44 protein-coding genes and 4 pseudogenes (1 of these 48 only partly in view) are annotated in these 55,687 nt (G+C 46.4%); 27 read left to right on the forward strand and 21 right to left on the reverse strand.

The window, feature by feature from the left end; genetic code table 11:
* Positions 1–2,080: the 5' portion of a hypothetical protein gene (locus RGU72_RS21120; RefSeq protein ID WP_322121798.1), read on the reverse strand. The gene continues 8,795 nt to the left of window position 1, outside the view; only the first 2,080 of its 10,875 coding nucleotides appear in the window; the start codon lies at positions 2,078–2,080; its stop codon lies off the left edge, out of view.
* Between the two features lie 18 nt (positions 2,081–2,098).
* Positions 2,099–2,725, reverse strand: coding sequence for a hypothetical protein (locus RGU72_RS21125; protein WP_322121799.1), 627 nt, complete (start codon positions 2,723–2,725; stop codon positions 2,099–2,101).
* Positions 2,726–3,110: 385 nt separating this feature from the next.
* On the opposite strand from RGU72_RS21125, the gene RGU72_RS21130 reads away from it, so the two are divergent.
* The gene (locus RGU72_RS21130) at positions 3,111–4,229 is read left to right on the forward strand and encodes a glycosyltransferase (protein ID WP_322121800.1); all 1,119 of its coding nucleotides are present in this window, start codon (positions 3,111–3,113) and stop codon (positions 4,227–4,229) included.
* 512 nt (positions 4,230–4,741) lie between these two features.
* Here the strand turns inward: RGU72_RS21130 and RGU72_RS21135 are convergent.
* The gene (locus RGU72_RS21135) at positions 4,742–5,395 is read right to left on the reverse strand and encodes a DUF4919 domain-containing protein (protein WP_322121801.1); all 654 of its coding nucleotides are present in this window, start codon (positions 5,393–5,395) and stop codon (positions 4,742–4,744) included.
* 453 nt (positions 5,396–5,848) lie between these two features.
* Between RGU72_RS21135 and RGU72_RS21140 the strand changes: the two genes are divergently transcribed.
* The 3 genes from RGU72_RS21140 (at position 5,849) to tnpA (ending at position 16,894) form a co-directional block, all read left to right on the forward strand.
* Positions 5,849–6,817: an IS5 family transposase gene (locus RGU72_RS21140; protein ID WP_322121753.1), complete on the forward strand. Its 969-nt coding sequence runs from the start codon at positions 5,849–5,851 to the stop codon at positions 6,815–6,817.
* 38 nt (positions 6,818–6,855) lie between these two features.
* On the forward strand, positions 6,856–16,362 hold the full coding sequence (locus RGU72_RS21145; protein WP_322121802.1) for a non-ribosomal peptide synthetase: 9,507 nt from the start codon (positions 6,856–6,858) through the stop codon (positions 16,360–16,362).
* A 184-nt stretch (positions 16,363–16,546) separates the two neighbouring features.
* Positions 16,547–16,894: an IS66 family insertion sequence element accessory protein TnpA gene (gene tnpA, locus RGU72_RS21150; protein WP_322121803.1), complete on the forward strand. Its 348-nt coding sequence runs from the start codon at positions 16,547–16,549 to the stop codon at positions 16,892–16,894.
* Here tnpA and RGU72_RS21155 read toward each other — a convergent pair.
* Positions 16,891–17,052, reverse strand: a pseudogene (locus tag RGU72_RS21155) (transposase domain-containing protein); the annotation flags it as partial. The gene tnpA and the pseudogene RGU72_RS21155 overlap by 4 nt on opposite strands.
* A gap of 52 nt (positions 17,053–17,104) precedes the next feature.
* Between RGU72_RS21155 and RGU72_RS21160 the strand changes: the two are divergent.
* Positions 17,105–17,575 carry a DDE-type integrase/transposase/recombinase gene (locus RGU72_RS21160; protein WP_322121804.1) on the forward strand — a complete coding sequence of 157 codons (471 nt, stop codon included), beginning with the start codon at positions 17,105–17,107 and terminating at the stop codon, positions 17,573–17,575.
* Here RGU72_RS21160 and RGU72_RS21485 read toward each other — a convergent pair.
* The 3 genes from RGU72_RS21485 to RGU72_RS21170 form a co-directional block, all read right to left on the reverse strand.
* Positions 17,499–18,092 (reverse strand): peroxiredoxin family protein, encoded by a 594-nt coding sequence (locus RGU72_RS21485; RefSeq protein ID WP_369124357.1) that lies wholly within the window; start codon positions 18,090–18,092, stop codon positions 17,499–17,501. The genes RGU72_RS21160 and RGU72_RS21485 overlap by 77 nt on opposite strands.
* Positions 18,017–18,853 carry a substrate-binding periplasmic protein gene (locus tag RGU72_RS21165; protein ID WP_322121805.1) on the reverse strand — a complete coding sequence of 279 codons (837 nt, stop codon included), beginning with the start codon at positions 18,851–18,853 and terminating at the stop codon, positions 18,017–18,019. The genes RGU72_RS21485 and RGU72_RS21165 overlap by 76 nt, the downstream gene beginning before the upstream one ends.
* Before the next feature lie 416 nt (positions 18,854–19,269).
* Positions 19,270–19,737, reverse strand: coding sequence for a hypothetical protein (locus RGU72_RS21170; protein WP_322121806.1), 468 nt, complete (start codon positions 19,735–19,737; stop codon positions 19,270–19,272).
* A gap of 1,030 nt (positions 19,738–20,767) precedes the next feature.
* Between RGU72_RS21170 and RGU72_RS21175 the strand changes: the two genes are divergently transcribed.
* The 3 genes from RGU72_RS21175 (at position 20,768) to RGU72_RS21185 (ending at position 21,963) form a co-directional block, all read left to right on the forward strand.
* Positions 20,768–21,103 carry a hypothetical protein gene (locus RGU72_RS21175; protein ID WP_322121807.1) on the forward strand — a complete coding sequence of 112 codons (336 nt, stop codon included), beginning with the start codon at positions 20,768–20,770 and terminating at the stop codon, positions 21,101–21,103.
* A gap of 76 nt (positions 21,104–21,179) precedes the next feature.
* Positions 21,180–21,473: a hypothetical protein gene (locus RGU72_RS21180; RefSeq protein WP_322121808.1), complete on the forward strand. Its 294-nt coding sequence runs from the start codon at positions 21,180–21,182 to the stop codon at positions 21,471–21,473.
* A 277-nt stretch (positions 21,474–21,750) separates the two neighbouring features.
* Positions 21,751–21,963, forward strand: coding sequence for a hypothetical protein (locus RGU72_RS21185; protein WP_322121809.1), 213 nt, complete (start codon positions 21,751–21,753; stop codon positions 21,961–21,963).
* Between the two features lie 1,208 nt (positions 21,964–23,171).
* Here the strand turns inward: RGU72_RS21185 and RGU72_RS21190 are convergent.
* Positions 23,172–23,321, reverse strand: a pseudogene (locus RGU72_RS21190) (ATP-binding protein); the annotation flags it as partial.
* Between RGU72_RS21190 and RGU72_RS21195 the strand changes: the two are divergent.
* The 6 genes and pseudogenes from RGU72_RS21195 to RGU72_RS21220 all read left to right on the forward strand — a co-directional run.
* Positions 23,310–23,513: pseudogene (locus tag RGU72_RS21195) on the forward strand (DDE-type integrase/transposase/recombinase); the annotation flags it as partial. The pseudogenes RGU72_RS21190 and RGU72_RS21195 sit on opposite strands and share 12 nt — an antisense overlap.
* Positions 23,514–23,706: 193 nt before the next feature.
* A complete protein-coding gene (gene yjjJ / locus RGU72_RS21200) occupies positions 23,707–25,065 on the forward strand; it encodes a type II toxin-antitoxin system HipA family toxin YjjJ (protein WP_322121810.1) in 1,359 nt (452 codons plus the stop codon).
* A gap of 259 nt (positions 25,066–25,324) precedes the next feature.
* Positions 25,325–26,092 (forward strand): NAD(P)-dependent oxidoreductase, encoded by a 768-nt coding sequence (locus RGU72_RS21205; protein ID WP_322121811.1) that lies wholly within the window; start codon positions 25,325–25,327, stop codon positions 26,090–26,092.
* Positions 26,093–26,682: 590 nt separating this feature from the next.
* Positions 26,683–27,018: a hypothetical protein gene (locus tag RGU72_RS21210; protein ID WP_322121812.1), complete on the forward strand. Its 336-nt coding sequence runs from the start codon at positions 26,683–26,685 to the stop codon at positions 27,016–27,018.
* 392 nt (positions 27,019–27,410) lie between these two features.
* A complete protein-coding gene (locus tag RGU72_RS21215) occupies positions 27,411–27,620 on the forward strand; it encodes a hypothetical protein (RefSeq protein WP_322121813.1) in 210 nt (69 codons plus the stop codon).
* 44 nt (positions 27,621–27,664) lie between these two features.
* Positions 27,665–27,877, forward strand: coding sequence for a hypothetical protein (locus RGU72_RS21220; protein WP_322121814.1), 213 nt, complete (start codon positions 27,665–27,667; stop codon positions 27,875–27,877).
* A gap of 272 nt (positions 27,878–28,149) precedes the next feature.
* Here RGU72_RS21220 and RGU72_RS21225 read toward each other — a convergent pair whose 3' ends face one another.
* Positions 28,150–28,383 carry a hypothetical protein gene (locus tag RGU72_RS21225; protein ID WP_322121815.1) on the reverse strand — a complete coding sequence of 78 codons (234 nt, stop codon included), beginning with the start codon at positions 28,381–28,383 and terminating at the stop codon, positions 28,150–28,152.
* Positions 28,370–29,533, reverse strand: a complete 1,164-nt coding sequence (locus RGU72_RS21230) for a helix-turn-helix domain-containing protein (RefSeq protein WP_322121816.1) — start codon at positions 29,531–29,533, stop codon at positions 28,370–28,372. Before RGU72_RS21230 ends, RGU72_RS21225 begins: the two co-directional genes overlap by 14 nt.
* A gap of 1,365 nt (positions 29,534–30,898) precedes the next feature.
* Here RGU72_RS21230 and RGU72_RS21235 point away from each other — a divergent pair.
* The 3 genes from RGU72_RS21235 (at position 30,899) to RGU72_RS21245 (ending at position 34,328) form a co-directional block, all read left to right on the forward strand.
* Positions 30,899–31,915 (forward strand): PRTRC system protein D, encoded by a 1,017-nt coding sequence (locus RGU72_RS21235; RefSeq protein ID WP_322121817.1) that lies wholly within the window; start codon positions 30,899–30,901, stop codon positions 31,913–31,915.
* Positions 31,908–32,255, forward strand: a complete 348-nt coding sequence (locus tag RGU72_RS21240; protein WP_322121818.1) for a hypothetical protein — start codon at positions 31,908–31,910, stop codon at positions 32,253–32,255. The genes RGU72_RS21235 and RGU72_RS21240 overlap by 8 nt, the downstream gene beginning before the upstream one ends.
* Positions 32,256–33,230: 975 nt before the next feature.
* Positions 33,231–34,328, forward strand: coding sequence for a CAP domain-containing protein (locus tag RGU72_RS21245; protein ID WP_322121819.1), 1,098 nt, complete (start codon positions 33,231–33,233; stop codon positions 34,326–34,328).
* Positions 34,329–34,755: 427 nt separating this feature from the next.
* Here RGU72_RS21245 and RGU72_RS21250 read toward each other — a convergent pair whose 3' ends face one another.
* The gene (locus RGU72_RS21250; protein ID WP_322121820.1) at positions 34,756–35,805 is read right to left on the reverse strand and encodes a tyrosine-type recombinase/integrase; all 1,050 of its coding nucleotides are present in this window, start codon (positions 35,803–35,805) and stop codon (positions 34,756–34,758) included.
* Between the two features lie 204 nt (positions 35,806–36,009).
* Positions 36,010–36,462 carry a hypothetical protein gene (locus RGU72_RS21255; RefSeq protein ID WP_322121821.1) on the reverse strand — a complete coding sequence of 151 codons (453 nt, stop codon included), beginning with the start codon at positions 36,460–36,462 and terminating at the stop codon, positions 36,010–36,012.
* 1,819 nt (positions 36,463–38,281) lie between these two features.
* Between RGU72_RS21255 and RGU72_RS21260 the strand changes: the two genes are divergently transcribed.
* The 3 genes from RGU72_RS21260 to RGU72_RS21270 all read left to right on the forward strand — a co-directional run bounded on the left by RGU72_RS21260 (position 38,282) and on the right by RGU72_RS21270 (position 42,367).
* Positions 38,282–39,625: a replication initiation protein gene (locus RGU72_RS21260; protein WP_322121822.1), complete on the forward strand. Its 1,344-nt coding sequence runs from the start codon at positions 38,282–38,284 to the stop codon at positions 39,623–39,625.
* A 1,150-nt stretch (positions 39,626–40,775) separates the two neighbouring features.
* Complete coding sequence (locus RGU72_RS21265; protein WP_322121823.1) at positions 40,776–41,438, forward strand: AAA family ATPase; 663 nt, start codon at positions 40,776–40,778, stop codon at positions 41,436–41,438.
* Entirely contained in the window at positions 41,435–42,367 is a 933-nt protein-coding gene (locus RGU72_RS21270) for a ParB/RepB/Spo0J family partition protein (protein ID WP_322121824.1), read from the forward strand. The genes RGU72_RS21265 and RGU72_RS21270 overlap by 4 nt, the downstream gene beginning before the upstream one ends.
* A gap of 79 nt (positions 42,368–42,446) precedes the next feature.
* Here RGU72_RS21270 and RGU72_RS21275 read toward each other — a convergent pair whose 3' ends face one another.
* Complete coding sequence (locus tag RGU72_RS21275; protein ID WP_322121825.1) at positions 42,447–44,543, reverse strand: phage integrase family protein; 2,097 nt, start codon at positions 44,541–44,543, stop codon at positions 42,447–42,449.
* A 678-nt stretch (positions 44,544–45,221) separates the two neighbouring features.
* Here RGU72_RS21275 and RGU72_RS21280 point away from each other — a divergent pair.
* Entirely contained in the window at positions 45,222–45,665 is a 444-nt protein-coding gene (locus RGU72_RS21280; RefSeq protein WP_322121826.1) for a hypothetical protein, read from the forward strand.
* A gap of 27 nt (positions 45,666–45,692) precedes the next feature.
* Here the strand turns inward: RGU72_RS21280 and RGU72_RS21285 are convergent, their stop codons facing one another.
* Positions 45,693–46,661: an IS5 family transposase gene (locus RGU72_RS21285; RefSeq protein ID WP_322121753.1), complete on the reverse strand. Its 969-nt coding sequence runs from the start codon at positions 46,659–46,661 to the stop codon at positions 45,693–45,695.
* 57 nt (positions 46,662–46,718) lie between these two features.
* Between RGU72_RS21285 and RGU72_RS21290 the strand changes: the two genes are divergently transcribed.
* On the forward strand, positions 46,719–46,892 hold the full coding sequence (locus tag RGU72_RS21290; RefSeq protein WP_322121827.1) for a hypothetical protein: 174 nt from the start codon (positions 46,719–46,721) through the stop codon (positions 46,890–46,892).
* A 277-nt stretch (positions 46,893–47,169) separates the two neighbouring features.
* Here the strand turns inward: RGU72_RS21290 and RGU72_RS21295 are convergent, their stop codons facing one another.
* The gene (locus RGU72_RS21295) at positions 47,170–47,676 is read right to left on the reverse strand and encodes a hypothetical protein (protein WP_322121828.1); all 507 of its coding nucleotides are present in this window, start codon (positions 47,674–47,676) and stop codon (positions 47,170–47,172) included.
* 90 nt (positions 47,677–47,766) lie between these two features.
* Positions 47,767–48,681 carry an RHS repeat-associated core domain-containing protein gene (locus RGU72_RS21300; RefSeq protein WP_322121829.1) on the reverse strand — a complete coding sequence of 305 codons (915 nt, stop codon included), beginning with the start codon at positions 48,679–48,681 and terminating at the stop codon, positions 47,767–47,769.
* 291 nt (positions 48,682–48,972) lie between these two features.
* On the opposite strand from RGU72_RS21300, the gene RGU72_RS21305 reads away from it, so the two are divergent.
* Positions 48,973–49,140: a hypothetical protein gene (locus RGU72_RS21305; protein ID WP_322121710.1), complete on the forward strand. Its 168-nt coding sequence runs from the start codon at positions 48,973–48,975 to the stop codon at positions 49,138–49,140.
* Between the two features lie 96 nt (positions 49,141–49,236).
* On the opposite strand, the gene xerC is transcribed toward RGU72_RS21305, so the two are convergent.
* Both xerC and RGU72_RS21315 read right to left on the reverse strand, forming a co-directional pair.
* On the reverse strand, positions 49,237–50,358 hold the full coding sequence (gene xerC / locus RGU72_RS21310; protein WP_322121711.1) for a site-specific tyrosine recombinase XerC: 1,122 nt from the start codon (positions 50,356–50,358) through the stop codon (positions 49,237–49,239).
* A 4-nt stretch (positions 50,359–50,362) separates the two neighbouring features.
* On the reverse strand, positions 50,363–53,077 hold the full coding sequence (locus RGU72_RS21315; protein WP_416200172.1) for a toprim domain-containing protein: 2,715 nt from the start codon (positions 53,075–53,077) through the stop codon (positions 50,363–50,365).
* Between RGU72_RS21315 and RGU72_RS21490 the strand changes: the two genes are divergently transcribed.
* A complete protein-coding gene (locus RGU72_RS21490) occupies positions 53,063–53,197 on the forward strand; it encodes a hypothetical protein (protein ID WP_416200174.1) in 135 nt (44 codons plus the stop codon). The genes RGU72_RS21315 and RGU72_RS21490 overlap by 15 nt on opposite strands.
* A gap of 66 nt (positions 53,198–53,263) precedes the next feature.
* On the opposite strand, the pseudogene RGU72_RS21495 reads toward RGU72_RS21490, so the two are convergent.
* Positions 53,264–53,479, reverse strand: a pseudogene (locus RGU72_RS21495) (CHC2 zinc finger domain-containing protein); the annotation flags it as partial.
* A 115-nt stretch (positions 53,480–53,594) separates the two neighbouring features.
* On the opposite strand from RGU72_RS21495, the gene RGU72_RS21320 reads away from it, so the two are divergent.
* The 3 genes from RGU72_RS21320 to RGU72_RS21330 are packed head-to-tail and all read left to right on the forward strand — an operon-like array spanning position 53,595 to position 54,513.
* Positions 53,595–53,990, forward strand: a complete 396-nt coding sequence (locus tag RGU72_RS21320) for a helix-turn-helix transcriptional regulator (protein ID WP_322121713.1) — start codon at positions 53,595–53,597, stop codon at positions 53,988–53,990.
* Entirely contained in the window at positions 53,990–54,295 is a 306-nt protein-coding gene (locus RGU72_RS21325) for a BrnT family toxin (protein ID WP_322121830.1), read from the forward strand. Before RGU72_RS21320 ends, RGU72_RS21325 begins: the two co-directional genes overlap by 1 nt.
* Before the next feature lie 17 nt (positions 54,296–54,312).
* On the forward strand, positions 54,313–54,513 hold the full coding sequence (locus tag RGU72_RS21330) for a hypothetical protein (protein WP_322121831.1): 201 nt from the start codon (positions 54,313–54,315) through the stop codon (positions 54,511–54,513).
* A 265-nt stretch (positions 54,514–54,778) separates the two neighbouring features.
* On the opposite strand, the gene RGU72_RS21335 is transcribed toward RGU72_RS21330, so the two are convergent.
* A complete protein-coding gene (locus tag RGU72_RS21335) occupies positions 54,779–55,174 on the reverse strand; it encodes an ankyrin repeat domain-containing protein (protein ID WP_322121832.1) in 396 nt (131 codons plus the stop codon).
* Positions 55,171–55,687, reverse strand: a 517-nt coding sequence (locus RGU72_RS21340) for an RHS repeat-associated core domain-containing protein (RefSeq protein ID WP_322121833.1), incomplete at its 5' end; no start/stop codon positions are given. The genes RGU72_RS21335 and RGU72_RS21340, both read right to left, overlap by 4 nt.

Here is a 55,687-nt window from a genome sequence, read left to right on the forward strand (position 1 = left end):
TGCCTGATTGTAAGGCTTTTAATAAATTGAGTGCATCGACAATGGATGGCAAGGAATTGACGATCGTTTGTCCTGCCGCAGACAGTTGCTGCACAACGCTGGAAACTTCGGTGCCATTTGGATCTGTCTCGGTAGTTGTGGTTATACCCTTGGAGATAATGGTGTTGAGTGTATTACCATTTGACTCGTGCTCTGCAATCACGACATCACCTGAGTCAGTCACGCTAACGGCTTGACCGGCTACAAATTTAACAGGGGCTGCGCCATCAATTGCGATGGTGCCACTACTATTTTCGCCATACGTAATTACAGTTGTTGAAGGTGATTGCCCATCTATGTGAGTTACTACTTGTAGAGTTTCGCCACTATCACCGGTGGAAATTTCACTTTTTCCAGAGACTGAAATCGGTGCAGCGGTTCCTAACTGTATTGAAGTATCCCCTGAAACCGTAATTGACGCGCTTTTCCCTAAAACGATTGATTGAGGAGTGCCGTTAATTGTTGCGCTTGCTCCGTCTGCGAAAGTTAGTTCTTCACCAGAACCATCGAGCACGGCGCCTTTTCCACTCACAATAGCGGTCAAAATCTCACCATCAAATGTCGTCTGGGTACCAGATACGTCACTTATTGCGGGGAGTTTCAACCACCCATTGCCTAAGTCATTAATACCAGTGGGAGAAGTAAGATCAAATGCAGAATGTAGATCACTTATTGAGTAAACCGCTTTTTGAAAGGTGCAGGCTCCTGCACCAGAACCACCATTGTTATCTTGTTTAAAAACGGTGACTGTGTTCGTATCATAATCAAATACAAAATTTGTTTCAGTACTGATCGCAAATTTCGATGAATCCGTGTAGGAAACCATGCTAACAGTATCGGGATTTCCATCTCCGTTGCTATCAACTAATGTATTAACTGTTTTACCATCAGTGCTTACTGAAGTACTGGTCGAGTATTTTAAAACCGTTCGCGTATTGTCAGTATAAACATTAACCAAATTATGATTTAGTGAGCTACTGTAAATAGCACCTAAATCCTCATTTAATCGAGGATCAGTACTTTGTACGGTCACAATATTGTCTACCGTCTTTGTGATACTTTTTATTTTAGATACATCGTTGCTGTTATACGCATAAGTAATTCCAGTGTCAGAATTTTTAACATTAAAGCTGTAACCATAAGCTGGATCTAAAAATCCGTTAGTTAAGTTAGTGTCCGCAATTCCAAGACTAGAATATGAAAAGTCCACCATTCCATTATTTGGCATGTTCTTTGTAATATTAGCCAATTGGGAAAGGTATGAATCAAGGTAATAAGCAATATAGTTATATTGAGTCGAATCTTCTTTTACACCAAATGCGTTTGGATTATTGTAATAAATTCCTACTTCCGCCCCTATGTTAGCAACGGTATGGTCAACACTATAACCACCTTGATCAAATGTCAATCCAGGAATAGGGCCTTTAGTGTTAATGAAATACTTTGCATAATAACTAGAATCCTTTAACAAGCCTCCAAGTTCAGGGAGAGAATCAATTCCTGGATTAAAATATTGAACCGCACTGACTAAAGCGTTCCAACCGTATATCTGAGCATTCGCTTCATCGTTACCATTAACTAACAAGACTTTTTGTAACAATGCTGTCATCGACTCCCCATCACCTCCTGAGGACAGCAAATTTTTTGCATCAGAAAAAAAATTTTTTTCTGCAATGCTAGCACCAACGTTTAAAGGCGATGTTGACCATGCATCGTAAGCATGACCACCCTCGTGGCCTAATTGAAAAACGAAATCTGCAATCCCCTCATTTCCCCTCGCCAACGTGGATTCGAGATTTTCTATGTTCAACTGAATGGTTTTATTACCAGGGTCAAATGATGCTCCAGTCCCTGGGCTTGCATTCAGATTAAAACCATTAAGTTGCTCTTTGTTAGCTAATTCGTTAAATTCCGCAGTAAGGGTGTCCGACGCATTAAAAGCGGATATGAGCAAACGATAAGCCTTTGAATTTACGCCTACGCCAGGAGAGTTTACAAAAGATGCAATTATTGCTTTTAATTTATCGTTAAGTGGAGTCATTTTGTACTTTATAAAAATTTATTTAGAAAATAGATCCATGCTATACAAGCAAGCATAATCTTTTCCCTCAGCAGAGATAAGCGTTAAAGTTTCATTCGTGGATTTCTTATATCTAGTTTCAAATATATTATTCCGCTCTGGATGTCCTTTTGAATGAAACTTCCAACCAGCTTTTTCAAGATCTGTCCTAATTTGATTGACATCAATACACAGACTATCTGGAGGAGCTTGTAAGTATCCAAAGGGTGAATACTTCCAAGAAAAATTAAAATATTTAGTTATCGACTTTTCTACATCCATTGATAGAGCAAAATACCAATCACGGCCATCAAGGGCCTCAATAACGGTTGGATTTAACTCAGTGCGAGAATTTATTGTCCCGATAGCCTGAACCATTTTTATTCCCCACATTTTTTCAACGTTTTCTCTAGATGCACTCTCAGGGAATTTCGCTGCAATTGTCAGCAAATTTGCCCATAGTTCTTGGGCAGTAAATGGGTATGGCGCATGAAATTTTGTATCCATTGACTCTTCTTTCGTTTGCGTTGATTTACCAGCGCTCAAATCTCCTTGCGACTTCGCCGCGATTGGCAGAGCACATAGGAGAATAGGTAGCATCATCTCAAAGACGTTTTTTAACTTCATGTACACGAATCTCCGCCGTTTTATCTCTATAAATTATTTATAAGTTAACATAAGCTTCTTTTAATGATGTAACTAAACCTTACTAAATTTACAAAATCCAGTGAATGTATCAAATCACTTTCTTTTCATATGTAAGTTTTTGTAAGGTTTCTTTATTTTGGCTTGGGCACTATTTTTATTGCAACTTAGTTCTTTATTGTTATGATTTTTATGATCTAAATAGGTTGGTAGACTGATAATAGAAGTTATTCTTTTTATGTAGGTTACCTCACTATACTTTTGCTACTAATTCAGCAAAACTTATCTGGGCAGTTCCGGTAATTTCTTTCTAAGTGCGTAAAGCATCATCCACAGTCAATTCATTGGTCTGGGTGAGATGACATAAGTGCGCGATAATTTTCGTGATGCAATGCCGGGTGCTTATTTGGCTGGTTATGAAATGCCAGCAGATGCGATGCTCACGCATCCTTGGCTTGATTCATTAGAGCTCGCTGTTCGTCGAGGGCAAGCGGTCTATCGTGGTTTGCTGGATTTAAAAAAACGGGGTTTCATCCCTGACGTGGTATTGGTCCATCCTGGGTGGGGCGAGGCTTTATTTGTGAAGGATGTGTTTCCTGCTTGTCGACTGGTGAGTTTTTGCGAGTTTTATTATCAGGCGGAAGGACAAGATATAGGATTTGATCCAGCCTTGCCTACGTCTGAGGACGATAAGCTTAAGCTCAGGCTACGCAATATGGTGCAACTGCAATCCTTGTCATGTATGGATGTAGGGATCAGTCCAACACAGTGGCAACGTCAAAGTTACCCTTCAATTGTTCAGGATCGTATTGAGGTTATTCATGATGGGATTGATACAGATACCGTCAAGCCAGATCCTGCTGCTCGGTTCCAATTACCTGATGGTCGTTGGCTAACTTCTAACGATGAGGTCATTACTTTCGTTAATCGCAATTTGGAACCTTGTCGTGGTTTTATGAGTTTTATGCGTTCTTTGCCAGATTTACTGCGTGCCAGACCTCATGCGGAAGTGCTTATTCTTGGGGGAGATAGTGTCTCTTACGGTCAAGGCCTACTCAATATGACATGGCGTCAAGCACTGTTGGAGGAAGTTGGATCGCAACTAGACTTAAAACGCGTTCATTTTTTAGGAAAAATACCCTACACAAATTTCCTTAAAATGCTGCAAATTTCATCTGCCCATATTTATCTGACGTATCCATTTATATTGTCATGGTCAATGCTAGAGGCGATGGCGGCTGGCTGTGTGGTGGTGGGCTCACGTACGGCACCAGTTGAAGAGGTCATCCTGGATCAAGAGAATGGTTACTTGGTGGACTTCTTTGATACGGATGCTTTGGTTCGTATAGTCGCATCCATCTGCAGCGCAAGAGAAAGTCAGGCTCAGATTAGACTCGCTGCGCGCCAAACAATCCTAGACAAATTTGATCTGAAGCGTCATTGCCTGCCAAAACAAATCGCTCTGCTTGAACAAGGCATCAACTGAAATTTAAAGCTGATTTTTGAATAACGACCTTGCATTGGACATTCGAATGGTTATTAAAAAATTCTGGCATTTGCTATCAATTTCCCTTGTTGATATCTTTGGTATTATTGCCTGCCCTTAGAGTATGGTTAGCGATATAGTTTACTCAACGGCTGAGCAGATCTTTAAGGGAAGGGTCGTTCTATAAAAATTAAAGCCCATCTTAGTCTTCGAATCATTGACATCGTCTGAACTCAAAAAACAGTTAGGAATACGACTTAAGCCTCAATCATCCAATAATGATGACAATAAACATAACAGTCCCCCTACGATAATTCGAAACGTAGACCACCTGAGAAGTTATAGAACAGAGCATAGCGGTAAGTACTGCCAACAATTTTCTGAATTTTTCTTCTGAAGTTCATATGCTTACTATTAGTGTCGGCATAGCGTTGAAAGCCGACTCTGAAACCTAGTTGCAATTGCCGCTATGTACCGTTTTTTACTATTCAAATACGGCATTAATGAAGCGGCTATTTATTTTCCGGAACACCATCTAAATCAACCTTAATATTCAACTTTTTTTGAAGACGCTTAAAATAGGCATCTGGATTGAAGTAGATAATTTGTTTGGCTCCAGTCTGATCAACAGACTCGATTCTGTCGCGGTACGGCGAGGTTTCAAGTGACTGACTGGCAATTCTTAAACGAAAATAACTAACTACCTGTTTTTCTTCTGCGATCGAGATCACTTCATATGCTGTCCTCGACGATTTGCCATCTCCAGTATCCAGTATCGATTTCATCAAGCCCGTCGCCCATCGAAAATGGGCTGCCATTTCAGCCGACTGCCCCTTTCTTTGCAGAGCTGTCGCCAAATAAAGATGAGCACCAATATCTACAGGACAAGTGCCGAGCCTAATGTGTGTGTATTTTAGAATATCATCATCATTCTTGGTATTCATTGCAACGACCATCTTTTGAGTCACTTGATGGTCGTCGCACAATTCTTCAAATCGGCTCATGGCGCCATATTCTGTGCGTAAATTCTTAAAATTTACGTCTGCATTCCAGTCTGCTATCGGTAGATTTTCTTTATTTGATTCAGACGAGTTGGACTGCCCCTTCGAAACAAGCGGAATAGACACAATTAATACTAGCAACAAACACGATTTAGACAATTTCATCTCCAATGCTTTAACTTTGATACATGTATAAGCCATAAACCGTAAATCAGCAATATATCAACCGGTAAGCTATGTGCCGCGAACTGTCTTTTCGTTCAATATACAAGACTAGGATAGCAAAACGGCTGGACTGACATTTCGATTATTCCTGTACCCTACCTAATTTCAACACATTCTAGGTAAATGAATTAGAGTAAAGTTTGTCGATCAACCCGCTGCGCGCAGTTAACTGCAAAGGAATAACAATCGTGATCGTCCAATAAAAAATGGTTGCAGAACACGCCGATAGGCTCACAATCCCATTCAAAAGGATCTCGACCTGATTTTTAAATGCAAAGTGAGCTAATGTCAATGTCAATGTCAATGTCAATTCAGTATATAAAGGCGTTGGTGCACTTCAAACTCGAAAAGCGGTGATGTTACGATGCGGCCTCAATTTTACTGATCGCCCCGATGCCCAACAAACACAACGACGATCGCCGTCATCATATACCTAAGATGTCGTTCAAGGTTCAGAATTGGCCGGAATATGAAGCAGGATTACGGCGGCGCGGTAGCCTGACGTTGTGGATTGAAGACGCAGCATTAGATCAGTGGCAAAGCGTAGGGCCAAATGGTCAGGCTCGCTATCGGGATAGCGCCATTGAGACGAGTCTGATGCTGCGCTCCGCCTTCAAAATGGCCCTGCGACAAACCGAAGGGTTAATGGCTTCCGTGCTGACACTGATGAACCTGACAATCACGGCACCGGATCACACCACGGTCAGCAGACGGGCGGTCGGACTGACGGTAACGAAGTCACCATCCGCACCAAAGGGGCCACTCCATGTGCTCATCGACAGCACAGGTTTGCAGGTCTTTGGGGCAGGACAATGGCTGGAAGAAAAACATGGCGCGAAGTCGCGCCGTAGCTGGCGCAAACTACATCTGGCCGTCGATGTCGATGCAGGCATGATTGTCGCGCAGATCCTCACCGATCAGCATACGGATGACCCATCTCAAGTGGGGCCACTACTGGATCAGGTCGACGAACAAATCGACAAAGTCACTGCCGATGGTGCCTATGATGGCGCGCCCACTTATCAAACGATCGCGCAATATGGTGACGATATTGCGGTGGTTATCCCACCCCGTAAAACCGCCGTTCCTGGTACTCAATCGCGTTCGCCAAGTCAGCGTAATCGCCATCTTGACATGATCAATACAGAGGGTCGGTTGGCTTGGCAAGAAGCCACTGGTTATGGACAGCGTGCTTTGGTCGAAACGACCATGGGACGCTATAAATCGATCATCGGTCCTCGACTGCGTGCGCGCAGATTCGAAGCGCAAAAAACCGAGGCCGCCGTCGGTGTTGCTGTGTTAAATCGCATGCTCGCTGCTGGACGCCCAAACTCCGTCCGTAGTCAGAAAGTTCCTGCATAAATGATCGGGGTTGGGGTACTTTTTACTTCAACTTTTAAGTGCACCAACGCCCACTGGATGCGTACACCCATCAGGATCTGCCGTTCGAAAAAATTGTCGAAGTAGCACAACCAGTACGTAGTATGAATCACAATGTTTTGTTTCAAACTATGCTATCCCTTGACAATACGCCAAGCTCGGGACGACTGATTCTGCCCGGCTTGCACCTATCGCCAGCGCCCGCCCCAATTCAAACAACACAGTTCGACTTGTCGCTGACATTAATGGATTCGCACGATGCATTGTCAGGCCTGCTCGAATATTCGACTGACTTGTTTGATCACGGCACGATTGAGCGCCTGATCGGCCATTTACAAACTGTTCTCTCAGGCATGATCACCGACGACGAGCAATATGTCTCCCAGATTCCGTTACTAACACCGTCACAACGACAACATATCCGCACGAAGTTCAACAACACCGCGGTCGACTTCCCACGTGACCTGTTGATTCATCAACTGTTCGAGCAACAAGCAGCGGCACATCCAGAGGCTACTGCACTGGTTTTTGAGCAGCAACAACTGAGCTATGGCGAGCTCAATCAGCGCGCCAATCAGCTGGCCCACTATCTGATCGCTCAGGGCATCGGTCCTGATCAACGGGTAGCCATCTGCATCGAACGCGGCATCGAGATGATCGTCGGTCTGCTTGGCATTCTCAAAGCCGGTGCCGCTTATGTCCCGCTTGATCCGGCCTATCCCAAAGACCGTCTTGACTACATGCTGCAGGATTGCAATCCTGCCATGCTGCTGACTCAACGTGCTCTGCTGCCGTTCTTACCTGTCACCTCGGTGCCATTATTGGCAATCGACGATGCCAGCGCAGTGCTGGCGAACCAGCCGGGTACCAATCCCGATCCATCTGCCCTCGGCCTGTGTTCTGCTCACCTCGCATACGTGATCTACACTTCCGGCTCCACTGGCATGCCTAAGGGTGTTATGAACCAACACAATGGTGTTGTCAATCGCCTATTATGGGCACAAGATCAATTCACCCTCGGTGCTGCCGATCGTGTGCTACAAAAGACTTCGTTCGCCTTTGACGTCTCGGTATGGGAATTCTTCCTGCCGCTGCTGGCCGGCGCACGACTCATATTGGCACGCCCAAATAGCCACCAAGATCCCCATTACTTGATTGAGCTGATCGAACGTAGCGGCATCACGATCCTGCATTTCGTGCCGTCCATGCTGCAAATCTTCGTCGACCAGCTGCCGATAGACCGCTGCACCAGCATCCGTCACCTGCTATGCAGCGGCGAAGCCTTGTCCTATGGACTCGTGCAACGCGCTTGCAGCCTGCTGCCGCATGCACAACTACACAACCTGTACGGACCTACCGAAGCAGCCGTCGACGTCACGCATTGGAACTGCAGCACAATGCCCGCAGGCCCAGTGCCGATCGGCCGGCCTATCGCCAATACCCAGATATATCTACTCGATGCGCGTGGACAGCCGGTACCGATTGGAGTAGCAGGCGAACTTCATATCGGCGGCGTGCAAGTTGCACGTGGCTATTTAAACCGCCCCGAGTTGACAGCAGAACGCTTTGTCACCGATCCCTTCAGTACCGATCCGCAGGCCCGCATGTACAAGACCGGCGACCTCGGTCGCTGGCTGGCCGACGGTAATATCGAATACCTCGGCCGTAACGACTTCCAGGTCAAGTTACGTGGATTCCGCATCGAACTCGGTGAAATCGAAGCCAAGCTCGCCGCCTGTCACGGAGTGCGTGAGGTCGCCGTGATCGCCCGCGAAGACGATACGAGCGAGAAACGTCTGGTCGCTTATCTCGTCGCCACCGACGGTGCCACGCCGCAGGCCGCTGAATTGCGCGCCGCACTCTCGGGCGTGCTGCCCGAGTACATGATTCCGTCCGCTTTCGTTGTACTGAACGCAATGCCGCTAACACCGAACGGCAAACTCGACCGCAAAGCCTTACCGGCTCCCGGCCAATCTGCCATCGCCACGCGTGTCTATCAGGCACCGCAAAGCGCCACCGAGTCCGCCATCGCCTCTATCTGGCAGGAATTGTTAGGCCTTGAACGCGTTGGCCGCAACGACCATTTCTTTGAACTCGGCGGCCACTCCCTGCTGGTCATCAGCATGATCGAGCGCCTGCGCCTACGCGACATTGCGCTCGATGTACGCACGATCTTCACGGCGCCGACGCTCGCTGCGCTGGCCGCGGCAGCTCATCACGGAGAGCAGCACGATGCTATCGCGGCGCCAGCCAACCTGATCACCGCCAACTGCACCCGCATCACGCCCGCCATGCTGTCGCTAGTGACGCTCGAACAGGAGCAGATTGACCGGATCGCCAACAACGTCGCTGGCGGTGCCGCCAATATCCAGGATATCTATCCACTTGCGCCGCTACAGGAAGGAATTCTGTTCCACCATCTGCTCGAGGCCGAGGGTGATGCCTACCTGCTGCGCACTGTTATGACGTTCGATCAGCGCACGCTGGCCACCGCTTTTTTGGACGCACTGCAAACGGTCATTGACCGCCATGATATCTTGCGTAGTGCTATCCATTGGGACGGGCTGGCACAAGCAGTCCAGGTCGTATGGCGAACCGCACTGCTGCAAATCGAAGAACTAACACCCCAAGTCGGCACTGACGTGCTCGAACAGCTTCTCGCGTATGCCGATCCGCGCCGCTTACGCTTAGATCTGCGGCGCGCTCCACTACTGACCGTCTACCTAGCACAAGATCCACTGACGCTGCAGTGTCATCTAGTCCTATTAAACCATCACATGGTCGCTGACCACGTTACGCGTGAACTGATTATCGATGAAATTGGTCTGCTGCTGCAAAACCGCGCAGACGCCCTACCAACTCCCCTGCCCTACCGCGATTTCATCGCGCAAGCACGCTCCGTGCCGCAAGATGAGCATGAGGCGTATTTCCGCGCCCAACTCGCTGACATCGATGAGCCGACCGCACCGTTTAGTATCATCAACGTCCAAGGCAGCGGTAGTCAGATCCGTGAAGCATTGCTGCCACTCAATACTGAACTGGCTCAGCGCATCCGCAACGCCGCACGCCGCTTCGGCGTGACCCCGGCTGTCCTGTTCCACGTCGCATGGGCGCAAGTGTTGGCGGCGTGCAGTGATCGTGACGACGTGGTATTCGGCACCCTGCTCTCTGGCCGACTCCAAGGGAGCACCGGGGCCGACCGAGTGCTTGGAATGTTCATCAACACGCTACCGATCCGCATTTCGCTTACCGCATGCAGTGCTGAACAAGCGCTGACCGATACCTACAAAGGACTCAGCGCACTGCTGCTCCATGAACAGGCACCGCTGGCGCTGGCACAGCGCTGTAGTGGCGTCAAGGCGCCACTACCTCTATTTACCACGCTGCTCAATTACCGCCACAGCGCCAGTACCGACATGTCAGTACTGGAAACACATGACGCGATGGCGGGCATGCACATCGTCGGTGGCGAAGAGCGTACCAATTACCCGATCACCGTCGCAGTAGATGATTATGGCAATGCCTTCGATATTACCGCGCAGTGCGTTGCGGGAGTCGAGCCTCAGCGCATTGCTGCATATCTGGTAACCGCTATCGACGCCTTGGTAATCGCATTGGAGAGCGATGCCGAACAGCCGCTACGCAGTCTGCCAATCCTGCCAGATCACGAGCGTCACGAATTGCTCGACAGTTTCAACAACACCGCGGTCGACTTCCCGCGTGACCTGTTGATTCATCAACTGTTCGAGCAACAAGCAGCGGCACATCCAGAGGCTACTGCACTGGTTTTTGAGCAGCAACAACTGAGCTATGGCGAGCTCAATCAGCGCGCCAATCAGCTGGCCCACTATCTGATCGCTCAGGGCATCGGCCCTGATCAACGGGTAGCCATCTGCATCGAACGCGGCATCGAGATGATCGTCGGTCTGCTTGGCATTCTCAAAGCCGGTGCCGCTTATGTCCCGCTTGATCCGGCCTATCCCAAAGACCGTCTTGACTACATGCTGCAGGATTGCAATCCTGCCATGCTGCTGACTCAACGTGCTCTGCTGCCGTTCTTACCTGTCACCTCGGTGCCATTATTGGCAATCGACGATGCCAGCGCAGTGCTGGCGAACCAGCCGGGTACCAATCCCGATCCATCTGCCCTCGGCCTGTGTTCTGCTCACCTCGCATACGTGATCTACACTTCCGGCTCCACTGGCATGCCTAAGGGTGTTATGGTTGAGCACGCCAGTGTCGTACATTTACTCGACGCCGTCTCGGCAGTAGCGCTGCTCAAGCCAACAGATACCTTCTTAGCCATCACAACACTGTCATTTGACATTGCTGCGTTGGAAATCCAGCTTCCGCTCGCCAACGGCGCGCAATTGATGCTGGCTAGCCGCGCTGTCACGGCAGACGGCCAGCGCCTAGCAGAAGTGTTGCAGCAGGCCGATGTCACGCTCATGCAGGCGACGCCTGCGACTTGGCGCATGCTCCTCGCGTCTGGCTGGCAAGGGAAGCCGAACTTCAAGGCTCTGTGTGGCGGCGAAGCACTGACCGGAGCACTGGCGGCTCGTCTGCTGTCTTATGCCGATGAGGTATGGAACCTGTATGGCCCAACAGAAACAACAATTTGGTCGACTTTGCACAAAGTGTTTCCTGCCATTAATGCCGTGCCAGCAGTCGAAACTATTGGCAGGCCTATCGCCAATACAGGGATCTACATTCTAGATAAACATGGTGCGCTCTTGCCGATCGGCGTAGCAGGTGAAATCCATATCGGCGGTGCCGGTGTTGCACGTGGCTATTTAAACCGCCCCGAGTTGACAGCAGAACGCTTTGTCACCGATCCCTTCAGTACCGATCCGCAGGCCCGCATGTACAAGACCGGCGACCTCGGTCGCTGGCTGGCCGACGGTAATATCGAATACCTCGGCCGTAACGACTTCCAGGTCAAGTTACGTGGATTCCGCATCGAACTCGGTGAAATCGAAGCCAAGCTCGCCGCCTGTCACGGAGTGCGTGAGGTCGCCGTGATCGCCCGCGAAGACGATACGAGCGAGAAACGTCTGGTCGCTTATCTCGTCGCCACCGACGGTGCCACGCCGCAGGCCGCTGAATTGCGCGCCGCACTCTCGGGCGTGCTGCCCGAGTACATGATTCCGTCCGCTTTCGTTGTACTGAACGCAATGCCGCTAACACCGAACGGCAAACTCGACCGCAAAGCCTTACCGGCTCCCGGCCAATCTGCCATCGCCACGCGTGTCTATCAGGCACCGCAAAGCGCCACCGAGTCCGCCATCGCCTCTATCTGGCAGGAATTGTTAGGCCTTGAACGCGTTGGCCGCAACGACCATTTCTTTGAACTCGGCGGCCACTCCCTGCTCGCCGTCCAAGTAATCTCGCGCCTGCGCCAGATGCTCGGCACCGATATCGCTTTACGCGAACTCTTCGCACAGCCGACACTGGCAAGTCTGGCCGCAGTCGTTGACGGCGCTGCCGCTGATGTCTTATCGCCGATCACTCTCGCCGAACGTGGTCAACCGTTGCCGTTGTCGTTGGCCCAGCAACGACTGTGGTTCCTCGACCAACTCGACCATGCCGCTGGTAGCGCCTATCACCTACCAGCGGCGTTGCGCCTGCACGGCAAGCTTGATCGCAAGGCACTACGTGCCGCCTTGGATCGCATCGTTGCTCGCCACGAAAGCCTGCGCACGACCTTCGTCAGTGTGGATGGTTCACCCACCCAGTCCATCACGTCATCCAGCGTCGGCTTCGCACTCGCCGAACGCGACTTGCGCGCACTGCATGGTCATGAACAACAGGCCGCCGTCGCCCGTCTGTGCGACGATGAAGCCTACCAGCCCTTCAACTTGTCCGCTGGCCCGCTGATCCGCGGACAGCTGTTGTCTCTGGCCGAAGACGAACATATCTTGCTCGTCACTCAGCATCATATTATTTCCGATGGCTGGTCGATCAACGTAATCATCAGTGAAGTTAGCGCACTGTACAACGCCTTCAGCCAAGGCCTTGACGATCCGCTGCCAGCGCTGGCGATCCAATATCCCGACTATGCCGTATGGCAGCGCCAGTGGCTACAGGGCGAGGTTCTTCAGACCCAAACTGACTTCTGGTGCGCGCACTTGGCCGGCGCACCGACTCTGCTCGAATTACCAACCGACCGTCCTCGCCCACCGCAGCAGAGCTACGCTGGCAGCAGCGTCGCCCTCCGTCTGACATCCGAACTTAGCGCTGGCTTGCGCGCACTGGCTCAACGCCACGACATCACGGTATTCATGGCATTGCTGGCCGCCTGGTCTACCCTGCTTGCTCGCCTTAGCGGCCAGGATGACATCGTCGTCGGCACTCCGGTGGCGAATCGCCAGCGCAGCGAAGTCGAGGCCTTGATTGGGTTCTTCGTCAATACGCTCGCCTTGCGCGTGCGTTTCGATGAGGATCTGAGCGTGGTGCAACTGCTCGAACAAGTGAAGAGCACTTCGCTCGATGCCTACGCCCACCAAGAACTTCCGTTTGAACAGGTTGTCGAGGCAGTCAATCCGCCACGTAGTCTGGCTCATAGCCCTTTGTTCCAATCCATGCTGACATGGAACAATATACCCGCTGGTGCGGCACTCCCACTGTCTGGTCTGATCATCGAAGCCATGCCAGGCAAACGAAATACCGTTCACTTCGACCTGTCGCTAACCCTTGGCGACGATGGCGATATCATTGACGGAACACTTGACTACGCCAGTGCTCTGTTCGACCAGGATACGGCGCAGCGCATAGCCAGCCATTTCCAGACCTTGCTGGCAGCGATGGTGACCGATCCCCAGCAGCGCATCAGCACCCTGCCACTGCTAAACGCATATCAGCGTCACGAATTGCTCGACAGTTTCAACAACACCGCGGTCGACTTCCCACGTGACCTGTTGATTCATCAACTGTTCGAGCAACAAGCAGCGGCACATCCAGAGGCTACTGCACTGGTTTTTGAGCAGCAACAACTGAGCTATGGCGAGCTCAATCAGCGCGCCAATCAGCTGGCCCACTATCTGATCGCTCAGGGCATCGGCCCTGATCAACGGGTAGCCATCTGCATCGAACGCGGCATCGAGATGATCGTCGGTCTGCTTGGCATTCTCAAAGCCGGTGCCGCTTATGTCCCGCTTGATCCGGCCTATCCCAAAGACCGTCTTGACTACATGCTGCAGGATTGCAATCCTGCCATGCTGCTGACTCAACGTGCTCTGCTGCCGTTCTTACCTGTCACCTCGGTGCCATTATTGGCAATCGACGATGCCAGCGCAGTGCTGGCGAACCAGCCGGGTACCAATCCCGATCCATCTGCCCTCGGCCTGTGTTCTGCTCACCTCGCATACGTGATCTACACTTCCGGCTCCACTGGCATGCCTAAGGGTGTTATGGTTGAGCACTGTTCGCTAATCAATTTCTGGGATGTACTGAAAAACACCATTTATCGGCATTTTCCGAAATATTGTCGAGTTGGCCTCAATGCAGCCTATTCCTTTGACATGTCAATGAAAGGAATCTTGCAGCTACTGTCCGGTCACTGCGTTGTTATTATTCCAAATTTGATTCGCGCAAATGGTCCGGATTTCCTGCAATACCTCGAGCAACATCGCATTGATACCTTTGACTGTACGCCGTCGCAACTCGACATGTTGTTGAATGCTGGACTACTCGCCATACCCAACTACCAACCAAAGGCTGTGCTTATTGGTGGCGAAATCGTAAACCGTGCCAGTTGGCACCAGTTGGCGCACGCGCAATCTACGCTGTTCTTCAATATGTACGGGCCAACTGAATGTACGGTCGATGCAACAATCGGATTGATTGAACCATCTGCACTAAACACTCATATCGGGCGCCCGATTGCCAATGCACGCATACATATTCTTGACCGTCAAAGCCAACTGGTGCCGGTTGGGGTTTCCGGTGAAATCTACATTGGCGGCATTGGTGTTGCAAGGGGTTACTTAAACCGCCCCGAACTGACGGCGGAGCGCTTTGTCACCGATCCCTTCGGCACCGAGCCGCAGGCCCGCCTGTACAAAACCGGTGATGTTGGTCGCTGGCTCCCTAACGGTAATATCGAATATCTCGGCCGCAACGACTTCCAGGTCAAGTTGCGCGGATTCCGCATCGAACTTGGAGAGATCGAAGCCAAGCTCGCCGCTTGTAATGGAATAAAAGAGGCCGTCGTGGTCGCTAGGGAAAACAACGGCGGCGACAAGCGCTTAGTCGCGTACTTGACGACATCAGGCTCCCTTGTTCCGACCCCGGCCGCACTGCGAACTGCCTTGTCCAAGGAATTGCCCGACTACATGGTGCCCTCTGCCTTTGTCATCTTAGACACGCTACCACTTACTCCAAACAGCAAGCTCGATCGCAACGCTCTTTTATTGCTGGAGCAGATCTCAGTCGATACCGCAATCTATGAGGTGCCGATCGGCTCAACAGAAATCGCCATTGCTGCGATCTGGCAGGAACTGCTTGGACATGAAAAAATCGACCGCAAAGGCCATTTCTTTGAACTCGGTGGTCATTCTATTAAAGCTGTGCAATTGATCTCACGTATCCGTTCCGAGTTGAAAATGCAAGCCAGTCTGGGAGATCTTTTGATCCATCCTGTGCTATACAAATTCAGTGCAGCGATCATTGCCAAGACACCGGTTGTGACGCACTCCAGCCTGCTGCAAATTCGCTCACAGGGAAATGGAATGCCTCTGTTCTTGCTCCATCCCGCTGGGGGCGAGGTCGCCTATGCGCGCGAATTGGCCAACTGGATCGACCATGACATACCAATCTATGGCTTGAGTGCGCAGGGCCTGCATCCAGACGAAAGCCCATTCGCAACAATACCTGATATGGCCAAGCACTACATCGGGGAGATGCGTCACGTACAGCCGCAAGGCCCATACTATATCGCGGGGTGGTCGTTCGGTGGTACGGTGGCCTCCGAAATTACACAACAGTTGACATCAAGTGGCGAGAGGATTGCCTTTTTGGGGCTCATTGATACTTGGCACCATGATCTCGTCAATGAAGGCGAACTGGCCAGTATGGACGAAGCAAGCACACTGATGCTCCATGCTGAAATTAACAACGCCGAAGTATTCAATCGAATTTCATCCGATTTAAAATCCCTCGCTATTGAAAATGATATCGAAAGGATGCTTGCTTTATGCAGAACAAACAAAATCGTGCCCAACGACATTGATAACACTTCATTAAGGCAACTGCTCGCTGTCCTTCACGCAAACCGCCGAGCACAGGCGACTTATGTCACACGTCCGCTATCTGTTCCGAGCTGGCTGTTTGCTGCCTGTGACGAGGTAGGTGCCGGTGCCACCAATGGATTGACAACGAGCGGAGTAGGTCGACTTACTGTTGTACCACTTAATGGCACACATAAAACGTTGGTGGAACATCCCAATGTTGAAGCACTTGGTAATGCGATGACCGCTGCAATAGTCGAAGCACAGAAGGACTGCCAAGCAAGCCTCCCGCTTCTATAGTAGCCAAGTTTTTGTACACACCAATAAGTTTTTTTGCTGCCATGCTCTGTATAAAGGCAGAGCATGGCAGATTGCCAATTACAGAATGCAACCACTCACAATTATAGTAAGCGTCCAACGCAACCATCTGGAAATTGATAATGTTATACGTGACACTCCATTCTTTCAATGATCTGGAGACCGCATGAATTTCAATCCTCTCAAAGTGGCGTTTTGGACTAAACATCAGCAGGACTGGGCTGAGAGCGGCTTATCACTGAGCGCGTATTGTCGACGTGAAGCCATAGGCTACTCAACGTTTTATACTTGGCGCAAACGCCTAGCTTCCGTTGTTGATCAGAGCGTCACACTTGCAACGCCCGCTGTAAAATCGCCAGTAGCTTCTCAAGTCAAGCATGCCGCCATCACGACAATCGCATCGGCACCGCCCCGGCCAGCCATGAAGCCTTGCAAGCTGGTGCCGGTGTCGATCAGGGCATCACTTCCCGAAATTGGTAAGCGTCCAACAGATCCGTCTAGCATTTATTCCTAAAGCGCATTAACAACGCGTAGCGGCAGCAGTTCATCAATTCGACTGTTTGGATGTGTCGGTAATTTTTTAAGTGTGTCTTTAAGCCATGCTAAAGGTTCAATGGCGTTGGCTTTCGCGGTGGCGAGCAGACTTTGAATGGCGGCAGCTGGTTCTGTCGCAATAAGCCGTCTCTGTTAGACTGCTGATCCGACAAAATTTGTGATTCATGTAATGATAGACGAGCTACGCAAGGTACTCAAACGAATGCATTATCCGCTTGAAGTAATGCTGACCTGCGTGCGCTGGTACGCAGCCTACCCGCTGAGTCTTCGCCATGTCGAAGAAATGATGGCGGAGCGTGGTGTATTCGTTGATCATTCAACGGTCAGCCGCTGGGCGATTCGACTTCTGCCGTTACTGGAAAAGATATTCAGAAAGCACAAGCACCCGGTCGGTGGAAGCTGGCGGATGGACGAGACTTATATCAAGGTCAAAGGCGCCTGGAAATACCTCTATCGTGCAGTGAAACGGATAACAAAACCAATGCTCGGATTCAAATCGTTCCGATCAGCCAAAAGCATCCTGGTTGGTATCGAACTCATGCACATGATTCGCAAGGGTCAACTCATGATGGAAGGTGCAGATGATCTGTCTTTTGCCGACCAATTTTATGCTTTGGCAGGAAAAATCCGCTCTGTTTAATGATAGGCGGAATCCGTCTGCCAAGACTCCGTCTTGGGTTCGCTATTGCGACAGAACCCTGAAATTTGCCTTCTCTTTTAAATTTCAATTGATTGTTGTGATCCAGTACAAAGTGGGTTGGCTGAGTAGTGATAGTGCCAAAATTATCTTTATGCTCAGGTGCGTTGCGCCAGACTGTAGGGAACCTTTGATTTTTGGGATAGGTATGCGTAGTGAGGTCGTTGTAGTCGTCTAAATCTTTTTTGTTGCTGTCCAAATTCACACCAAGAAGCATAAATTTATTTTTGCTATTGCGTACATAAAATTCCCGCATCAGTTTTAGATCATCGCTGCATAAAGCGCAATCAAAAGTAAAAAAACTCACGAGCACCGTCATATCTGAGAAATCACGCAGGTTAATTTTTTTACCAGATACATCCGTACCACCCAAAGTGTAAGACGTTACTTTTGTTTGCGCGTCAACAGAGTTAAGCCAATACGATACACCTCCATTGGAGGTTGTTCGTTGGGCAGCCATTTTTGGTGAATTTTTTGAAATGTACCGTCCTTTTTAATTTGACGCATCGCTCCCTCCCACAACTTAATAGTGGCAAGTGGGGTCTTTGCAGAGAACGCTAGAAAAAGTTCCAGACTATCCAGAATCATCACCGGTTCTACATCATCGCCAGAGTAGCCTATTTCCTTTAACACTGATGGCACGACAACACTACCTTCTGACCACAAATCAAAGCGATTCATCATGAGCATTTTCGCAGTGATCTGGGGCGTCGCAGCTAAATCCAAAGTGTGAAAGCCTTTTTTTACCGCTGCATCTGCAAATATGCTGTCTCTATATGCACCTACAGGAGCGTCGTAGATTTTGTCTCCTAGGGACAATAACCTTTTTGCATTCCCTTTTCTTGTGTACAGCACCGTTTTGGATATGGCCACTGGACCGAGTAAGGTCATTTGTTTTTCTCTTTCGGCAGACCGTCCAACTGTAAAAAGCAAGACGTTGGGGTCCTCTAGTACCGCCTTGTATCCCCTCGCCCAAGGCACAAGTTGTATCGCTGAATTTGTTCCCATTTTCTTTTGCAATGCATCCACTACTTCAACTGCCATACCATCTACTTTATCGCCGTTTTTAAAACTGATTGGTGGCCAATTCTCGGTATAAATCGTTAATTCAACACTCTGCACTGGTGTAACCGGTGCGATGAAAAGAACAGACACAATAAATTTAAATACTCGCAACTGCCATACGCTTATTCGGCAAGTTGTGTTTTTAAAAAGGCTCATAAACAATTTCTCCAACTAGATTTGCTGTAATCAGGTAGAAGTCGTTCGACTTCTAAATTGGCGTTGCGCGAAATTCTAAGATTTGTTTTGAACTAAATCACACGGCCTTAGCACAATCAAAAAAGCTTGGTCGTCTAGGAGTTATTCCCATTTAAGAAAACATGTGTACATTATGTATTCTAAAAATAGGATACCTTCAATGAACTCTGCGAGGAAAATTTTAAAAGATGATCAAAGGAGGAAGTGCGCGCCTCTGTTACAAGGGTACGACGGCGATATCCCAAAAAAGGAAATCGGTGAGCGAACATCGACATGCGCATCGATCGCCTAAAACATCCCTGAACGCCGATATGCAGTGATTGATGTGACGAAAGCTCCAATCTCAATTACGAATCTAATTCGGCTCAAAACTTCGCTCATAAATGATCTTTCTTATATTTTGAAAGCCATGCCCTTGAATCTGCAAGCTTCTCCCCATTACATTCAATGGTCCTCATCGCGTCTTCGGCTCCGATTTCTCTCCAAACCGCAACGCTATGACCACTAAACTGAAGTTTGACAACATGCCACCTTTCAAATAGATCTCGATGAACATTAGAGAGATCGTTTTCGTCCAGAATGTTAGCTAGGAGCTGTTGTCCAGCTACCTGCTCACCTCTGCAGAACCACAGCCGGAATTCGATGCCAGTTAAGTTCAACAGGTGAAACACCAACGCTTCGTCCACCTTTCGAACTGCTGCATCAAGTTCACCGTACTGGTCAAGTTCGGCCTTTGACATCTTCTTTGCGACGAGCTGATCGCTTGCAGTCACGGCGCTCTGTGAAAAACATGGATTCAAGAGACCAACACTGAAGAGCAAAAACAATCTAAATGTAACCATCACTGAAGCATTCCTCTAATATTTTCAGTGAATCGTTATTTGGCTAAACGATTCAGTACAACACGAACTTCTTTTACATAAATTGCTTGATTCGTTACTTCAATTTTCACTGCTAATACTTTTGTCCTAACCTGGTATTCATTGAGCATCAATGCACTTTAGTCTCACAACGTAGCCGCATGCAGCGACAACAAATCTATCCCAGTTCCCAATACCGTAACTCATGCAGGATGTACATTGTCTATATTTATTTACTGACCTGACACGCGTAAATTAAGCTACCTGGTGTTCTTGCTTTTGATGTCTCCCACCGCTCAGTGTAAGTTTCAATAAGCCAAAAATGATATGGAAGCAGACCAGCACCTACTACAAAAATTATTGCCTCGCTTCCTGCACGGTGCGCTCGTACCGAATTCCACGGATACAGCCCATCATTAAATAAACACCATAAAGACCAGAAAGTATCTGAGAAATCAATATAGCTATTGCTAGCGAACTGAGATTCATTTCGTCCTCACTCGTAAAATATCTATCGGATAATTGGTTAGATTAGACGAAATTAAGCGCGAGTCCAAGGCTGTTTTTTAAATGACAAACCAAATTACTCCAAAACCAGTTCTCGAGTCTCACTCTTAATGATATCCCGCAAATGAATCGCTGCGGGATCACTACTCTCCCCCGCTCCCTGTTTCATTTATTTTCGTCTACTTTTTTATCCAGCATTTGGCTTTCAAATACGATGTGCTCTATCGGCCTGCACGCTCAATTCCGTCAGTGCATCTTTTGACGGAATTCATTATTTAAAAAACGAGATGTCGCGTTTTATCTTTGAATTTATTTGGGACATTCTCTAATTTTCCGCAATTTGACAAGACGCTTTTGTATGGGATTCTGAAATTGTTCAGCGAATGATTTTAGCGGGCGATCTTTGAAATCAATGACCTCAACATGATTAGTAGGCCTTGTCTTTAACATCGACCTGCAATCATTCCTTACTACCAGATCGCGTCTGGATTCACTCTGAAAGTTGGCTATGAAATTCTTCTTAAAATTAGTATTTGTTATTGGCGTTATTTTAAATTGTCTCACCGGATGTCAGGCACCCAAGTCTGAAGCGGGAGATGCATTTATTGGACATTGGCAAGATAGGGAGAGGTCGGGTAACAAGCTCGAGATTGTTAAAAATGATGCGCATTTCATCGTTAGAAAAACTACTATTTACTGCTTCGATCATTGCACTCGAAATTATCCGGCCATATTGAAAGATGGCACATTAGAAATACGGAATGGATTGTCTCTTTTTTTGACGATCGACAAACACACCGGCTATTTGATCTGCGACGGGCGTGACTATCAGCGCGTTCATTAGATTCGCTTAGTTAATTTCACGCGATCAATTCTTATCGTCAATTTACCCAAAAGGAAGCACAAAATGGAACAGCTCTATGGAATATTGTTCTACGGCGGTCTTATCGGCGTCATTGGATATCTGTGGTACCAAGGATCAGTTGCAGGACCGCACCGGGACTGGCTGTCTTGGCCTACGTTGGAAGAGTATTGGAAGCAGCATCCGGAATGTAAGACACGCTCTGGGACACAGTGCCATCGCTGTCATTCGCGCGCTATTAGGCAATGCGGCTGGAGTAATCGGGCAGATCATCGCCGGTACTTTCAGTGTAATCAATGTAACCGCACGCTCTACCGCGGCTAGGCAAGTAATCCGTCATTGTGTTCAATGAGTTTTGATGTAGGAGAAGATCGACGCTGATATTAACAAAACGTGTTTTGATATTTAGCTGGAAATTATTTTGTGCGATTTTTATTGGTGCCTGGAGAGCATCAAAGTCCGCCCATACGAAAGTTCAAGAGCCTGGGTGGCGAGGCTTCTGGCGCTTTACCCTTCGTGCCTATTTTTCACCTTTAGGGGGTGCGATAAATGGAGTGAAGCAGTAATGGCGGCGGGGGCTCTGAGATCTAGTTGTCTATGATTCGAAAGTTAACTAATGGAGATACACAATGCATATCGTCAATGGCTGGGTGGAGTTTGAACATAATGAACAAGCGTGCTGGGAAACTTTACTAGGGCGCAAACTAGGAGCAATAACCCCAACTTTATTACGTGAATTAGGGGAAAGCCGTGTCAGGGAACTCGTCGATGAGGGTTGTCTTATTTGGGCGAAAATAGCAGCGCAACAGGTAAATGATATTCCTTACTGTCTTCTGCAATAGCTCTTTAGAGGTCTTATTTGACGTCCTTGTCCCGTGAGGGAATGTAGGACGTCAATCATTTGTATGTTTGCCCTTGACAGAACAATCTAAAAGCGACTCGGCTCACGACCATTACCTTTTGTATCACCGTATGAGCCCTTATCATTAGGAACTTATCCAACGCGTAGGAAAAGTGGTGGCGAATGCTATTTCGTTGAGGCTATTACCAGCACTACGTTTTGGTGATTTCGTTTATCGTTGTATCACTGCATAAAAATGTGGCAACGAGAAGTCTTGTTGAATTTGTGAGGCACAGACCGCGCTTTTTCAAAGCTAAATCGACTTATCCACAACGTTGCCCACTGATTTTGTGGAAAACTTTTGCACACAGCGATGTCCTCATCTCTTCCCAATAACGACAATTTCATACAAGACGATACTCATCAGCTGCAATTTGAATAAATAGCCGTCGTTATTTCTTGGGTAGTGATCAACTGTTTTTCCTACTATACGCAATGGTCGACAAAAATCCTGTCTATGGGTGGTTTTGCAGCAAAGCTGATATAGTCCTTTTCTAACATCTGATCGCCTTCACCATAATTGAGATTGAGGGCAGATTATTAGCTGCAAGAAAAATTTAATAATTGAATGGCAGCTGTCTAAAAATGACTGCACACTATGTACCCAAAGCGGTCATAGCGTATTTGAAAAACAGACATTCGAGGTTCAAGGTCGTATGGTTAAGCTTCAATTCTGTTGTTCGCAGGTTGGAATCGCTTCATTGGACTTTGGGACGAACTGCTGGTCGCTCGCTGCCGCCTTATATTTCAATCCCGCCGTGGTTAATGCGGGCAGCGTATCATTCGCCCAATCAATGTGTTCGGCCTGGCGCTTCCGCAACGAGACACGCATCGTCGGTGGATCAGCAGAAACTGGGTAGACTGCCAGATCTCCCCCATGCGTTATTCCACCATAACTGCGCGCCGGCCCCTGTCACATGTTCAGGCTACATAGAAACCGGGTTAAGCCACGCGGTGAATTTATCATCGGGGATCGTCTTAGGAAGCGTGAACCAATGTGTTCACGCTTCCTTCTGGCGCCTTTTCTCGACCAGAAAGACGGACATGTATTGCGACATAATTCTGATCTGGATATCCATACCCTCTCTCGTATACCGGTTGATTTGAAACCGTTGAGTCTGTCAAATAGCGTCCAATATTTACCACCTGTCAGCGTCCAAATTTTTCCACTTTATCGGCTTGTTCAGAACGATTTTTGCTGTGCTTAAATCGGTAAGAATCGTTCCCAGTTTCCAATATATCGCAATGATGCGTAACACGATCAAGTAATGCCGTAGTCATTTTTGCATCGCCGAACAGGACCACCGCGCCGTCAAGCGGGTGACCCGGCCGATGCTCAACTTCAAATGTTTTCTCTCTGCTACCTCCGTGCTTGCAGGTATCGAGCTGATACACATGATCCGCAAGGACTAGTTCGCCGTCGATGACGCTGCACCGATGTCACACGCCGACCAGATCTGTGCGTTGGCGGGACAAGACCGTCCAGTGTAAGTCGGGGTCATACTCAGCATAAAAAATCCGCGCTTGGCTCAACAACGCGACAGAACCCGAAAATTTGTCTGATTTTTTCTTTGACCGATAAAGATATAATTCATATATCGTTATAATAATCGTTACATAAATTAATTATTTTTATTAATTTACTAAATCAATTAACGATATTTTATTGTAAAATAATCGTTACATGAAAATATCTCAATCAGTCATCGAACTTCTTCGTACCTGGCACCGCCAACAATCGGGCGAATTGTTGACGCGACTAGGTGTGAGCCGGCCATCTTTGATGCGGGCAATTACTGAATTGGGCGATCAAGTCGTTTCTCGTGGACGTGCTCGCCGAACGACTTACGCAGCGCGGCGAGGAGTTCGCGGTGCTATGGCTCCGCTGATGCTGTATTCCGTCGATACCAAAGGAAAAACGCATGAAGTAGGTCAACTTGAGCCTGTCTATCCGACAGGTTGCGCAATGGACTTTACTGTACCATTTCCATGGCCACTCGATGACGAAATGAAAGACGGTTGGTTTCGGGGACTGCCTTATCCATTGGCAGATATGCGGCCACAAGGATTTTTAGGTCGTAATTTTGCGCATCAGTATGCATCTATTCTGCAGGTCGATGACGATGTTACCCGCTGGAGTGAAGATGATGTGTTGCACGTGTTGAGCACAGTTGGCTTCGATCAACCAGGCAATTACATCTTGGGTGAGCCGGCTTTGCGTCGGTTCTATGATGAACAGCAAAAGTCTGCGAAGTTTCTCGATGATGACAACATCATCAATGCATTTCCAGAATTAGCTCAACAGGCGCTTAACTTTGGCGTTGTAGGATCATCAGCTGCGGGAGAATTTCCAAAGTTTACTGCCCGGCGTATGGGAAAAGAACCCCGGCATGTCATTGTAAAATTCTCAGGATCAGATAATTCGCCACAAGAACAGCGATGGTCAGATTTACTTGTGTGCGAGCACCTTGCGCTGAGTGCGATTGCTGACACTCTGAAAGTTCCGGCGGCGAATAGTCGTATTTATCAATTTGGCGGTCGGACATTCTATGAAGTTGATCGATTCGATCGACACGGGGAAGTCGGACGTTCTGGAGTGTGTAGCTGGCATGAAATCAATTTTGCTCTTTTCGGGAAGACCGGATCATGGTCTGAAGGTGCGAATGATTTGTTCGAAAATAACGATATCTCAGAAGACACCCAACATCAGATAAAACTCTTAGAGCACTTCGGTCGTTTAATCGCCAATACCGATATGCATGACGGCAACCTGGGATTTCGGCCCCATCTTATTCTAGCGCCAGCTTACGATATGCTACCGATGTTCTATGCACCGCAGCGCGGAGTTGAATTGGTTGACCGAAAATTTATGCCTCTGTTACCTGCCCCAAGAGATCGGCCAACATGGATAAAAGCAGCGGAAGCAGCTACAGTATTTTGGTACCGTGCAGCAGGTGATCAACGGATCAGCGATCACTTTCGTATGATTTCAGCAGCTAACGCAAAACAAATCGATCTTTTGATTAGGTCACAACGCGATTAACAATCTGGCAAAAACGGTAGTGCACTGATAGCCGTTTAAAACTGATCTAGGTAACGCGTCAAGCTCTGGCGCAACTGTGTTGCTTCTCTTCGTAACTGTTCTGTCATTCCGTATTTTGACACTTTCCGTCTAAAAATCTGTTGCACCTATGCTTGGCATACTAGTGCACATATCCAAAAAGCCTTGGCGCATAATTTTTTCGGACTACCGACATTTTTTATACGAAAGTACAGATATTCTCAATTGTGGAGTGAAACGCATGACTAAGAGAGTAATTGTCACAGGGGGAAGCGGCCTGGCAGGCAAATGGGTCATTGAAGAACTGGTTCATCATGGCTACGAAGTACTCAACCTCGACCGCGTACCGATGGAGAAAGCTACCGTAAGGACGCTAATCGCGGATTTGACTGATGCGGGCCAAGTGTTCAACGCGCTGGCGTCTAGCACGACCGCACACGAGTTCGATGACGACCTAGAACCGAAAACGATCGATGCCATCGTACATTTCGCCGCCATTCCCCGTGTCTTCCTCACTACTGATAACGAGGTTTTTCGCATTAATGTGATAGCGACTTACAACGTGCTGGATGCGGCGTCGAAGCTTGGTATCAAGAAGGTGATCATCGCCTCTAGCGAAACGACATACGGCGTAGTCTTTGCACATCGGCACCGCGATCCAGAATACTTTCCGCTCGACGAACAATATCCCGTCGACCCAACGGACAGTTATGCCATGTCGAAGGTCATCAATGAGATCACCGCGAAAGCATTCCATACGCGCAACGGATCGGATATTTATTGCTTTCGCATCGGCAACGTTATCGATCCTATTGACTACGAAAAATTTCCTGCTTATTTCAAGGATCCAGGGCTCCGTAAGCGTATTGCTTGGAGCTATATCGATGGAAGAGATTTGGCGATCGCCTGCCGTCTGGGAATCGAAAAAGATGGGCTGGGATGGGAAGTGATGAATGTGGCTGCCGACGACGTTTCCTCAGACTTACCCACCGCTGTCAACTCCCACTAAAAAGATCGTCGTTCCGCTTCCGTACGGCATGTTCATGACAAAGTCCGCGGATACAACCAACCAGTAAATAAAGTCCGTAGAGACCACAGAGGGTCTGCAAACTTAGTATCCCTATCGCTAATAAACTCAAATTCATATCGTTCTTTCTTAAAAGATTCTGCACGCTAAAAGAATAGCTTAGGCGAAATCTAGTCCGAGTCTAGATCTATTTTTTTAGAGGTCACCCAATTAACGTTGAATTTCATTTACGCGTCTTAATTTAGGCTGATTTGGCTCATGCTCTATATCGGAGTACTTCTCTCCCCTACAGCCTTGCTTATTGATTTCTTTCTCAGTTCATCTGCTGATATCTGCTTTTTCAATGAGATATTCACTCTTCATCTAAGCAACCAATCCACCCACAGTTGTTCAATTTTCCGCAATTTGACAAGACGCTTTTATATGGGACTCTGAGCTTATTGAGCGATCGATTTCAACGGGCGATCTTTGAAATCATTGACCTCAATGTGATGGGCAGTCTCGGTCATTCCCTTCGACCTGCAATCACTCTGCACTACCAGATCGCATTTTTATTCTTCTGAAAGTGGATTATGAAATTATTCTTAAAAACAGTATTGGCTCTTGGTATCTTTTTAAATTGTCTCACCGGATGTCAGGCACCCGAGTCTGAATCGGGGACTGCCTTTGTCGGGCATTGGCAAGATCGAGAGAAGTCGGGTAACAAGCTCGAGATTGTTAAAAATGATGCGCATTTTATCGTGAGACAAACCACCACCTACTGTTTCGATCATTGCACCCGTAATTATCCGGCGGTGATGAAAGACGGCACCTTAGAAATACGGAATGGATTGTCGTTATTTTTGACGATCGATAAACAGACCGGCTTTTTGATCTACGACGGACGTGACTATCAGCGCGTTCGATAAACGCACTTAGTCCCCTTCCCTATTCAATTATTGTCGTTCGCTTATTCAAAAAGGAAATACAAAATGAACCATCTCTATGGAATAGTGCTGTACGCCGTTGTGATCTGCGTTATTGGGTATGTGTGGTACCAAGGATCGGTCGCGGGACCTCATCGGGACTGGCTATCTCGACCGACCTTGGAAGAGTATTGGAAGGAGCATCCAGAATGTAGGACACGCTCTGGGACACAGTGCTATCACTGCCATTCGCGCGCTATCCGGCAATACGGCTGGAGTAATCGCTCAGATTATCGCCGGTACTTTCAGTGCAACCAATGTAACCGCACGCTCTACCGCAGCTAGGTGAGGAATTCCTGATTCTATTCAACGAGCTTTAATTAAGGAGAAGACATATGCTGATCTTAGTGACACGTTTTGTGCTGTTTGGCTGTAAATTATTTTGTGCGATTTTTATTGGAGCTTGGCAGGCATCAGTAGCCGCTCATGCGCAAGTGCAAGAGCCTGGATGGCGAGGACTTTGGCGATTTACGCTTCGTGCCTATTTTTCACCTTTAGGGGGTGCGATTGAGGAGGTGAAGCAGCAATGGCGGCGAGGACTCTGAGATCTTGTTGTCTGTAATTGAAAATTAACTTATGGAGGTACACAATGCGTATCGTGAATGGTTGGGTCGAGTTTGAAGAGCAGGAACAAGCGTGCTGGGAAACTTTGCTAGAGCGCAAACTCGGTGCAATAACGCCGACTTTACTACGGGAATTAGGAGAAAGTCGTGTCAGGGAGCTCACCGATGAGGGTTATCTCATGTGGGCCAAAATGGCGGCGCAACAGGTGAGTGATATTCCTAACTCTGTTCTACAATAGCTCTTTGGAGTCGTATTTGACGTCCTCGTTTCCGGCGGGAATGTGGACGTTAATTATTTTTCTGTTTGCCTTTGATAGAACAATCTAAAAGCGACGGACTCACTACCAATACTTTTGGTATTAGCGTAAAAGTTTTTATCGTAAGGAACTTTTCCAACGCGTTGGAAAAGTGGTGATGAAATCTATTTCGCGTATAGTGGCACCATTGCTTAAAAATGTAGCAATGAATAATCGCTTTAAATTTATTAGGTGTAGACCGCACTTTTTCAACGTCAGGTCGACTTATCCACAGCGTTTCCCACTGATTTTGTGGAGAACTTTTCCCTGTAGTGATGTGCTAACTTTCTTGCCACCATCACCATGAGGAATAGACCGACCGTGATCAGCGGTAATTTGACTTGCATCCACGTTGCATTGCTATTGATGATGAAGACAACAAACGTGAATGCGAGGAGCAATGTCCATAATTGCGTGGTAATCCACAATACGTGTTTAAGCCTGTTCATGGTTTTGCTCCAGATCTTTGAGTCGTTTGTAGAGATAGCTGCGTGAGCAGCCCAGTTGCTCAGCTGCTTTCATCTTATTGCCCTCAGAAGTTTGCAAAGCCGCGAGAACCTGCTCATTTGTCAGGTCTTTTGAGGTTTTGGTTTTCATTGTCGCGTGACTGCCAATGTATGCATTGGCTTTGCTGGCTATGGAGTGTCCGGCATGTTCGGTAATAATTTGGCGGGCGGCTGCAAGGATATCTTGGGCTGGTTTTTCGCCACCACGCACTGCACTGTCCAACCCCGTTAAATTTTTATACAGATTGTTGAGATATTGTGCGCGCAAGCCGTGTGCTGTTATACCCAAGCCCTCTTTGGTAATGCCATGTTTTCCTAGTACATAGTAATAATGACTTTTCCATCTTTTGAGCGAGTACTCCGCTGGAATTGTCGTTTTAGATTTATTGTTAATATAGTTTTTGGCTATCTCGATAATGGCCAGTTGGGATTCGTCATCGATTTTAAACTTACGTGGTCGTCCCCCCTTGGTTCCATCTTCGACCTGGAGGTAGGTCTCACCGAATAGACGCATGACGGTGTCATAGGGTCGCATGAGCATACTTTCTTCTGCGCGCACGCCAAAGGTAATTTGCAACATGAGTTGAATACCGATGTGTTTATTCTCCATGGCGATCCGGCCAATTAATGCATTAACGTCGATGCCGTGCGACTCCCATGACTTGTCTTCTATGACAATCCCGGTCCTTTTCGGTAATTCGGCTAATGATGGATAGCTATCTGGATCTTTGACGATGTTGGCTTTTTTTAACCAACTCGCCAAGGTCGCCAAGTAAGTGAGCTTATTTTCAATCGTGCCGCGTGTTTGTTTTTTTGCGACCCAGTGGTCTACTAAAAATTGAATATGTTTTTCTTTGAGATTATCCAAACTTTTAATTTCAAACTTACCAATGGTGTACATCTCTTCTATCGCGGCGGTAATGCAAAGGCAACGCAAACGCTGTGTTTTGATACCCAGAGCCGCTTTGCTAATACGTGTCTTGCTATGTGCTATGTGAATATTTTTCGAGAATAGTTTGCTCAGTTCATTTTTAATCGCCTGCGGCAATTTGGACCTCTCAACGTCATGCGTATGCTCATAAGTAACGGCCATCATTTTCCCCTGTATGGAGTGGTTAAGTAAATCTTTGCAACTTAACGCCTTGCAGGGCGGCCTCCGGCAGGTCCAGGACTCTTTAGCGATAAACTTGGCTCTCTAATACTGGCTGGCACCCGTACTAGAAACGACTCACGTCGTCATTCAACCTGCTTTGCAATTCATCAAACCAATTTCATTTACCCAAAACTTCATTACTGCCACGTCACTTTTTCTCGGAAGCTCCAGAGGAGACATTCATCTATAAGCGCTGCGCGTAACTCTATTTATGGGGTGAAAACAGCTTGGTTGCACCAATTCTGCAAATCCAATGATCCTTCTGCTTTTTGGAGAAAGGTAGCAACACCTTGTTATTGAATGGCACAAACAGTCTTAAGGCTGACCGCCCTTACTGAATGTGGGATACCTCATAAACCTTCATAAAAACGCACTCGATTGTGGTCTTTTTCCGGTTTATGTCACCCTGAGACGGGTAATTAGGCATCCTAAGTTTTTATGGTCTTTGTAGTCGGGATTGTGCCTTTAGAGTCGGCTTCATACCCTGCAAGACTCTAAAACAACCGTCTAAGCCAATGTTTATCACTGTTCTGTCGTCCTCAGTCTTTAGTCTTCTAAGTTGCTGTTTTTATTAAAAAAATTCACGTCGTAAAATTGAGGTGAATACAGTCAACTGAGAAACTAAAACCGGAACAACTTTTTGCGGGCGTTGCGCCCTATGTCGATGCTAGTTTCCTAGCGTTGATTCAAATTCTGTGCTGCTGCTGATGATGATAGATAGCACTGTGGGAAGTTAATTAACTATATGCATAGCCATTTCTCACGTCTTTTACGACTTCTACTTTTCTGAAATCAAAGTCATCACACTAGAAACTCGGACGTAATATTTTTTGCATTGATGTTTGACAATCAAACATCCGCTTTGAATTGAGAACCACGACTTAATCACGGCTTAACCACTTGTTTGAAGAAGCAACCTCCCCCTTGAACTCAGAATCACGGCTTATTCACGGCATATTCACGGCTTAATCACTGGTTTGAAGAAGCAAGTTCCACTTGAACTCATAACCACGGCTTAATCACGGCGTAACCACGGCTTATTCACGGCTTAATCACTGGTTTGAAGAAGCAATTTCCCCTTGGACTCAGAACCACGACTTAATCACGACTTAACCGCTGGTTCTTCTAAATCAAGTCAAATTTAGGTAGTGAAACACGGAATAACAGGACGGTAGTCCGTGATTCAATACACATACAAACATTTCAAGCCAATAACCCGGAGCAAATTAAGGGTTCCAATGGCTTTGCGTAAACGAATCAATTAATTCGTTTTTTAAATAATGATTACTATCAAAGGAAACCTCAATGAATTTTCAAGCTGCAGCAATCGACGTTGGCTTTGGACAAACGAAGTGGGCAGTGCGCTTAGATGAAGAAATCATTACCGGTTCCTTCCCTTCGCTGGCTCCAATATCCAACAACAATACAGTAACAACTAACCTTGCCAACTTTGTACAGCGCAATACGATTAAAGTAACCGTGGACGGTGATACATTTGAAATTGGCCCCGATGTCCGCCTAGCAATGGGAAGTTCGAATAGCGGCCGAGCATTATCAGAAGACTTTCCCAAAACGAAAAATTATAAAGCTCTCTTACTTGGCGCTTTGTTTTACGCAGGTATTGATCGCGTGGACATATTGACGCTGGGACTTCCGGTTCACACCATGGGACTGTATGCCAATCATCTCAAAGACATCTTGGGCAAGGAAGTCGAAGTCAATGGCCGGCCTATATCAATTGGAAGAGTTGTTGTCATTCCTCAACCTGTCGGATCGCTGGCCATGTTTGGATCGATCAACGGAAGTGCCATCAATGATGGTCACACAAGGCTAGTCATTGATCCGGGCTATGTCACGACAGATTGGGTAGTTTCCTCCGGTTACAATATGATAGACGCACGGAGTGGCGGACGGGTGGGCGGTGTGTCACATGTCTTAAAGCAAATAGCAGAATTGATTAGTGACAAATATCAGGGTGGAAAACTGGATCGAATTGAGCGGATTGACGAAGCATTTGTCACAAGAAAATCATTCAACTATTTTAAGCATGTGATAAGCCAGACGGAACTGGGCGAGTACCTATCCCGATCAACACAAATTATTGAAGAAACGGTTAAAGAAATAAAAACCCGGGTCGGCGACGTGGAGGATCTACAAAGTATTTTGATTACCGGTGGCGGAGCTAAGTTTTACGAACCCATCGTCCGATCAACGTTTCCCATGAATGATATTCAGGTATTAGACAATCCCGCGTTTACCAATGCTATCGGCTTTTTACTGGTGGGAGAGAGTATGAAACGAAGAGCGGAAAAAAATGGCTAATTTGAGATTACAAATGACGGTACTTGAGGAGGAGCATCCATTGCTATTTGCTTATCTTCATTCTACCGAAAACAAACACTTGAGAACAAGAATGCTAAAAACCGCTGCGGAGCAGTTTTTAACATCATTGAATTCTGAGGAAACTGTTACCGGCATTTTGGACAAGACCAAAGTGCACAGCCATTTGGAGACTAAAAGTATTCCAAATCATATGGAAAAATCACAATTAGTCCAACAAAAAGATACGAATAAAACTACAGATGTCTCCCCTCCCCGTCTTAAAATTGGTATCAACGCATCTGACAATTTAGATACCACTAGCATGGAAAAATGGGGTTAATGCCCGATGATGAAAAATGAACTTCAAAGCATCTGTATTTTAATTGGCGGTGTAGTTTGCGGTATCGGAATTACTACACATTAGCATTTTTGATCAATTCCTATTTTTTTACTTTTTTGATCGTTGGTTTATTTCCCTATATTTATCTGCTTGAAAAATCCAGGACGAAAAAAACCCTCTTGATTAAAAGAGGGTTTTTAGATGGGTAGTTTAATTATTACGATTTTTTTCAAGCAGCATTTCTTCTATCAATTCGAATGGATTATCACTGTTTCTTTGAATACCACGAGATACCAAACGATCAATAAAGTTACCTAACTGCTGAGTTGCTTCCAACTATACATATGCCCAGTCAGCACATTCTTTTTTGGCAAACGAATTTCAACTTTGAATCCCATTTCCATAAAGTACCTGCCCACTATGTATGTACGCTGAATATCTTCTTTTTACTACTTTCCCTAATAGCCATCAAATCCGAACTGTCCCATATTCACTCCGTCCTCACAGCATCTGGTTTGTACAAGGTAATTGCGCCGGAGAAATCAATGGCAACCGATCTACTCAGTAAAATGAGTCAACACGATCCAATCGAGAAGTGGTCTAGTATTTGTTGCTGTATGCGATAGTTGTAGCTCAAGTTCTTTGCTCTTTAATACAAAAAACCGTAGAAATTTTCAGCATAATTTTCATTGTAAGATCTGCAAGAAGAGACGGTTCGTGCCCGCTTAAATAAACAAAATTAAGTTCAAAATTCAAACACCAAATTTGCAGCTTTAGTGTGGTGACATCATGGAAAAGGGCCTAGGCAAGATCAGATCGAGTATTAAAAAAGCACGTGTTAAACGTGCTTTTTTTCTGTTTGAGTGGATTTGACAAATATTTTTCTTGGATAGGATGAAGTCGTGATCGTTACAAAATAGCGACCAATACAACGACTAGACGATACGAAGAATATTTTTTAATAAGGACACTGATATGAAAACCTCAAAAATTACGGTAATAAAGATGGCGAAACTGAGTTCCATGGCGGTAGCTCTGATATTAACTGCATGTGGAGGGGGTGAAGGCAGTTTATCTACAACGACAACTACACCACCTTTGGCAACAACATGCGCAAATGGTGGTACTAATTTCCCAACTTGTACTGCACCGACAACTGCGGCTCAGTTGCAGTTAACCGTATCTGCACCACCGTTAGCAGCAGGCTCGCAAGAATTAGCTGCGTTTAATTATTTAAATCAATTTAGACATTCGTTGGGCTTGGGATTGTTAGCGTATTCTGCACCATTGACACTGGCTAGTAAAAATCATGCGAATTATTTAGTACTAAATCAGACCTTTACGCATACAGAAGATCCAAGTAAACCTGGATTTACGGGCGTGACTGATACTGACAGGGCGAACTTTGCTGGCTATGCGACCAATTATTTTGTGAGTGCAGGTGGTTCAGTTGCAAACACGATGCCGGGTGCAATACAAGCATTGATCAATACAGTCTACCACCGTGGTACGTTGATTCGCCAGAGCTGGACGGATCAAGGAATGACTGGATATTGTTACGGAGTGTGCGATGGTTCAAATTCAGCACTTTATTTAAATGTTGCACAGAAAACGGTGAATGGCCAGACTAACGCTTCGGATTTTGTGATGATGTACCCAATGGATAAGCAAAGTAACGTCAATTTAACAACGGCGGGCGATAACATCAATCCATTCCCTGATATCACTGGCGGTGTTGTTTATGGCAAAGTTGGATATCCTGTTTCCTTTGCTGTTGAAGCGAATCAAATGTTAGTACTAAAGGATTTTACGATGACTGAGGCGGGAACCTCAGCGCCGCTGAATGCGTATGTTTATACAGCATCTAATGATCCGAATAACCTCATTCCTAGCAACGAAGCATGGCTGACTGCCAAATCTCAGTTGAAGCCGTCCACGACATACAACATGGCGCTTCATGGATCGATTAACGGCAATGAGTTTGGATGTGCAAACGATAAAATTATCTTTGGCAAAGCACTCGGATGTTTCTGGAGTTTTACGACAGCACCAGGATTAATCCCCAGTTTTTAACTAGATCCAACGAATAAAAAGTCGAGCATTTGCTCGGTTTTTTATTTTGCGAAAGAGAGATACCAACTACACATATTGATCCTAGAAAAGTGAAATTGTGCTTAGGGAGCTAGGTCTTCATTTACTGCATAACTTTTCCAACGCGTTGGAAAAGTTCAAAAAGCGCTCAAGAAGTGTTTTGGTATCAAAAGTATGCTTCTATATGATCTACTACTCGGTATGTATTGAAATACTGTTTTCACGAACGAACAGTCATAACGTGCTGTGACGAGTCGTTCGGATTTTGAGGTGGCGGGCTCTTCGCGGGGTGATTCCCGCACAATAAGCAGAAATAATCTTTTAGCTTTGTTCATGCAGAAGTAAAGAGAGGACGTTCATACAAAAATTGTCTGTCCACCTTTGAGATGATTTCTTTGGAGAGACAGTCTCAGGTAATCAATCTTTTTTTATTCAATAATTTGTTAGTGATCAGATATTTTTCTGTTGATTTACGTTTTCGTAATCCAAGTAATTCACCAGTTAGCTCGATAGACCCGTCAGGAGACTCTAGTTCTCTTACTGCAAACGAATTTCTGAGTGTACGCGGGCCTTTACGTTTTACTTCGATCCCAGCCTTTTTGTAAGTCGCTTTTGTCAAAAGATAGATTGTCGATTTATCTAATTTTTTTCCATCGAGGTTGGCAGGAAATAAAAGTTTCCCTGGTATTTTCTTTGCATTGCGTTCCTCAACCCATGCCATCACATCTGCAACAGCGAACGGCCTTAGTTGTGTTTGGTGATTCCGACTTGTACCGTTCACTGACCAAGGTGTTATTTCAACTGGAATAGAGCCGGTAGAGTCTCTAGCACCTACTCGATCAGTGTTGAGCCCAACCAACTCCGATACCTTTAATCCCGCTCCCAGTAACATGGCCAGTATCGCCCTATCTCGCCGACGTTTCCATTCCGGCCCATCGTCAACGGTCAGGTCGTAAGGTGCGACTTCCGGTAAGTGTTCCATATACAAATGCTGTTGGTCATCTGTGAGTATCACTTTAGGTAGGTCCCGCCCCTGTGCTTTGGTTTGGTAAATATCAAAGGCTGCATGCTTAGCTGGATTGGGAGTGATGCCGACATGTGCAAATACTCGTTCTAATAAGCGTAAATATCGCACACGTATTGAACTATTAAAGGCTTTGCGCGACGTATTCTTACCTGGCTTCGGTATCTCTAAAAAATCTTTAATGTGGTCATGGTTCACACTGTGCAAGATAACGCCCTGCGAATCAATGAAATCCATAAATCGGTGGAACATGTGAATGTAAATTTCAGCAGAACTATCCAATATTGGACGGAGTTTTTTATTTTCATTCTCGTTTGTTTTAGCGATTTGTCGACGCCCCAACAGCAAGTAATCTTCCGTTTTCACAAAAGCGGAAAAAGCTTCTCTCGGACTGTGTTTCCAGCCATTTTCATCATCAAATAAAGATTTATTCATTTTATTCAATTAACGGTCATATTTAAAATTAAAAGTAAATAAAAACAACATCTTGGCTACAAGTCCAAAGAAGCTCGGCTGCACACCTTCGAAAATTAAGTGAAATAACCATTGCGGCATTGCAATTCCATAATAGTATGCCAATTCCGTGACCGTTAATTGAATTATAAAATGTATTGGATTCCAGGACATGGTCAGTACCCGTCAGTTGTTATAAAAAATCGAGAGCATTGGTCTTTTTTTTAAACCCAATAATTTATTGGAACTTACGACATCCGAAGCTATCTTTACATTTAGTACGATTGACGTACCTACATTCAATAACAACCAAGGCATAAATCCTGCCAACACCGCTGGTGTTCCCCGACCAAGATCATCGATAAGCCAAATGGTCGGACTCTTTGCGTTGACGAGATGATAAATCTGACCTAGGGGAAGAAATTTTGCATGAGTACCATCGGCAGATGGAAATCCTAAACCTTTAGCATCAGTGAGATCAGAAACTGCAGGGATACTGATAATCACATTGTGATTAAGAGCGCTACCAACAAGCTTCACAACAAATGTTTTTCCTATGCCTAGTCCACCAACAACTAAACTAGACCGCTTGTGCAAAACAGCACGACGAAGGGAAATTCTCTCGTCAGAAGGATTCATTTTAGATTCCATGGAAAAAAAGGAATCTAAATCCTTTAGGATTAGATCCCGGGGGTGAATAAAATTTCAGTTGAGACCTGAATTGAGCCTTTGCGGCTAACAAACGATGTCAGTTTCCTGACTTAGATAATGTATTTTCACATCCTTCCGATCCAATATTCTCTATATGCACCGTATTTTTAGAGTTCTTTCCAATATTTGAGGTGAGTAAAAAGCATAGGGCTTCGTAAAATTGATGGTTGATGAGTGCATTATTGAATATGAATTAGGTATTTATCGCCCTCACCCTATTTAAAATTCTCACCTCAAAAAATATTTCCCTTCTTTTTCCTAATTGCCTATGTAATTTTCTCCCCTTACTTAGATTTTATGATTCTATCGACAAGTTTTTTCAATAAGGTATGGATTTTTCTCACCATTCGTAAACGGCGGATCAACTTAGAAAGTCAGGTCGGATTGGAAGAAATTATTTTGAGATTTAGGAGCACTTCTTAAAGTAATTTATTAAGATGCTATGGATTTCTCTCACCTCACTAAATTTTCAACATGTTTTTTCAGATATACCTATGGAATTTTCTCACCTCAAAATTAACTGGAACAATAACTCTCTGTTAAATGTTAATGAGAAAGGAATACCGATTTAATCGCGATTGGCATATCACTATTTTTTTTTATTATATTTCTATAAGCCTATGGTTTTTTCTCACCTTAAATGAATGGACTTAAAGTAAATTCTTAAACACCTATTGAATTTCCTCACCTTAAATGGTTTTTGTACATTATTTATAATTTACCTATTGAATTTCCTCACCTCAAAATCAGGTTAAAAATTAAATGTCCCTTTTGATCATTAAACAGTAGGATTTCTATGTTATCCACAGGCCCTATTGAAATTTCTCACCTTTACTTTTACCCCTATGCTATCAACAACCCTTAGCTATTGTTTTTGCTCACCGTAACTATGCTATTCACAACCCTCCCCTATGTAATTTTCTCCTCGATCTATTTAAATTACTCACCAATGTCTCTTAAGAATCAATGCCAGCTTAGGTTTAGCGTGCTTAGATGTTTGTTAACGTTTTTAAATGTTTACTAAATTATTGTAAACAACCAGCAAGTTCGGATAAAAGCTCATAGAAACTGTACTGTTCATCACTAGTTCAAAAACCACCGTTTTTATCTATCTAATTTCGTGAGTAACAATACAAAATGCCTGTCGCACAAGGTCATTAAAAAGCTTAGGGAGTGCAAACAAGATCATTGAGATAAACAAAGACAATACTGTCGGAAATTTCCTAGGCTATTTAAATCTCTCACCTTAAATAACATTCAGGTATCACGTGACGCTTAAAAGATTAAAACTTAAAAATTATCTTACGAAAGGTTTTGCTATTCGGGGGTGATGGCCATGACTTCAAAACTCCTCTAGATGTGCATAGACAGAGCTTCTAAGCACTTTTATGCCTTGTCTTGATACATCAACCGTCCAAGTATTTAATAGCCCTAGCCATCCTCTGGTCAATTCTGATCCACTAGAACCGAAAGCAAATAGCGAATAACTGGGAAAAGAATTCCACACCAGGTAAATCTTGCTGGTTCAGTCAAGGACGAAAGATTTTTTCAAAGAAATCAAAACTCAATTTCTAAATATGGATGGCACAAGAAAATATATAAGGGCTTTTTCTGACAATGTCGTCACAAAAACCCTATTTAAATCTCTCACCACAACCAAGATTTTGCTATAAGAAAGTCATAGGTATACATTGCATGAAATTTTTAAAGGTGCGAAAATTGACAAAACCACTCACCTCAAAAAAATATGACGTCCAAACGTAAATTAACTGGCGACACACAAACGCTTGCGTTGTTTGAGAACCCTTTAGCTGAGATTTATAAAAAGCCAGTCCAAGTCTCGCAAATGTTTGTTCATAATGGTGTCATGACAGGGCAGCAGCTAAAAGCTTGGAACGGTTTATTGAAAAATGCGACTGAACAGAACGATATTCATATAAATTCAGGTGGTGATTCGTCTAGATCACCCTTAAAGGTTTTTAATATTCCACGAGTCAAGCTTATGGAATTGATGGGCTATAACAATACGAACAGAAAGCCCTTCAAAGACGCGCTAAAGGAAATGCAAAGACTGACGGCCGAATGGGACGTGTTGAAAAAAGATGGCCAGAATTTGTGGGCATCTTGTGTTCTTTTGCCCTTTGTTGCTATTGATAATGAATTTGTCAGTTATTCGTTTTATGAGCCAATACAGCCAATGTTGTTTAAGAGCACCCTATACTCCCATCTTAATTACGACATACAAAAAAAATTAAAATCCGACGCTGCGATCAAACTTTATGATTGGGTCAGCCGTTACAGAACAAATCCGAGTCAACTGACTAGCAAGGAAGATTGGGTTTTTTGGCGCATGGTCGTTCATGGCGAAGTTAAGGCAGATAGTTACTTGAATGAATACAAACTGTTTAAAAGAGATAAGTTACTCCCCGGGATTAAAGAAATTAATGAAATTTCTGACCTTCTAGTTGAATTATTGGAAGACAGAGAAGGTAGTAAGCGTGTCAAAAAACTGCAATTTAGAGTTAAGGAAAAACCTAAGTTTCCCGTTCAAAATGCATTACCAGTTAGTGAAGGAGCAGCATTTGATCTTAAAGGTGAACTAACAAAATTAGGTATCAGTAATCATTACTTTAATAAGCTAAAAAATTCGTTTGATGAAAATATTATAGTTGCAAACATTGATTACCTAAAGGCTAGGCTCTCAGAGACTTCCAAGGACACTATTAAAAATAAAGGTGCTTATCTAATTGCAGCATGCGAATCGAACTATGCAGGTAATTTGAATAAAGCGGCAAGCGTCCCCCCTAAACAGAGCGCAGAATCAAACGTTAAGTCGATCTTAAGCCACATTAACAAAAAACGTAACGATGATGCGCTACGGATGTTCGAGGAAATGAGTATCCAGGAACAAGACAGCTTGGTAGCTAAATATAATTCGCAAGATATTATTGAAGACGCACGGATCCCTATGGAGCAGAGCAAGAGGCTAAATCGCCACTTAATACCGTTCTACGCTTGGCTTGCATTGGATACGTGGGGCCAACCTACGCCAGAAGAAATAATTGAGTTCACATTGCAGCGCACGCTTTAAATAAAAGTTTGAGCCGGCTCAAACTTTTTCATTAAAATCATATTTCTATATTTATCAAATCGAAACTACTGACTTTGTTTGTCGAAATATTTATCTCACCTACTCTCCCTTATTGAAGACAAAGACTGCTATAAGCTACATTGCCTCATCATCATATATGGTGTGTTATACGGATACTTTCAATGAGCTACAGCATACCAATCAGCGCTTTCAGTCTGTTGATTGCCATTCGTGTATAAAAGTCTTTGATAGGAAGTCTTTACCCGATTCCAACAATTCTAACAAATGCCGCATCGCCATCATTAGATTGTGAGAATTTTTGTCTTCCCTTGGCTTGAATATATGGATAGCTTCAATTTGCAAAGATTATTTGAATGAGCTTCAATGGTTACATTTACATTCCACCTTAGGTAGAACTTTTGAGAGGTGATATTGAATACGGAAATATAAGAAATCTGACCTTTCCTGATCAAGCTCGAACAATACCCTCGTCAACCATACTCCAGTAAAAGACTTTGTTGTTATCTCCGCTGTGAAGATGACGAAAATGATGTACTACGGCTTATTTGTGTGAAGCCCGTAATCTCTAATCGGAATTGAGAAGATATCTTAATGATCGAAATAATAAAGGTCATTAATAACGACCGGCCATGACCAGGCAATGTCCAAATTGCATACTAATGCCTTAAACAGCGCCCAGAATAATGACCTCGTGTAACAGTAAAAGTACCGCGAATATAACGGGTATTTTTAGATTCAACTCAAGCTCGATCGTAAGCGGATAAAGAATTGCTATGATTTAACTAAACTTGAACCGGCTCAAACTACCTGTAGGGCGTAATTCTGGCCGATCAGCATGAAAACATCTACGGAGAAAATAAACACATTTGTTTTGGGGCAGGGTGGAGTAGGGGCTACTTGAACCGGCTCAAGTATTCATAAATGTTGGATGTTTGATCTTATTCGGTTATGGATTCTTTAAGCGCTTATTTTGTATCAGTTTGAGTCATATATGAGTTCAACTTACCTTGGGCTAGTTCAAGTAATTTGAAACATTAAGTATATATTTACGTTAATTAGTATTTGACATTACTTTATTTAATTTTATAAACTATAATATAAATACTTATCTAATTTATTGGGGGTTCGCATGATAGTAGTCGTTGGTGCCGAAAAAGGTGGAGTAGGTAAGACATTATTAGCAACAAACATAGCCGCTTGCGCAGTTTCAGATGGCTTTGACGTTTGCCTAATGGATACTGACCCACAAGGATCATCTTCAGCATGGGGAAGGATTAGAAGAGCGGATCCGAGTCTAAAACAATTTCCTATCATTGCAATTCCAGAGAATCCAACGAACGAAATCACATCAATGGCAGATAAGTACGATCTGATCGTGATTGACATCGGTGCACAAAATTATTTGACGATGTTAAACACGGCAGCTATCGCAGATTTAATTCTTGTTCCTTGTGGGTCTGATCAGTATGAAGGTGAATCTACAATGAGGGTGATGGAAATGCTTAAGGCAATGGACTACAAGCATAAAAAGAAAAAAGTTCCTGCCTTTATCGTTTTAAATCGTCTTTCGACAAATAGCAAATCAAAAGAACCAGAAGCGACGCGTGCTTTTTTCGAAGAAGACGGATATCCAGTATTTGAGTCAGAACTAAAAGATAGATCTTCTTGGAAAAATTCGAGGAGGGCAGGGATGGCAATGCATGAGATGACGGGTAAGTACGGCGATAAAAAGGCTACATTAGAAATTAAAAATTTGTACTCGGAAATAAAACGATTTGGAGAGAGCTTATGAAACCTTTTTCAAAGCCAACACGCGAGGAAATGAATAATTTGACGAAGGTTGTAGAGTCTCTGAATACCATTCCTTCAAAACTTGAACCGGCTCAAACCGTTGATAAGTATGTTTATCAAGTTGGTCAGTCCTACGATGTTCCTATTAACGAAATCAAGGTAAACCCTTTTAATGCAAGACGATTTGTCTCAGAATCTGGCTTAGATGAATTGGCAATTTCTATTGCCATCCGTCAAGACACTGCTGCGTTAGGGTATTTAGATGAGTCTAAAAAGGTTAATCTAATCGATGGGCATAGACGACTCAAAGCGAGCTTACTTTCAAATAAAGCAACGCTGCGTGTCGAGATTAGAAACCCACCAGAATCGGATAAAGAACTTTATCTACAATCGAGACGGGCGAATAAGGAACGTGAAGATCAAACACCATTGGACGATGCATCAGCTTGGAAATTATTGTTAGAGAAGGGTGTTTTTTCTAGCCAGAGGGAAATTTCAGAATCATTGAACATGGATGAAACTGTTTTTTCGAGAACATTAAGTTTGAGTGAATTGCCACTGGCCATTACACGAATATTAACTGATCGACCGAAACTTCATAACTTGCGAATGCTCGATGCTATCAGGAAGTTCTGTTCTGCTGCTGATGATGAGAAAACTGAACAATTGATCCTAGAGATCGATAGGAATGATCTAAGTTCTAGGGATGTCGACCATCGCAGGGTCGCTTTGAGCAAAGGGAAGGGGACAAGAGTCAGGTCAGTTTCGATTCCTATGAAATACGACCATGGTGCCTCTACATTGAAAAAATTTGAGGATAAGGGCAAATTCGTTTTGGAGGTTACTGAAATCAAAGACAAAATTAAATTTGAGGCACTTACCTCGAAAATTAATGAGTTAGTCAAGGAAACACTCTCGAACAACTTATAGTCTTTTCCGCAATGATTAGGACTAAATCACTTAGTAATGTCCTGCTCTAACACCATAAAATAGAGCAGGGCATCCCAATTCATATATTTCGTTTTCTCGTTGAAACAGCCTTACCAAATTCTTCCATCGCCTTTACTCGACGCTCCATTTCAGGAGTAATGTATATGCCGGTTGTGGCAATGGACTGATGTCCGAAATTCAACTTAATGATTTCAATTGGAACACCGCTTGCAATAGCATGTGTAGCGGATGTATGCCTGAGCCAGTGTGTACTAGCCATCGTCAGGTGTTTTGCACCTTCAGGTGATATTTTTGCAAATTCTTTTGCAACGCTTTTGAAAAATTTAACAAGTGATCGATAAATTTGACTCTTGGCCATTACCCCATTTGTTTTGCGCTTATCATCGACTGCGTTGAGTTTGTTGAGATGTGGTGAAGAGTCCATCAGGAAGTCAATTAATGGAACCTCTTCAGGCACCGCGTCAAGACCACCATATCCCCGATGAGCGAAGTACTGAATCAATTGATTCATGCAGACAGAAGGGAAGGGGACAGCACGCGGTCGCTTGCCTTTCCCAACTACATTTAGAATCCAACCTGACGAGTCATCTGTACTGCCTATCCGATATTCCAAATCCCCTTTGGAGGCGTTAGCCATCTCTGATAAGCGAATACCAGTCATATAGCCCAACACCAAAATAAACTTAAGTCTTTCCTTTGAGCTACTTGGTTCCATATGTTCGAGATACTGCAAAATAAAAGCCCACTGAGTTTGGGTAAGACTGTGATGCACTGCAATCTCAGGCTGTTGAGCCATTCGGGGTTTAATTCCGTCCCATGGATTCGAATCTAAATAATGTCGTTTAGTAAGCCAGGCACACATACTGGAACAAATAATTACCGCTAGACGTTGTGAGCTCAGCTTGAGGACACCATTGCGACTTGTGTGCTCAATTTGCCATTGTTTCCGCAACAAAGGTGGTATTTCTTTGGGCGGTTTTGGTGATTTCAATTCTTCAAACGGGCGCCAGTTCAAAGACCATCTTTCAGTGTTACGTTTGCCAAGCCAGCTTGATTCTGGAATTCTATATACCGTATTCCATGTCTCTGGATACATGCGTCCAAGATCCCAGAGGAAGTCGCGATAAGCAATACAGTCCTTTGTATCTAAGGAGGAAAGAGGTTTTCCAAGCTCAAGGATGGACCATAGTAAGAACCGTTCAACCTGGTTGCGATACGATAAATACGTATTGGAGTCTTTTTCAAAGGTACTTAGCCAAACCTGTATAGCCTCAAAATCATTCTCTGCGCCAGATTTATTTCTCTCGCCGCGGTTATGTCCGGTTGATCCATCGAGATCTTGCCTTGGCTTGAAATACTCGATGGGAACGATACCAAATATTTTTGGACGTTCCTTCTTCAACTCGACAATATTAAGCTCGCTTCGCTTAGTAAGGGAATAGCGCGAGAAAGAACAGGTGAGGGCGGCCTCATTGAGCGTAAGCCATTTGACGATAGATCGAGCTGTAATTTCGCCTAACCCTGGAACTGCGGAATACCAACGATAGCCATTGATATTAATGGCTTCGACAAGTTCTTCAAGAGTGTTAACGCCGGCTCGTATCAGTTTTTTGGCAACGTTTGCTTTTAACCAAGACGCCACGTTATCCATCCTATTTGGGTCGGTAACCGCCATATCGTGAAGCCAAAGCAAAGCATCTGACTGGCGTTGCCGAAGTCGGATGTTCCTTTGAGCCTTTGAATTTGTATCGGTATCTGAGTAGGCTTCTTGAAATAATTCGATTAAATCTGACTCCGAATACATTTCATAAGGATCTCTTTCTTCTCGAAATTGTTCTAACGTCGGTATTTTGGCCGCGACGGTGACTAGCTGCTCGGGATTAATCATAATGACGCGAGCCATTGATGATTTACCAAACCGTTTTGCCACCAATTTCAATTCTGCTCGAATCCAGTCGAGGGTCGATCGTGCAACTCGCAGATCGATACTGTGATCATCTTCTGAAAAATTTTCTAAGTATTGCTTCGCAATTTTTCCAAGATCAAGACCTTCTAAGTAGCCTTTCAAAAAAGCCAAGTGATGTCGTCCGACGCGTTCGAGTACAAGAGTTGCTTCTAGTCCTGGTTCTGTTTTTTTCTTGATTGGACGTGCCATACAGATTTTTCTCTCGTTAAGTCTTTGTTTTATTTGTTAATTATAATAACGACAACATTAAAAAAGTATACCGAAAAACACCCCTCGGACAACACTAGTCTGTATGTTACCTTAGTTAGTACATTAAAATAATGAGGTTAATTATAATAGTAATTAACCTCACTTCTATAATTAGATTCTTTTACATTTCAAATAGCTGAAGCAGCACTCGGAACTAAAGATTCCAATAGCGCTCCGAAGTAAATGTTAGGACATTTTTGGAAGTAAAACTGTAACCTTCATCCATCGCAGACTAGTAACAAATTTACTTCTAAAGTACAGCGCTCTTACCTAAAACCAAGTTCAATATTTGTTAAACAGCACAGAGAATTTTCCACTTCAATTGAAATTCAGCGTCCAGGAAATTTTCGCCGATCCAATGGCCGCAACGGCTTCTGTGAATCTGTCTGGAAGCGCCCCGCGCTGACAACTGGAAAATTTACGACGCTGTTTGTCGCTGAGCAGTTTATGACGCAGTTACTTCGCTCAGAAAGTGCAGATCGTGAAGTGCGATCAATCGCTTATCTGTCAAACAGCGTGCAATACTTACCAGATTAGGGGTGGAAACAGCGTCCAAAAGTTTCCACCCTAGTGTGTCACCATCCGGTGTTTTAGCCGGGGGTATCTGGAGTGATTTATATGGACATCATTTACGAAATAAGAAGACGTCATTCAGTACAGAAACAATCGATTTCTGCCATTGCGAGAGAAATGGGACTCTCCCGGCCGACCGTACGCAAACATCTCAATACCGTCGAACAGCCTAAATATCAGCGGCTGCTAACGGTTTCACCCCGCCTCGATGAATATAAAGACCAGCTAACCTCCTGGTTAGAAGAAGAATCCAAACTACCCCGATCACGGCGCCGAACAGCGCAACGGCTATTTGAGGGGCTACAGGAACTAGGTTACGGCGGGGCCTACGACAGCATTCAACGATTTGTAAAACAGTGGAAATCCAGCGCACATGGTCCAAAAATCACCGAAGCGTTTATTCCGTTGGTGTTTCTGCCAGCCGATGCCTGCCAGTTTGACTGGAGCCAGGAACAGGTGGAAATCGGCGTTGGTGCACTTAAAAGTTGAAGTAAAAAGTACCCCAACCCCGATCATTTATGCAGGAACTTTCTGACTACGGACGGAGTTTGGGCGTCCAGCAGCGAGCATGCGATTTAACACAGCAACACCGACGGCGGCCTCGGTTTTTTGCGCTTCGAATCTGCGCGCACGCAGTCGAGGACCGATGATCGATTTATAGCGTCCCATGGTCGTTTCGACCAAAGCACGCTGTCCATAACCAGTGGCTTCTTGCCAAGCCAACCGACCCTCTGTATTGATCATGTCAAGATGGCGATTACGCTGACTTGGCGAACGCGATTGAGTACCAGGAACGGCGGTTTTACGGGGTGGGATAACCACCGCAATATCGTCACCATATTGCGCGATCGTTTGATAAGTGGGCGCGCCATCATAGGCACCATCGGCAGTGACTTTGTCGATTTGTTCGTCGACCTGATCCAGTAGTGGCCCCACTTGAGATGGGTCATCCGTATGCTGATCGGTGAGGATCTGCGCGACAATCATGCCTGCATCGACATCGACGGCCAGATGTAGTTTGCGCCAGCTACGGCGCGACTTCGCGCCATGTTTTTCTTCCAGCCATTGTCCTGCCCCAAAGACCTGCAAACCTGTGCTGTCGATGAGCACATGGAGTGGCCCCTTTGGTGCGGATGGTGACTTCGTTACCGTCAGTCCGACCGCCCGTCTGCTGACCGTGGTGTGATCCGGTGCCGTGATTGTCAGGTTCATCAGTGTCAGCACGGAAGCCATTAACCCTTCGGTTTGTCGCAGGGCCATTTTGAAGGCGGAGCGCAGCATCAGACTCGTCTCAATGGCGCTATCCCGATAGCGAGCCTGACCATTTGGCCCTACGCTTTGCCACTGATCTAATGCTGCGTCTTCAATCCACAACGTCAGGCTACCGCGCCGCCGTAATCCTGCTTCATATTCCGGCCAATTCTGAACCTTGAACGACATCTTAGGTATATGATGACGGCGATCGTCGTTGTGTTTGTTGGGCATCGGGGCGATCAGTAAAATTGAGGCCGCATCGTAACATCACCGCTTTTCGAGTTTGAAGTGCACCAACGCCCCTTTGAGCACAATACCCGCGTGCAACTCAAGCAGGTGTTTGAGGCGATCCGCGAATTGATGACCCCGCCGGAACCGGAACCGGTGAAGAAACGTCCGATTGGTTTTGTGGAGCAGGACGAGAAGCCGGGCAAACCTAAAGCGTCTAAAGCAAAAAAATAAGCCTCCTTTTTTAGCCGCTAAAAATAGAAGCCACCCGCATCCGGGTTACCGGAGGGAGTGGCTTTTTTATTTTATAAAAGAAGAGTAATTTTAAACGTTGAGTTCGAGGTAATCATTTACGCCTGTCATTTGGCATCGCTGGAATATGACACATTCCATACGGCGCAATTGCTTCGCATTGTCGCCCTACGCGAAGATTACGCCTTACCGAGTTACAAAAAGATTGCGCCTTACCGAGTTACTGGGGGGCTAATGGGTGACCCCTTTGACTGATTTTCTAATTTCCCATCTTGAAAGTTTTCGAAAAATTTCTATCCAACCATTGATAAAAATCTCCTCGCATTGCAACCGGAGTACCGTCTATCATACCTAGCTCCCCGCTTCCATCAACAAATATTGATGCAATTGGTACGTCACTTTTTTCGTCGAAAAATTTTACACCCCAGCGTATATCGATTTCAAATTTATCATCAGGTTTAAAAAATGTTGTTGATTTAATCGCTGCCAATAAACTTTTTTCAAGAGCGTCACCCCAGAGCCGTCTAATAATCAATTTTCTGTCAAATAATTTTTCTATATCCATTGGTGAAACAGTTTGACGAAATTCTGTAGTTGGATTTATCCAGATGATTTCAACAGATTTCACGCGATGCTCGCGAATGTAAGACGTCAGCTTATTCTGTTTAACTTGTGCTTCCTGTATTAGTTCTACCTTGCTAAAACTTGGGCTTGAAATGGACAATAAAAAAATAGAACTCAATAAAAAGGAATATGATTTTTTCATGAGAAATCGCAATCTAAAATAGAAACTTGAATTCGCGAAATATTTATTACAAACGAAATTACAAAACGGTAATTTAATTGTGATAAATATTTATTTTTTGCACTCACAATCTTTAGGTCTCATCGTGGGCGATGTGACTCTTTTTGCTTTCCCACCGTGATTATTTCGGATACTTTCTCCTAAAATTTTTGCGGCGATACTTTCAACCCCCTCGATCACGCGTTGTTCTTCCGCGTTGCCGTAGTAAGGAATTCTTGGAAGACGGGGCGCTCCGCGTGGAGCTCCATCTGCATGCCCAGCCTCATGCCCCAATCCTAACGCTGGAGTTTGAGAACCTCCATTTGGCCTCCCATCTCTATCGCGAAGACATAATGCACTAGTAGGATCCCACCTTATAAAATTATTTTCCTCTATAAATCTATCATCGTGCTCACTATTGATGATGATGGAATACACTTCTCGCGATCGCTCCAATCTATCAAATATTTCCTTCATTTCGGGAATTTTATCCAGGTAATCCCTGGCTTGTTGATATGCTCCATTCATATCGCCGTAGACCAGCAGAATTAGGCCAAATGAATCACTAGACTGAAGTGGATTGCCTCCGACATAGGTGTAAGTGTTTATGCCGCCTCTGAGCCCAATCGGATCAGATTCCACGTAGCGTCCCGTGGCCGGATCATAATCCCTAAAGTAGTTGTAATAGGTTTGCCCTGACGCAGTTTCGTCGTAGACACAGCTACTTTCCCTATATGCAGCAAGGCTTTGCGCGCAATGTACGAAGACGGTTTCCCCTGTTTGACAGCAAATTTTTCCCAGACGCGTATTTTGGCTTGCGCGCACGCACGATAGCAAGAGATTTTTTCTTTCGCTGCTGGCCGGGGTTGGTGTTGACGTGGCTTTTGAGCGTGCCGTTTTACCCCACCAACTACCGGCGAAGCGCGGCGGCAAGTGAGGGACGAACGCGCACCGTAACCCTGGCCAGTCTTTAAGCTGTCGTTGCATTGTGCTGGCGGAACGCGAGCACACTAGCTGAGATGTGAGCACGGCGACGATGGTTTTTTTGTCGTGGCTGTGCGTTTGCTCTTGCGTGCCACCTGACTACTGGCGAAGCACAGCAGCAAGCGAAGAATGAGCACGCACCAATAACCCTGACTAATTCCTTGCGCATCGAAGCGCACACCTATAGCTTGGCAGACATGCAGGGGCGTAAGAAATAACGCCTCATTACGCGAAGTCGTCACACCAAGTGAAGCGCAGCGTAACGACTGGGGCGATTTTGCGTAATGCCGCGTTATGTTGAATGCCACAGGCATTTACCCCGGAATGGCTGTGCCTTTGACCTTGCGTAGCACTTCACTGACTGCCGGCGCAGCGCGGGTGCAAGCGAGGCATGAGCGCGCCTTCGTCTTCACTGACCAGGTTGTTTGTGTGCCGGAGCTGCACCGTTTGCAGATGGATTAGCGCTAGCCTGGCGCAGTGCTTGCACGTGCGCCCGTGGCTATTCGTTGGCACGGCTGGCAAGGACTGTGACAGGCGGATTAACGGCTTCTTACTCGTCTAATCTTCCGCTTCCTCATCGTCCACCCCGATCGCCTCCAGCAGCGTTTGCGCATCGTCGTCCATCTGATCCTCGGCCACCTTGCCTTGATCGCTTGGTGCCCGCTGCAATCGCGCCGGATGGGTCAAGGCATGCACGGCTTTCAATTTGCCAATCGCGACGTGCGTATAAATCTGCGTCGTCGAGAGTTCGGCATGCCCGAGGATGGCCTGGATGTAGCGGATGTCGGCACCGTTCTCCAGCATGTGGGTCGCCATCGCGTGCCGGAAGGCGTGACAGCCGCCGCTGGCAAATCCGGCGTATTTCATGTGCAGCTTGACCATGTCGGAGAGGCGGTTCTTTTCAAAGGCTTCGCCGTAGTCGGTGATGAACAGGTGCTGTTGCTCTTGGGCTGGCGCGAATTGTGGCCGCACTTCCTGTACGTAACGCGTGACCCAGGCACAGGCGCGTGCACCTATTGGAATGAGGCGGTCTTTGCGTCCTTTGCCTAGTCTTACCATCAGCGTGCCGCGCTCGGTGTCGATGTCATACAGACTTAAATGCATGAGTTCAGCACGGCGTACGCCGCTGCTGTACAGGGTTTCGAGTATCGCCCGGTTGCGGATGCCGGAAGGCGTTGCGATGTCGGCCTGGTTGAGGATGGTTTCAATCTCGGCCACGCTCATGAGGTGTTTGGGCAACTGGCGCGGCGGCTTGGGTAGCACCAGGTCAGACGCCGGATTGTGCAGAATGTGATTGTCCCTGGCTAACCATTTGAAGAAGGCGACCAGCGGATGCAGACGGGTGGCCTGGGTGTTGAAGGATAAGGGCTGGCCGTTGCTCTTGCGGTAGTGGTACAGATGGCTTTGGTAGCGTTGCAGGATAGGCCGGGTGATGTCTTGCGGCTGCTGCAGGCTGCGCTCATCACACCAGAGGATAAAACCATCCAAGGCTTGCTTGCGAATTTTGGCGGTTTGCTCTGACAGGCCGGTGACCAGCGTCCATTCGAGGAAGGCGTTTTGGTAAGCGCGCAAGTGATTGGCGCTAGCCGGATCGGGTACGTGGGGACGTGCTGGCGAGCTTGGTTTTTTGCGTAGTGCGCGCTGTTTCTGGCGGATGCCGCGTTCGCCCTTTTGTGCCATCGCCTTAGCCTGCTAAGGCTGCACTGGCAGCTAAGGGAAATGGTGCGGGCTGCTGGTACGACAAGACTTTGCCGTTAGGCTGTAGGGCGTGTATTTTTTCTTCAGCATCGATCACTTCTTCGCTCACCCGCATGGCTGTTGGCTCTTGTGCCGATTTTGCACTGCGCGAACTGCCCGCATCCGGGGCGCGTTGGCCCCGCGATGGGGGCGCGAACTCGCTTGTTTTACCCCGCGAACTATTCATCGTAGGTGCAGTGCTTGCTGCTGTGTTTGCACTAATCGCCAACTCCAAACTGGCCAGGTCGATCAAGCCCGGCACAAAGGCTTGCGCATCACTGCCCGCGCCGTCATACAGCAATTCATACTCGAAGCTTTGCCCCCGCTGGCCGCGATGTACCAGTAGATATTCCATCTGCACCAGACGCTCTAGGTGCAGGCGCAATTGCGTATCCGACAGGCCGGTGGCGTCCCGCGCTGCCTTGCGCGAGAAGCGCAGATCGGCACGCGCCAGACTTTTATTTTCACATTCGGCGCTGACGTACTGGTGGATCAATTTAAGTAAACGCCTGGTCTGCGGCGGCAATTCATCCAGGCTTCTGCCCAGCACTTCATGCGCGATCTGGTTGGCCAGCGCAATGTCACTGATGGCGACGTCGATGTAACGCACTTCCCGGTCGTTGCGTGTCGATGTCTTGATCTCGCGCTGGTGTTGGTGCAGGAAGGCGATGGTGTCGATTAAGGTGAGGTACTTTTCATGATCACGCCGTAGGCGTGTGCTCTGGTCTGGGAAGCTTAAGAATTGCGCGTAGGGATTGAGGACTTCTAGCGGCATGAGTAGGCGCTGGGCGTTTTGCTGCAAAGTGATCAGCTCTTCTTTCTCCCTTTTGGCGAGCATACCGTCCAGCGTGCGCTTTTGTCGCTGGATCTGGTGAATGGCGCGGGTCTGGTCGCGGCTTTCATCGACCGCCAGGACTAAACAGCGGTTGAGCAGTTCTTCATCAAGATCACGTGCCGTGGTAGTGAGCAGCAAGGCGACCGGGCCTTCTACCCGGTACGGTTGCGTCACCAGGTTACCTGTCACCGGGTCTTTGCCGGTACTGGCCATGGTGAGTTCGCCTTCCGACTGCAACAGCTTTAAGGCGTAGCTGGCACGGCTGGCGCCCTCTTCCTCGACGATGGCCAAGACCTTGTGCTTGAGATTGGTCTCGCCCATGTAAAACAAACTCTGCCCGGTCATGGCGCTGTATTTGATTTTGTCTTCCTTGGGGACGAAGGCTAAGACCGTATCCATCAGGCTGGTCTTGCCTGCGGCGGAAGACGATTGAATCACCACGCCCAGCGGACGCTCTAGCTTGCGCGAGATGCAGGCTAAATAACCGACTAGCTTGTTGGTTTCTTCGCCGATTAAACCGCAGGTGGCATAGTCCGCTAACAGGCGCGCCACTAAATCCGGGGCGCGCAATAAAGCTAAGGCAGCTTCCCGTTCGGCGGCATCCATCGTCACTGCCTCTGGTACTTTGGGCGTTAAGGCGGCCTGTATCTGCTGCTCTTGCAGGTTTTCTAGGGCGAGCAGTACACGCCCGAGGTCAGTCTTGAGGGTGCTCTCCGGCACGCGTAATTCTATCGCCGCTTGCGTGATGTAGCTGTGCCGGGCTCTAGCGTTGTACAGGTCTAAGGTGTCGACGTGGAAGGCGTCGCCGATGGAGGCTAAGAGATTAATTTTAAGCAGGTCATACGCCAGATTCTTGGCCAGGCCGCGCACGCGGTAACGCCGCTCTGCAAAGGCGAGGATGATTTCATTGTCGCGTACGTCGGCTTCCAGATTGGCACTGGGGGCTGGTGGCAAGGCCGCTGCGGGCAAGGCTGTGGCTGGCGGCGTAAGCACTGGTTCAGCAGCGAAAGAAATAAGCGGTGCAGGTGCTGCGCTGTCCGTTGGCGCAATGATCGATTCCGTCGCCACGTCCAGCACTGGCGATGTCTTACGCTCCGGTGCAACACCATTACCGAGCCACGCCGCCTGACGGATTAAGACACCTAAACTTTTAGCCGCTGGCTGCACTTTTAAAGCGTAGTCATTGGCGTCCATGCCTTTGGGGAAGTGGATGCGGTAGCAGGCGATGCCTTCTGCCATTAAGCGTTCGGCCAGCTTGGCACTGGCACGCTCACCCGCTTCATCACGGTCGTAGGCAATCAAGATGCGTTCGATATTATTTTCTTTAAACGCGGCCAGATGCTCATCCGTAAAACCTTCGGTGCCGTAGCTGGCGGTGACGTTGCGGTAACCGGCACACCAGAAAGTCATGGCGTCGATCAGGGCTTCGCACAGGATGATTTCTTTACTTGCTACCAGTGCTTGAACATTGAATACGCCGCGATGCGCCCCGGGCAAATATAAATGCGCGGGCGTGCCTTTGCGCAGGTCGTCGCGGATCTTGCGACCGTACATTTCTGTGACCTTGCCCGCTACATCGAGGATCGGCACCACGAGCGAACCGTTGAAATGTTCGTGGCCGCTTTCACGGTAGATGCCCAAGTTTTCTAGCCGGGTGCGGATCTCGGCACCGGCGACGCGGGTCTTGGCGGGCAGGCGTAAGCCCAGGCTGCGGTTGGCGTAGCCGAGCTGGAAATACGCAATCAAATCGGGATGGCTTAAGCCGCGTGCTTGCAGGTAGGCCAGCGCTTCGGGTGACTGCTTTAAGGTCTCATGGTAGTAGCCCACGGTTTGATTCAGCAGTGCGCAGTCGTCGGCATCGAAGGCGACCGGTGCGGGCAAGCTACGCACGCTGCTGCGGCTGTTGGTGGATTTTGCCGAGGATGCATTCCCAAGCTGAGCAGCTAAAGCAGGATCATCATGCAGCAGTTCCACCGCATGCCTAAAACTGATACCGCGCAGTTGCATGACCCAGGCAATCGGGTCGCCAGCGGCACCGCAGCCAAAGCAGTGCCACAGGTTCTTGGCAGGCGTGACCACCAGCGAGGCAGTGGCATCGTCATGGAACGGGCATAGGCCGATCTTGTCTTTGCCGGACTTCTTGAGCGTGATGCCTGCGGACTCGACCAGACGTTCTACCGAGACCTCATTTTTTAGCCGCTCTATCTCTGTTTCTGGAATGCGTGCCATAAATCGCCTTTGTGCTAAAAACCTGTCAAGGGGGTAAAAATAAAAATAACCAACATTGATAATTACTCTAATATGGAGTAATGTCAACTCTATTTTAAAAAACAGGGGGTATGCTATGAAGCCTAAACAGCTTGATTGGGTCGAATGTATGGCTTTGGGTGATAAAGAATTTTTTGTGGCACTGGGTAAGCGTGTCGCGCAATTGCGCAAGGAACGCGACCTAACACAGCAGGAATTAGCGACATTATTGGGTGTTGCACAACAAACACTCGCCCATTACGAAGGGGCTCGTTTGCGCATACCGGCATCGATGCTGCCGACACTGGCCACCATCTTTAAAATACCCGTGGACGGCTTGCTTAACCGCAATGAAGCCACACCAGGCAGCGGCAAGCGCGGCCCGGCACCGAAATGGCAGCAGCAAATTGAAGCCATTGCGCAACTGCCAAAAGCGCAACAGCGCTTTGTCTCGCAAATGCTAGATACCGTACTAGCCCAGGCGACACGCTGATGATGCAAAAGACGACTTATGAATTTGATTGGGATGACAGCAAGGCAGCATCCAATCTACGCAAACATGCAGTACGCTTTGAAGAGGCGATGGCGGTATTTAACGATCCTCTGAACATGACGCGCTTTGATGATGAGCACAGCGAGTCCGAGGAGCGCTGGGTCACTTTGGGGCAGGCAAATGGCGGTACACTGCTCTTGGTGGTGCATACCTATTCACCTATTGATGAGCAGCATGTGTTAGTTCGACTTATTTCTGCCAGACGCCCCACCAAACGGGAAGCGCAGCAGTATTACGAAGCTTAAATTTTGGAGGAAATATCATGAAAGAAGAATACGATTTCTCGGGCGCTGAACGTGGCAAGTTCTACCGCCCCAATTTGAAGTTAATCCCACCGGTGCATCTGGAATCAGATGTGCTCGACTACCTGGCTGAACGTGCACAAGCCAAGGGGACTTCTTTGAATGCCTTGATCAATACTCTGCTAAAAAAAGATATTGAGCTCATCGAAGCTGGCAGCTAAAGAAAAAAAATAAACCTCTTTTTTAGCCGCTAAAAATAGAAGCCACTCGCATCCGGGTTACCGGAGGGAGTGGCTTTTTTATTTTATAAAAGAGAGCGTAATTTTAAATGCTGAATTCGAGGTAAACCTTTACGTCTGTCATTTGGCGTCGCTGGAATATGACGCATTCCATACGGCGCAATTGCTTCGCATTGTCGCCTTACGCGAAGATTGCGCCTTACCGGGTTGAAATGTTAGGCTTCGCTTCGCTTTGCGCCATCCTACTTTAGCCCGGGCTACGCTTGCTATTCCGTAATAATTCGATCAAATCAACAGGAATTGGTTTGTCTGGTTCGTCTAACATTTGTGCAAATTGCAGTGCGGTGTTGCCGTCCTCATCCTCTATTGTCAGGTCTACATCAGCATCAATGAGTTTCCTCACAACCTCTATAGATCTTCCCATTACTGCCGAAAAAAGTGACGTCTGTCCTTGCTCACCACGTGCGTTCACATCAGCACCAGCCAAAATTAAAGTATCAACTGCTTCTACATCTCCCCATGAGCAAACTATGTGCAAAGGAGTATCGCCGAAACATCCTCTTTGATGAACATTAGATGCACCTTGGAAGAGAAATTCTGCCGTAGATCCGACTGCTTTCAAAACTTCATCTAGATTTTTCATGGGCATTTGCAATATCTTTGTATGTCACGGTCCAAATTTTGGATTGATTTTTGTAGCTCAGTTGTTTGCTGTGCATGACCTGAATCATTTTTTCCGCCAAACCATTTATTTGTATAGTTATCTCTGGCGCCCATACATTGCTGTGCTTTATTTTTTTTCCATTTTGCTTCTTCGCACTTATCTAAGCCAGGTGGTGTCGGCTGGTTACATATGTCCTTGTAATTCTTGTAGTCGCGTGATTTTTCACTGCTATCCCTACTCCTTGCTTCATCAGGATCTCGACTTCTAGATCCATCATCAAAATCAGAGTCACTCCCTCCAGGCTTAGAAGGCGCAGTATTGGGCTGAGGAATAGGAAGGGGCACTGGAATCGGAATACGAATACCCGTCAAGCCATATGGATCAATGCTACTTAATGGATCTCCATCAACATAGCCATAAGTATTAATTCCGCCGTTCAATCCAATCGGATCACTCTCGACATACCGTCCGGTGCTCGGATCATAATCCCTG

This window comes from Undibacterium sp. 5I1, from assembly GCF_034314085.1.
GTDB lineage: Bacteria > Pseudomonadota > Gammaproteobacteria > Burkholderiales > Burkholderiaceae_D > Undibacterium.

What these genes read in the sequence shown, in the direction of transcription:
- RGU72_RS21215 (WP_322121813.1), top strand. Translation starts at nt 27,411, where the DNA reads ATGCTGATCTTAGTGACACGTTTTGTGCTGTTTGGCTGTAAATTATTT.
- RGU72_RS21225 (WP_322121815.1), bottom strand. Translation starts at nt 28,383, where the DNA reads ATGAACAGGCTTAAACACGTATTGTGGATTACCACGCAATTATGGACA.
- RGU72_RS21285 (WP_322121753.1), bottom strand. Translation starts at nt 46,661, where the DNA reads ATGCCCAACAAACACAACGACGATCGCCGTCATCATATACCTAAGATG.
- RGU72_RS21295 (WP_322121828.1), bottom strand. Translation starts at nt 47,676, where the DNA reads ATGAAAAAATCATATTCCTTTTTATTGAGTTCTATTTTTTTATTGTCC.
- RGU72_RS21265 (WP_322121823.1), top strand. Translation starts at nt 40,776, where the DNA reads ATGATAGTAGTCGTTGGTGCCGAAAAAGGTGGAGTAGGTAAGACATTA.
- RGU72_RS21240 (WP_322121818.1), top strand. Translation starts at nt 31,908, where the DNA reads ATGGCTAATTTGAGATTACAAATGACGGTACTTGAGGAGGAGCATCCA.
- RGU72_RS21335 (WP_322121832.1), bottom strand. Translation starts at nt 55,174, where the DNA reads ATGAAAAATCTAGATGAAGTTTTGAAAGCAGTCGGATCTACGGCAGAA.
- RGU72_RS21205 (WP_322121811.1), top strand. Translation starts at nt 25,325, where the DNA reads ATGACTAAGAGAGTAATTGTCACAGGGGGAAGCGGCCTGGCAGGCAAA.
- RGU72_RS21140 (WP_322121753.1), top strand. Translation starts at nt 5,849, where the DNA reads ATGCCCAACAAACACAACGACGATCGCCGTCATCATATACCTAAGATG.
- yjjJ (WP_322121810.1), top strand. Translation starts at nt 23,707, where the DNA reads ATGAAAATATCTCAATCAGTCATCGAACTTCTTCGTACCTGGCACCGC.
- RGU72_RS21485 (WP_369124357.1), bottom strand. Translation starts at nt 18,092, where the DNA reads ATGGCTGCCCAACGAACAACCTCCAATGGAGGTGTATCGTATTGGCTT.
- RGU72_RS21330 (WP_322121831.1), top strand. Translation starts at nt 54,313, where the DNA reads ATGAAAGAAGAATACGATTTCTCGGGCGCTGAACGTGGCAAGTTCTAC.
- RGU72_RS21235 (WP_322121817.1), top strand. Translation starts at nt 30,899, where the DNA reads ATGAATTTTCAAGCTGCAGCAATCGACGTTGGCTTTGGACAAACGAAG.
- RGU72_RS21180 (WP_322121808.1), top strand. Translation starts at nt 21,180, where the DNA reads ATGGAATATTGTTCTACGGCGGTCTTATCGGCGTCATTGGATATCTGT.
- RGU72_RS21490 (WP_416200174.1), top strand. Translation starts at nt 53,063, where the DNA reads ATGGTAGTAGCCCACGGTTTGATTCAGCAGTGCGCAGTCGTCGGCATC.
- RGU72_RS21125 (WP_322121799.1), bottom strand. Translation starts at nt 2,725, where the DNA reads ATGAAGTTAAAAAACGTCTTTGAGATGATGCTACCTATTCTCCTATGT.
- RGU72_RS21230 (WP_322121816.1), bottom strand. Translation starts at nt 29,533, where the DNA reads ATGGCCGTTACTTATGAGCATACGCATGACGTTGAGAGGTCCAAATTG.
- RGU72_RS21185 (WP_322121809.1), top strand. Translation starts at nt 21,751, where the DNA reads ATGCATATCGTCAATGGCTGGGTGGAGTTTGAACATAATGAACAAGCG.
- RGU72_RS21275 (WP_322121825.1), bottom strand. Translation starts at nt 44,543, where the DNA reads ATGGCACGTCCAATCAAGAAAAAAACAGAACCAGGACTAGAAGCAACT.
- RGU72_RS21245 (WP_322121819.1), top strand. Translation starts at nt 33,231, where the DNA reads ATGAAAACCTCAAAAATTACGGTAATAAAGATGGCGAAACTGAGTTCC.
- RGU72_RS21210 (WP_322121812.1), top strand. Translation starts at nt 26,683, where the DNA reads ATGAAATTATTCTTAAAAACAGTATTGGCTCTTGGTATCTTTTTAAAT.
- RGU72_RS21165 (WP_322121805.1), bottom strand. Translation starts at nt 18,853, where the DNA reads ATGAGCCTTTTTAAAAACACAACTTGCCGAATAAGCGTATGGCAGTTG.
- xerC (WP_322121711.1), bottom strand. Translation starts at nt 50,358, where the DNA reads ATGGCACAAAAGGGCGAACGCGGCATCCGCCAGAAACAGCGCGCACTA.
- RGU72_RS21280 (WP_322121826.1), top strand. Translation starts at nt 45,222, where the DNA reads ATGGACATCATTTACGAAATAAGAAGACGTCATTCAGTACAGAAACAA.
- RGU72_RS21320 (WP_322121713.1), top strand. Translation starts at nt 53,595, where the DNA reads ATGAAGCCTAAACAGCTTGATTGGGTCGAATGTATGGCTTTGGGTGAT.
- tnpA (WP_322121803.1), top strand. Translation starts at nt 16,547, where the DNA reads ATGAATTTCAATCCTCTCAAAGTGGCGTTTTGGACTAAACATCAGCAG.
- RGU72_RS21220 (WP_322121814.1), top strand. Translation starts at nt 27,665, where the DNA reads ATGCGTATCGTGAATGGTTGGGTCGAGTTTGAAGAGCAGGAACAAGCG.
- RGU72_RS21270 (WP_322121824.1), top strand. Translation starts at nt 41,435, where the DNA reads ATGAAACCTTTTTCAAAGCCAACACGCGAGGAAATGAATAATTTGACG.
- RGU72_RS21135 (WP_322121801.1), bottom strand. Translation starts at nt 5,395, where the DNA reads ATGAAATTGTCTAAATCGTGTTTGTTGCTAGTATTAATTGTGTCTATT.
- RGU72_RS21255 (WP_322121821.1), bottom strand. Translation starts at nt 36,462, where the DNA reads ATGAATCCTTCTGACGAGAGAATTTCCCTTCGTCGTGCTGTTTTGCAC.
- RGU72_RS21305 (WP_322121710.1), top strand. Translation starts at nt 48,973, where the DNA reads ATGTTGAATGCCACAGGCATTTACCCCGGAATGGCTGTGCCTTTGACC.
- RGU72_RS21325 (WP_322121830.1), top strand. Translation starts at nt 53,990, where the DNA reads ATGATGCAAAAGACGACTTATGAATTTGATTGGGATGACAGCAAGGCA.
- RGU72_RS21160 (WP_322121804.1), top strand. Translation starts at nt 17,105, where the DNA reads ATGATAGACGAGCTACGCAAGGTACTCAAACGAATGCATTATCCGCTT.
- RGU72_RS21175 (WP_322121807.1), top strand. Translation starts at nt 20,768, where the DNA reads ATGAAATTCTTCTTAAAATTAGTATTTGTTATTGGCGTTATTTTAAAT.
- RGU72_RS21260 (WP_322121822.1), top strand. Translation starts at nt 38,282, where the DNA reads ATGACGTCCAAACGTAAATTAACTGGCGACACACAAACGCTTGCGTTG.
- RGU72_RS21250 (WP_322121820.1), bottom strand. Translation starts at nt 35,805, where the DNA reads ATGAATAAATCTTTATTTGATGATGAAAATGGCTGGAAACACAGTCCG.
- RGU72_RS21300 (WP_322121829.1), bottom strand. Translation starts at nt 48,681, where the DNA reads ATGCAACGACAGCTTAAAGACTGGCCAGGGTTACGGTGCGCGTTCGTC.